The following is a 41,508-nucleotide window of genomic DNA, read 5'->3' on the forward strand; positions in this document are numbered from 1 at the left end:
ATGGCCCTGCCGACCCCCGGGAACTCGATGACCAACAGCGGGGCGCACGGCTTCTCCGAGATCCTGTACGCCTACACGTCCGCGGCCAACAACAACGGCTCGGCCTTCGCCGGGCTCAACGCGGACACGCAGTGGTTCAACAGCACCCTGGGCCTGGCGATGCTGCTGGGCCGGTTCCTGCCGATGGTGTTCGTGCTCGCACTGGCCGGCTCGCTCGCCGGGCAGCGGCCCGTGCCGGTGACCGCGGGCACCCTGCGCACCGAGAAGCCGCTGTTCACCGGGTTGCTGGTGGGCGCGATCCTCGTCATCACCGGTCTGACGTATTTCCCCGCGCTCGCACTGGGCCCGCTCGCCGAAGGACTGGCGTCATGACCACTCGTACGCACAAGAAGCAAGAGGACTCCATGTCCACAGTCACCGGGACCGGCGCACCGCACCCTGCCGCCCCGACCGGGCACGGCAGCGGCGAGGGCCGGGTCGGCGCGGGTCTCTTCGAACCGAGGCTGCTGGTCAGATCGTTGCCGGAGGCCTTCCGCAAGCTCGATCCGCGGATCATGGTCAAGTCTCCCGTGATGTTCGTGGTGCTGGTCGGCTCGGTCCTGACGACCGTGTTCTCGTTCCAGGACCCCGGTGACCTGTTCGGCTGGGCGATCAGCGCCTGGCTCTGGCTCACCGTGGTCTTCGCCAACCTGGCGGAGGCGGTGGCGGAGGGCCGCGGCAAGGCGCAGGCGGACACGCTGCGCAAGGCCAAGACCGACACCGTCGCCCGTCGGCTGTCCAGGGACGGCACGTCCGAGGAGGAGGTGCCGGGCGCCGGGCTGCGCGTCGGCGATCTGGTCGTCTGCGAGGCGGGCGACACCGTCCCCGGCGACGGTGACGTCGTCGAGGGCGTGGCGTCCGTGGACGAGTCGGCGATCACGGGGGAGTCGGCCCCGGTCATCCGCGAGTCGGGGGGTGACCGCTCGGCCGTCACCGGCGGGACGAAGGTGCTGTCCGACCGGATCGTCGTCAAGATCACCACCAAGCCCGGCGAGACGTTCATCGACCGGATGATCAACCTGGTCGAGGGCGCGGCCCGGCAGAAGACGCCCAACGAGATCGCGCTGAACATCCTGCTGGCCTCGCTGACGGTCGTCTTCCTCCTCGCGGTGGCCACGCTGCCGCCGTTCGCGGACTACGCGGGCACCCACCTCACCCTGGTCGTGCTGGTGGCGCTGCTGGTCTGTCTGATCCCGACCACGATCGGCGCGCTGCTCTCCGCGATCGGCATCGCCGGCATGGACCGCCTGGTGCAGCGCAACGTGCTGGCCATGTCCGGCAGGGCGGTCGAGGCCGCCGGTGACGTCTCCACGCTGCTGCTCGACAAGACCGGCACCATCACGCTCGGCAACCGCCAGGCGGCCGAGTTCGTGCCCGTCGGGGGTACGGGCGAGGCCGAACTGGCCGATGCCGCGCAGCTGTCGTCGCTGGCCGACGAGACCCCCGAGGGCCGCTCGGTCGTGGTCCTGGCGAAGGAGCGGTACGGGCTGCGCGAACGCGCCCGGGGCGAACTCGCGAACGCCGAGTGGATCACCTTCACCGCCCAGACCCGGATGTCGGGGGTGGACGTCGACGGACGCAGGATCCGCAAGGGCGCGGCCGGTTCGGTTCTCGGCTGGGTGAAGGAGCGCGGCGGCGTGGTCGCCGAGGACGCCGCCACCGTGAGTGACCGGATGGCCCAGGCGGGCGGTACCCCGCTGCTCGTGGCGGTCGAGGACACCGAAGGCGCCCGGGTGCTGGGCGTCGTCCACCTCAAGGACGTCGTCAAGGACGGTATGCGCGAGCGGTTCGACGAACTGCGCCGGATGGGCATCAGGACCGTCATGATCACCGGTGACAACCCGCTGACGGCCAAGGCCATCGCCGAGGAGGCGGGCGTCGACGACTTCCTCGCGGAGGCCACCCCCGAGGACAAGATGGCGCTCATCAAGCGTGAGCAGGCGGGTGGCAAGCTCGTCGCGATGACCGGCGACGGTACGAACGACGCGCCGGCGCTGGCCCAGGCGGACGTGGGCGTGGCCATGAACACCGGGACCTCGGCCGCCAAGGAGGCCGGGAACATGGTCGACCTGGACTCCAACCCGACCAAGCTCATCGAGATCGTCGAGATCGGCAAGCAACTCCTCATCACCCGGGGCGCGTTGACGACCTTCTCGATCGCCAACGACGTCGCGAAGTACTTCGCGATCATCCCGGCGCTGTTCGCGGCGGTGTACCCGGGCCTGGACAAGCTCAACATCATGCGGCTGTCCTCGCCCGACTCGGCCATCCTGTCCGCGGTCGTCTTCAACGCGCTGATCATCATCGCGCTGGTGCCGCTCGCCCTGCGGGGGGTGCGGTACCGGCCGCTGAGCGCGGACCGGCTGCTGCGGCGCAACCTCGGTGTCTACGGACTGGGCGGCCTGATAGCGCCGTTCATCGGCATCAAGGCCATCGACCTGCTCATCTCCCTCCTCCCCGGCCTGTGACTCCCCGCGTCCGCGGCTTCCTGAAAGCGTGCTGATCGTCATGAACAACTCGGTCACGAACACCGCCCGGCTGCTGGCGGCGGGTCTGCGTGCGCTGCTCGTCCTCACCGTGGTCTGCGGAGTGATCTACCCGCTGGCGGTGACGGGCGCCGCCCAGGCGCTCTTCCACTCCGAGGCGAACGGCTCGGAGATCTCGTCGGGCGGCAAGGTCGTCGGCTCGTCGCTCATCGGCCAGCAGGGCTACGGGCTCGACTGGTTCCAGCCCAGGCCGGCGAACGGCCTGGGGGAGAACTCGGTCAACACCCGGTACGAGCTGATCCTCTCGGGCGCCACCAACCGCTCCGGGGACAACGCCGAACTGATCGCCTGGGTGAAGGAGGCGAAGGCCCGGGTCGTCAAGGACAACTCGACGGCCGGCTACACGGTCCGGCCGTCCCAGGTCCCCGCCGACGCGGTCACGTCCTCCGGATCGGGCCTGGACCCGGACATCTCCCCGGCGTACGCCGCTCTCCAGGTGCACCGGGTCGCCGAGCGGAACGACCTGCCCGTGGCGCGGGTCCAGCAGCTCGTGGACCGGCACACCGAAGGCCGCACTCTCGGATTCATCGGCGAGCCCCGGGTGAACGTCCTCGAACTCAACGCCGCGCTCCGGGAGTTGACCAAGAACTGAAGGCGGGGCGCTGGAGGTTCGGGGGTGAAGACCCGGCGCGCCGAAGACCGCCTCCTGCAGACCGCCTTTTGAATACCGGGTGCTGAGGCCGGTGTGCGACCGCGGGCTCCCGCTACGCGAAGATGCCCGCGGTCGCGACCTCCACGCGCCTGCGTGCGGTCCGCCGGTCGTCCCGGAACCGGTCGACCCCCCAGGACAGCGCCGTGATCAGCTCGAACACCTCGTCGGCGGTGACACCGTCGAGCGCGTCGCCCGAGGACTTCGCCCGGTCCAGGAGGACGCCTGTCCGTGTCAGCAGCGGGTTCCGTACGGCGTTCATGGACGACTCGGGGTCGTCACGGGCGAGGTCGATGCAGTGCGGCAGGTCGTGCCAGATGCGCAGCTCCCAGGTCAGCCGCACCAGCCACTCCGAGAGGGCCTCACGCGGGGCCAGGTCGCGGGACAGCTCGTCCGCCTCGGCCAGCGCGACGTCGATGCTGGTCTCCATGACCGCGGCCAGCAGGTCGTCGCGGGTCGGGAAGTTGCGGTAGAGCGTGGCGTTTCCCACCCCCGCGCGCAGGGCGATGCCGTCGAGCGAGGCGAGTACGCCGTCCGTCTCGAAGGTCTCGCGCGCCGCTCTAAGGATCGCGTCGCGGTTCCGCCGCGCGTCGGCACGCAGCGGACGCGGTTCCTTCGCGGCGGCACCTCGGGCAGCCCCCTGGGCAGCGGTCATGACCGTCCCTCCTTGACTAAGCGGGGAGAGTCCCCACATACTCATTCGGGGATCATCCCCACTTAGTCGAGGAGTATAGATGAATCAGTCACTCGCCGGCCGGACCGTGCTCGTGACGGGTGCGAACGGCGGGCTCGGGGAGCAGTTCGTGCTGCAGGCGCTCGAACGGGGCGCGGGCCGGGTCTACGCCGCCGCACGCACGCCGAAGCGCTGGGACGACGAGCGGGTCGAGCCCCTGTCCCTGGACATCACGGACCCCGGTGACGCCGTCCGCGCCGTCGCGGCCGCACCCGACGTCGACCTGTTGGTCAACAACGCGGGTATCGCACCCGCCGGGGATCTCGTCTCGGGGGACGAGGACGAGATCCGCCGGATCTTCGAGACGAACTTCTTCGGGACGCTCCGCGTCGCGAACGCCTTCGCCCCGGTGCTGGCCGCGGGCGGCGGCGGGACGCTCCTGAACATCCTGTCCTCGGCGGCCTGGGTGAACGTGCCGACCGGTTACGCGGCGTCGAAGGCCGCGATGTGGTCGGCGACCAACGCGCTGCGGGCGCTCCTGCAGGGGCAGGGCACTCAGGTGATCGGCCTCCTCGTCGGCATGGTCGACACCCCGATGACGGCGAGCCTGGACGTTCCGAAGGTCAGCGCCGCGAGCGTCGTCGCGCAGGCCTACGACGGGGTCGCGGACGGCTCGATCGAGGTGCTGGCCGACGAGTCGACGCGCGATCTGAAGTCCCGGCTGAGCGACAGCGCCGAGGAGCTCTACCCCTGGCTCGACAAGCAGCTCGAACCGTTCATGGCCGCGTTCCGGTCCTGACGCCGTCCCCCTGTCGCCCGTCGAGCGTGACCTCCTGGCCGGCCGCTGGTCAGCGGCCTGCGCGGGCCGTTGTCAGTGGCCCGCGCTAGTGTGCCAAGCGTCTGTTCGTTTGGTCCGATCTGGGAGGTTTTCATGGCTACCCGCCTCAATCCCTACATCAGCTTCGACGGGGACGCCCGACCGGCGATGGAGTTCTACAAGGAGGTCTTCGGCGGCACGCTCGCGCTCAACACCTTCGGTGAGTCCGGAGCGCCGAGCGGCCCGGCCGCCGACAAGATCATGCACGGCATGCTGGAGACCCCGAGCGGCTTCACCCTGATGGGCGCCGACACCCCACCAGGCATGGAGTACGCGAAGGGCGGCAACTTCTCGGTGAGCCTGAGCGGCGACGACGAAGCCGAACTGCGCGGCTACTGGGAGAAGCTGTCGGCGGGCGGCACCGTCGCCGTCCCGCTGGAGAAACAGATGTGGGGCGACGTCTTCGGCATGTGTACGGACCGGTTCGGCATCCCCTGGATGGTCAACATCGGCCAGGCGCAGGGCTGAGGGCGCCTCTCGACGCCCTGGAGCCGAGCCGGCGGGTACGGGGGAGGGCGGCCCCGTCGGGCCGCCCTCCGCCGCGGCGGGCACCTGCGGACGGAACCGACGGAGACCGGTGGCACACTGACCCGGTCACCGAAGGAGCCCAGCCAGTGCCCATGATCCGCAACCTGAGCAGAGCGGTTCGCCGCGCCCACCGCCGCCCGGTGGACCTCAGCCACCCCGCCCGCTCCCCGCTCGGCAGCGCGGTGGAGAACTGCGTCGTCTACCACGGGGGCGGCCGGCAGCCCGGCGACTGGGCACCGGACGCGGCGATCGGCCGGACCCGCGAAGGCGGCCGGGACGGCTTCGTGTGGATCGGGCTCCACGAGCCCACCGAGGACGAGTTCGCAGACCTCGCCAAGCTGTTCGGCCTGCATCCGCTCGCCGTCGAGGACGCGGTCCACGCCCACCAGCGACCGAAGGTCGAGCGGTACGACGACACCCTGTTCGCCGTCTTCAAGACCGTCAGGTACGTCGAGCACGAGCAGCTCACCGCGACCAGCGAGGTCGTGGACACCGGCGAACTGATGGTCTTCGTCGGCCGGGACTTCGTGATCACCATCCGGCACGGCGGCCACGGCTCCCTCGGTCCGCTCCGCGAGGCACTGGAGCGGCTGCCCGACCAGTTGCGCAAGGGGCCCTCGGCGGTCCTGCACGCCATCGCGGACCAGGTGGTCGACGACTACCTCCGCGTCACGGACGCCGTGCAGAACGACATAGAGGCCGTGGAGACCGCGGTCTTCGCCGAGCGCACCGCCCGCGGCGACGCGGGCCAGATCTACCAGCTCAAGCGCGAACTCCTCGAACTGAAACGGGCCGTGGTCCCGCTGCACCGGCCCCTGCAGATCCTCGCCCATGAACCGCCGGCCGCCGTCTCCCCGGAGATACAGCCGTACTTCCGTGACGTGGCCGACCATCTGGCCCGCGCCACCGAGCAGATCAACGCCTTCGACGGCCTGCTCGACTCGATCCTCCAGGCCCACGTGGCCCAGGTGACGGTCGCCCAGAACGAGGACATGCGCAAGATCACGGCCTGGGCCGCCATCGTGGCCGTACCCACCATGGTCTGCGGCATCTACGGAATGAACTTCGACCACATGCCGGAACTGCACTGGAGGTACGGCTATCCCCTCGCCCTCGGGGTCATCGCCACCCTCTGCCTCGTCATCCACCGGGGGTTCCGCCGCAACGGCTGGCTGTGACGCCGGTCCGGCCGAGCCCTGCCGCGCGGCGCGGTCAGAGGTCCGCCTCGTCGAGCACACCGTCCGGGGCGTCGCCCAGCGCGAGCCGTATCGCCTCCTCCGGACTCAGCCCCCGGCCCTCGCTCACCGCCTCGGCGAATCCGGCGGTGCCGAGGGCCGAGCGCAGCCGGCGTGCGTACTCCCTGCGGAAGACGGTCGTCTCGATGTCGGCGAGCTGGGGGAGCCCGGCCGCGTGCCAGAGGCGCGTGCCCACGCCCAGCAGCCGGGCCGCGCGTTCGGGCTCGCCACCGGCGGCCTCCGCGACGATCAGGAGATCGGCGACGGCCGCCGCGCCGAAACGGTCGTGGACACGCCACTTGGCCGCCAGAGCCGCGCGCGCGGACGGCAGCGCGTCCAACGGCCGCCCGAGCCCGATCCCGGCGAGAGCGACGAAGAATTCACCCCAGGCCCGCATCCACAGCTCCCCGCGCTTCGCACAGGCGGCCCGCAGCCGCTCCGCGACCACCGCGCACCGCTCGAACGCGCCCTGACCGGCCAGGAGATACGCCTGCACGGCCAACGTCAGCAGCTGGAAGAACTCCGCGCCGCCCCCGCCCCCGGGCCCCTGGGTACTGCTGCCGTACAGCAGGGCGGAGCGCGCCGACTCACCGCGCACCGCGAGGCTCGCGCCGGTCAACGGCAGCGCGGGGACCGGGAGATGACGCTCCTGCGCCAGCCACACGTACGCCGCGCTCACGGACTCGGCGGCGTCCACGTCGTCCGGCACGACGGTGACCAGCCGGTGCGCCCAGGTCGCCAGGTCGTACCCGGGGACCTGCTCGGGCGCCCGGCGCAGGGCCCGCTCCAGATAGCCGCGCCCCTCGTCGGCGAACCCGCACGCGAACCAGAAGTACCAGAGCGTGCCCGTGAGTTCGAGCGCCGTCTCGTGTTCGAGCGCCGCCAGGCTCTCCTCCACCGCGACCCGCAGATTGGGATGCTCCACACTCAGCCGCTCGGCCCACATCCGCTGGCCGGGACCCAGCCACTCTGCCTCCCCCTGGCGGGCGACCCAGCGGAAGTAGTCGAGGTGACGGGCGCGTACGGCGTCCTGTTCACCGAGGCCCTCCAGCCAGTCGGCGCCGAAGGTACGGACGGTGTCCAGCATGCGGTAGCGCGCGGCCACCCCCTGGTTCTCGCGTGTGACGATCGACTTCTCGGTGAGTGAGGCGAGCAGCGCCAGGATCACCTCGGCGTCCAGCGGGCCGCCGTGGCACACGAATTCGGCGGCCTCCACGTCCCAGCCCCCCGCGAACACCGACAGCCTGGCCCACAACAGCCGCTCCAGCGGAGTGCACAGCTCATGGCTCCAGCCGATCGCCGTACGCAGCGTCTGATGCCGGGCGAGCCGGGGGCGGGCGGCGGAGACGAGCAGGTCGAAGCGGGAGTCCAGGCCCCGCAGCAGACGGTCGAGGGGGAAGCCGCGCAGCCGGACCGCGGCCAGCTCCAGGGCGAGCGGGATCCCGTCGAGCCGCGCGCAGACCGCCGCCACCTCGGCCCGGTTGGCGTCGGTCAGGGCGAACGACGGCACGGCCGCCGCGGCGCGGGCCGCGAACAGGGCCACCGCGTCGGCGTGTTCACCGAGCGGCAGCGGAGTCACCGACAACAGGTGCTCCCCTGGCACGCCCAGCGGTTGACGGCTGGTCGCCAGGACCCGTAACTCCGGTACGTGTGCCAGGAGTTCCTGTACGACCCGGCCGCACTCGTCGAGCACGTGCTCGCAGGTGTCCAGGACGAGCAGCAGCGGCCCGTCGTCGAGGTGCTCGCTGACCGCCACCAGCAGCGGGCGGAGCGTCTGTTCGGTCAGCCGGGTGGCCTCGGCCACGGCGTTCGTGAGGAGGTCCGGGTTCTGCAGGTCGGAGAGTTCCACCAGCCAGGCTCCGCCGGGGAACGCCGGCTGGGCGAGCTGCGCGGCCCGCAGTGCCAGCCGGGACTTGCCGACCCCGCCGGGACCGGTGAGGGTCAGCAGCCGAGCCGATTCCAGCAGGGCGGACATCCGGGCGAGTTCGGACGTGCGGCCGACGAACGTATTGGACTCGGAGGGCAGATTGCCCCTTCTCCTGTTGCGTACCGAGGCGCACATCGCTCCTCCTCACCCAACCGCTGGCGGTCACCTTAACGCTCCGCGACGGCTGTGTCCGAGCCCCGGCGCCGTGACCGGCAATCGGGTCTTCGCCCTCACACCGTGGCCTCAACGGGCGTAGCGTGGAGGCGTTCCGGCACACCGAGCGGGAGATCTGGGAGGTGCGGGACATGGAAGTGGTGCGCGCGCTCAGAGCGGTCGGAGAGATGCGCGCAGGCGACCATCTGCTCCTCGGCTACGACGCGGACGAGGAGCGCGAGACCGTGGTCGCCGCGTTCCTCCTCGACGGACTCGCCAGCGGTCACCGGGGGCTCGTGCTGGGCCCGGCCGACCTGCCGGCCGAACTCGCCCTCACCTTCCTGGAGTCCCGCGGCTGTGCCGTCGACGACGAACTGGCCGCCGGACGGCTGACGGTGGACCCGCTCCTCGCGACCCCCGAAGGGCTGTGGGACCTCGACGAGACGATCCGCCGCGAGACGCGCCGCGCGGTCGGTGACGGCTATCTCGGCCTGCGCGTCAGCATGGAGATCGTGCGTGGACAGGCGGGCAAGGGACTCAAGACGCTGCACGACAGCGAACTCCTCCTGGAACCCGTCTTCGCGTCCCTGCCGGTCCTCGGCATCTGCCAGTACGACCGCCGGGTCTTCGACGACTTCGAACTGGCACCGCTCGACGGGCTGCACCACGGCCGGGTCGCCGCCGACCTCGTGTGGCGCGACGAACTGCTCTCCATCACCCGTACCTTCGCGCCGCCGGGCCTGGCGCTCTCCGGGGAGGTGGACGACACGAACGTGACCGCCCTGGCGCGCGCCCTGCAGGCCGAGACGGCCCGGGTGCGGGCCAGGCCGGTCAACGGCACGAGTACCCGGCTCGATCTGCGGAACCTGGCGTTCATCGACGTCGGCGCGCTGCGTCTGCTGGTGTTCTCGGCGCTCGCCCTGCACACCAGTGGCGACACGCTCGTCCTGTACGGGGTCGCGCCGCACATCCAGCGGCTGATGCGCGTCACCGGCTGGGACCGGATACCGGGGCTGCGGCTCCACAAGGGGGATGTGAGAGAGGGGGCGATCCCATGACCCGTACGGGGTTCGTCCACCAGGCGCTGTGCTACGCGTCGGACGAGGAGTTCCTCGACGGCGCGCTCCTCTTCGCCCTCGACGGACTGGACGCCGACGACAGCGTCCTCGCCGTCCTCGCGCCCCGGAACATCGGCCTGCTCGGCCGGGCGCTCGGCCACCGCTGCGACGACGTCGAGTTCGGCGACGCCGCCGACTGGTACGGCTGCCCGTCCCGCACCCTGGGCCGCTACAGCGCCTACTGCGCCGACCACGACACGGACGGGGCCGGCCGCCCTTCCCGGGTACGGATCATCGGCGAGCCCGGCTGGCCGGACCGCACGGAGTTCGAGACCCGTGAGTGGATGCGCTACGAATCCCTGCTCAACGTGGCCTTCGCGGGCACCGGACACCGGATCCTCTGCCCGTACGACACCCGCGCACTGCCGCCGGAAGTGGCCCGTTCCGTGCCCCGTACACATCCCGAACTCGCCCTGAGCGCGGGGGAGTCGACGGCCAGCGGACACTACGCGGATCCCGCCGACTTCTACGCCGAGTGCGACGCTGCGCGGCCGAGCGGGCTGCCCGACGGGCGCGACGACATCCCCTTCGGCCGCGGCAGGTCGGCGCATGTGCGGCGTGCCCTGCACCGGTACGCCCTCGACCTGGGAATGTCCGAGCAGCGGTTGCACGACATGGTGGCCGCGGTGCACGAGGTGGTGGCCAACTCCGTGCGCCACGGGGGCGGCCGGGGTGTCCTGCGGCTGCGTACCGACTTCGAGTACGTGATCTGCGAGGTCGCGGACGTCGGCACGCGGGCGTCGACGGCGCCGCCGCAGTTCCCGGGGCACCTGCCGCCGGACCGACGGGCCGTGAGCGGCCACGGGATGTGGGTGGTGCGTCAGTTGAGCGATCTGCTCACGGAGACACTGGACCCGGCGGGCTCGGTGGTGCGCCTGTACTTCAAGAGGTCCGCCGCCGTGTGACCCGTCGTGTGACCTGTGGGTGATCTGCTGTGCACGCCGCGTACGGCCCGTTCCAGGGGTGCGCCGCGCGTGCGGTCAGGAGGCCGGCTCCGACGGCAGTGTCGCCAGTCCGGCGCGCAGGAAGGCCATCGCCGTGTCGATGCTGCCTTCGTCGGGCCGGTAGCACACCTCGCTGATCACGGCGGCAGCGGCGGCCGCCGCCATGCGCGGCCCGAAGTCGTCCGGGGAACCGCCCCGTTCCTCGGCGAGGATCTTCGCACCGTACTGGATGACCTCCGCCACGCGCGCCCCGGCGACCCCGGCCAACTGCGGGTTCAGCTCCAGCACGCGGTCGGCGAGCTCGTCCAGATCGCTGCGCTGGGTGTTCTCCTCGCGCAGCCAGCGCTCCAGCGCGTCCAGGATCGTCACCCCCTCCTCCCGCTCGTGCACAGCGGTCCTGAGCCGGTCCGTGACGGAGTCGAACTCCGACATCGCCAGCTCCAGCTTGGACGGGAAGTACAGAGTGACCGTGCGGGGGGAGACCTCCGCCGCCGCGGCGATGTCGGCGATCGTCGTCGTCTCGAACCCGCGGTCGGCGAACAGCTCGTAGGCCGCCCGGACGATCGCATCCCGGCGACGCGCCTTGCTGCGTTCCCGTAGGCCGTCACTCGTCATGAGCACACTTTACCAGGCGTGGTTAATTTACATCCGACTGCAAAAATGCTTTAGGGTGTAGAGATGTCGCGGTCCGGACGGGGCCCGCGGGGAGAAGGAGGAAGTCGGCATGGCGTCACGCCTGTACACCTTGGGACGTTGGGCGGTGCACCGGCGTGGCAGGGTGCTGGCCGTCTGGCTGCTGCTGCTCGCCGTGGTCGGCGGACTCGGCATCACCCTGCACGGCAAGGCGAGCACCGAGTTCTCGGTGCCGGGCATCGAGTCGCAGCAGGCCCAGGACCTGCTGGAGGAGAAGTTCCCGGCCGCCGCGGGCGGGGTGGCCCGGATCGTGTTCGCCGCCCCCGAGGGCGACACGCTCACCGGGTCCGGCGCCGAGCCGGCTCTCGCCGCGAGCCTGAAGAAGGCCGCCACGGTCCCCGGAGTGGTGAGCGTCTCCGACCCCGCCAAGACCGGGACGGTCTCGCGGACCGGGCGCATCGGCTACGCGGACGTACGGTTCCGTCAGTCCGCCGACAACGTGCCCGAGACGTCCAAGGACGCCCTGTCGGACGCGATGGAGCAGGCCCGGGACGCCGGTCTCGAGGTCGAGTTCGGCGGCTCGGCGATGCAGCCGAAGACCGAGGTCGGCGGACCGGCGGAGATCGTCGGTGTGGTGATCGCCTTCGCCGTCCTGGCCCTCGCCCTGGGCTCCCTGGTCGCGGCCGGGCTGCCGCTGCTGACCGCGGTCGTGGGGGTCGCGATCGGTGTGCTGGGCGTCCAGTTCGTCTCCCGCTTCATCGACATGACCAGCACCGCCACCGTCCTCGCCCTCATGATCGGCCTGGCGGTGGGCATCGACTACGCCCTGTTCATCCTCTCCCGCCACCGCGAGCAACTCGCCGATCCCGACACGGACGTCGAGGACTCGATCGCACGGGCCGTCGCCACCGCGGGCAGCGCCGTCGTCTTCGCCGGAGCGACCGTGATCATCGCGCTGGCCGCGCTGGCGGTCACCGGCATCCCGTTCCTCACGATCATGGGCCTGGCGGCCGCCGTGACCGTCCTGCTCGCCGTGCTCATCGCCATCACCCTGGTCCCCGCGGTGCTGGGACTGTTCGGTGAGCGGCTGCGCCCGCGTGCCCGCCGTCCCGAGCGCGCTCCCGGCTCCTGGGCCCTGGGCTGGGCCCGGGTGGTCACCGGCAAGCCGCTGATCGTTCTGCTGGTGGGCGTGGTCGGCCTGCTCGCGCTCGCCCTGCCCGCCCGCGACCTGCGTCTGGGACTGCCCGGTTACGCCTCGCAGCCCGCCGACAGCACCCAGCACAAGGGCTACGACCTGCTGAGCGAAGGCTTCGGAGTCGGCTTCAACGCGACCGTCACCGCCGTCGTCGACACCACCGGGATCCCGGCGGCCGAGCGCACCGACACCCTGACCACGCTGCGTACGACCCTGGCGCGTGACCCCGGGGTGGCCGCGGTCGCCCCGCCCGTCACCAACCCGGGCGCCGACCTCGCGATCGTCGCGGTCGTCCCGCGAACCGGCCCGGACGCCGAGGCCACCACCGACCTGGTGCACCGCCTGCGGGACACCGCGCCCGCTGTCGACAAGGCAGGCGGCACCCTCTACATCGCCGGCGCCACCGCCGCGGCCATCGACGTCGCGGGCAAACTGTCCGACGCCCTGCCGCTGTTCATCGCGATCATCGTGATCCTCGCGCTGATCCTGCTGACCGTCGCCTTCCGGTCCCTGCTGGTCCCGGTCAAGGCCGCCCTCGGCTTCCTCCTGTCGGTCGCCGCGTCCCTCGGCGCCACCGTGTGGGTCTTCCAGAACGGCCACCTCAACGGCCTCCTGGACATCCCGTCCGCCGGACCCGTCACCAGCTTCCTCCCGGTCCTCGTCATCGGAGTTCTCTTCGGGCTGGCCATGGACTACGAGGTCTTCCTCGTCAGCCGCATGCGCGAGCACTACGAGCAGACGGGTGACGCGGCCGAGGCCATCGTCCACGGGGTGGCCCGCAGCGGCCGGGTGGTCAGCGCCGCCGCGCTGATCATGGTCGCGGTCTTCGGCGGGTTCGTCTTCAACCACGACCCCATCATCAAGTCCATCGGCTTCGCGCTGTCCTTCGGCGTCTTCGTGGACGCGTTCGTGGTCCGTATGACCCTCGTCCCGGCAGCCATGGCCCTGATCGGCCGCCGTGCCTGGGGGCTGCCCGGGTGGCTCGACCGCGTCACGCCCGATGTGGACATCGAGGGCGCCAAGCTTCCGGGAAGCGTCCCGGCCGCACAGGACGCCCAGGGTGGCCGGGACGGCGGGGACGGCCGGGACGGCGGGGACGGCCGGGACGAGCAGCGCGAAGCGGTCGGCGTGCACGGCTCCCGCTGACCGGAAGGCGCGCCCGGGTGCCGCGGTCCCCGCACGACAGGGATCGCGGCACGCGGGGAGCTACGCGTCGCGGGGCCCGTCGACCGCCGGAAGTGTGAACTCGTAGACCAGCGCGTCCTGTTCGGCGTTCACCAGCAGATCGGTGATCTCCAGGGGACGGGCGTACTGGTCGTGCACGCGCCGGGTCACCCGCACCGAGGCCGCCGCCTTGCCCGGTCCGGTGATGGAGTCGCGGTGGTGCAGGGTCAGCCCCGCCCGGCGCATCCAGTCGTACACCCGCCGCAGCTGTGCCGACGACGTACCGTCGGCGCGGTCGCGGTAGCGGGCCAGTTCCGCCACCTCGGCGAGGGCGACGGCCGAGAACGACGTCACGGCCGTCCGCCGGCCGTGCCCGCCGGGTGCGGCGGACTCGTACCGATGGACCAACGTCGGCCGCCGCGGCGCGAGTCCGAGCGCCGTCGCGTGCTCCGGCGGAGGTGTCTCCCAGGTCACGGTGGCGCGGTCGAGGGCGCGGGATCGGGCGGCGTGCGCGCCGAGCGGAAAGCAGAGTGACGGGAACTGCCCGACCGGCAGGCCGGGTGCCTTCGCATGGGTGCCGCGCCGGTCGGTGGCGACCAGGCCGTTGCGGCGCAGGACGCCGAGTGCCTGCCGTACCGTCTCCCGGCTCGCTCCGAAGCGCGCGGCCAACTGCCGTTCGCCCGGCAGCCGTTCACCGGGCGGGATGGTCCCGTCGCGGATCGCCGCGAGCAACTCCGAGGCGATCCGCGCGTACAGAGGTTCGAGGTCGGGCGGTGTGGTGCTGCGGGCCATGTCCGTGCTCCCCTTGTGACGAGACGTAGCCGTGCGGGCCGTGGTGGGTCCGCGCCCCGGAGCCCTGGTCATGGGCCCGGCGGGCGCGGTCCTTCTGTGCGGGACCATCTCTAGCATTGGTCTAAACCATGCTGGAAGTGGGTCTCGGCGGGTCGGCCGATTTCAGGCCGAATACAGTCCGTGAACCCACCCACGACGGAACGCCCGGACACCGCACCCGGCGCCCCTGGACCCCGCCCCGCGACCACCTCGCCGGAGCGTCAGCAGTACGCGGGCAGCCAGGCCAGCTTGACCGCTTCCTGGTACGGGCCGCCGCCCTCGTGGTCGTTGAAGTCGTACACCTCGATGGCCTTGTCGTCGTGCTGCCACGCGTTGAAGGCCGCGAAGACCGTCGACGGGGGACAGGTCTGGTCCTCCAGGGCCGCGGAGAACAGGGCCGGTGCCCGCCCGCGCGCCGCGAAGTGCACCCCGTCGAAGTACGACAGCGTGCGCAGCACCTCCTCGGTGCGCCCGCGGCGCGTCTTGAGGTAGTTGCCGATCTCCCGGTACGGATCGCGGTCCGTGAGTCGCGTGGCGCGCGGATAGTCACAGAGGAACGGCACGTCGGGGGCGACCGCCACGAGATCCGGCACCAGGCCGCCCACCGCGATCGAGATGCCGCCGCCCTGGCTGGTGCCCACCACCGCGGTGCGCGAGGCGTCGACGAGCGGATGGGAGCGGGCGGCCTCCACGGCCCGCACGCCGTCGGTGAACACCCGTCGGTAGTAGTAGTTCTCCGGGGCGTCGATGCCGCGCGTCATGAACCCGGGGTACGCGGGCACGCTGCCCACCGGGTCGGGGGTGTCACCGCCGCCGCCCCACGCGCCGCCCTGGCCCCGGGTGTCCATCACGAAGTGCGCGTAACCGGCCGAGGCCCACAGCAGGTGCGTATGCGAGAGGCCGCGTCCGCCGCCGTAGCCGATGAACTCCACGACCGCGGGCAGCGGCGCGTCGGCCCCGGCGGGGAGGGTCAGCCAGCCCCGCACCGGGTGACCGCCGAACCCGGCGTACGTGACGTCGTACACCGTGACGTTCCGCAGGTGCGCCTTGACCTGCTCGAAGCGGGCGCCCAGGCCGTGCTCGCGCGCCTCCCGCAGCGTCTTGTCCCAGAAGGCGTCGAAGTCCTCGGGCTCGACGGACGCGCTGCGGTAGTCCCGGAGCTGATCGAGAGGAAGGTCGAACAAGGCCATGGAAGACCGCCTTTGCTACGAATGAGGGTGCGGGCGATCACACCGTACGGGTGCGGTCCGAAGGCCGCCAGATCATGCCCGGTGCCGGGCCCATTCGGGTCCCGTACGGGCCCACTCCCGCTCCCACTCGGCCATCCGGCGCCGGGTGGCGGCCCGCCGCACCAGGGCGTGCGCGGCCAGGACGCCGGCCACGGCCAGCCCGGCACCGCAGGCGCCCACCGCCAGCGTGTGCTGCCAGACCACGGTGCGACTCGTCGGGGCGGGGACGATCCTGTCGCGGTCGTCCAGCCAGACGTACCTGTGGTCGCCGACCCTGGTGGCGGCGGACACCCGGGTCTCACCCGTGTGGGCACGCTCCCCGGGCCCGGTCCAGCGGACGGTCACGCGCTGGACCGGCCGCCGGTCGCTTCCGGTGGCGGGGGCGGCGGTGGGTGTGCCCTCGACGATCTCGGCGAGCACCCGGTGGCGCTCGGTCCGCTGCTCCGCCGCCGTGGCCCGCGCCCCTTCGTAGGCCCACCGTCCCAGGGCGAGTCCGGCCAGCGGCGCGCCGGCCCACAGCGCGACGGTGACGACCAGCACGGTCCACGCCTCCAGCACGTCCGAGCGGCGGCACAGCGGATTGTGCCGCTGCCGCCGCCCGGCCACCCGGGTCCGCTTCTCCCGCGTGCTCATGTCCCGTCTCCTCAGCACTCGCGACCGTCACTCAGGACGTACGACCGATCCTCGGTGCTCGGGGCCGTTCGCGCCGCCCCGGGCGACCGACGCTGATCGCCCCGGCCCTTCCGTGCCACGTCCTGACCGCCTGTACGTCTCTTCACCGCTGTATGTCGGCTGTATGTCGTCCATGTGCCCACAAGACGTCGAACGGACCCCTCCAGGGGCCGATTTGCCACTCCCGCCGACGGGACTTCGGTGAGAACGTCACGACACCGCCTCACACGGACGGTCCAACCCTGGGCCTTTTCACGACTGATCGGCGCCCCGTGTGGAACCCGCGTGCCACCGCTTCGGAACAACCGCTTCGGAACGTCGGAAGCTTCGGAACATCGGAACAGGAGTCCCTCACCATGGCCGAGGACCGCATGGCAGCGCTCGACGCGCACTGGCGTGCCGCGAACTACCTGGCCGTCGGTCAGATCTACCTGCTCGGCAACCCGCTGCTGGCCGAGCCCCTGAAACCCGAGCACATCAAGCCACGGCTGCTCGGGCACTGGGGCACCTCGCCCGGCCTCAACCTGGTGCACACGCATCTCAACCGTGTCATCGCCGAGCGGGACCTCGACGCGATCTGCGTATGGGGGCCCGGCCACGGCGGCCCCGCCGTCCTCGCGAACTCCTGGCTGGAGGGCAGCTACACACAGACGTACCCGGACATCACCCGGGACGCCGCGGGCATGGAGCGGCTCTTCCGGCAGTTCTCCTTCCCCGGCGGAGTCCCCAGCCATGTCGCCCCCGAGACCCCGGGCTCCCTCCACGAGGGCGGTGAGCTCGGCTACTCGCTCGCCCACGCGTACGGCGCGGCCTTCGACAACCCGGACCTGCTGGTCACCTGTGTGATCGGGGACGGCGAGGCCGAGACGGGACCCCTCGCCGGGTCCTGGCACGCCAACAAGTTCCTCGACCCGGTGCACGACGGCGCCGTCCTGCCCGTCCTGCACCTCAACGGCTACAAGATCGCCAACCCCACCGTGCTCGCCCGGCTGCCGCGCGCCGAACTCGACGAACTCCTGCGGGGCTACGGCCACGACCCCCTCTACGTGTCGGGGGACGACCCGCGCCGTGTGCACCGGGACCTGGCCGAGGCGCTGGACCAGGCGCTGGACCGCATCGCGGCCATCCAGCAGGAGGCCCGCACCGGCGGGAAGGGACAAGGCGGAAGGACGCAGCGGGGCAAGGGACGGGGCGGGAAGGGGCGGGGCGGGAAGGGCGAGCGCCCCCGCTGGCCCGTGATCGTCCTGCGGACGCCGAAGGGCTGGACCGGTCCCGCCGAGGTCGACGGCGAGCCGGTCGAGGGAACGTGGCGCGCCCACCAGGTCCCGCTGGCCGGCGTCCGCGAGAACCCCGAGCACCTGCGGCAGCTGGAGACCTGGCTGCGCTCGTACCGGCCCGAGGAACTCTTCGACGCCGAGGGCCGGCCCACCGACCTCGTCCTCGACTGCGTTCCCGAGGGCTCCCGCCGCCTCGGCGCCAACCCGCACACCAACGGCGGTCTGCTGCTGCGGGCCCTGCCCATGCCGGACCTGGCGGACTTCGCCGTCCCCGTGGACAAGCCGGGCGCCGGCACGCACGAGCCCACCCGGGTCCTCGGCGGCATGCTCGCCCGGATCATGGCCGACACGGCCGAGCGGCGCGACTTCAGAGTCGTGGGCCCCGACGAGACCGAGTCGAACCGGCTGGGCGCGCTGTACGAGGCGACGGGCAAGGCCTGGCAGTCCGAGATCATCGAGACCGACGAGCACCTGGCCCGCGACGGCCGCGTACTGGAGGTGCTGTCCGAACACCTCTGCCAGGGCTGGCTGGAGGGCTATCTCCTCACCGGACGGCACGGCCTGTTCTCGTCGTACGAGGCGTTCGCGCACATCGTCGACTCGATGGTCAACCAGCACATCAAGTGGCTCAAGACGGCACGGGAGCTGCCGTGGCGCGCGCCCCTTGCCTCCCTCAACTACCTGCTGACCTCGCACGTGTGGCGGCAGGACCACAACGGCTTCTCGCACCAGGACCCGGGCTTCGTCGACCACGTCCTCAACAAGAGCCCGGAGGTCGTACGGGTCTACCTGCCGCCGGACGCCAACACCCTGCTGTCCGTGGCGGACCACGCGCTGCGCAGCCGCGACTACGTGAACGTGATCGTCGCCGGGAAGCAGCCCTGCTTCGACTGGCTGTCCCTGGACCAGGCCCGCGCCCACTGCGCCCGGGGCGCGGGAATCTGGGAGTGGGCGGGCACGGAGGACGGCACCCGCGAACCGGACGTGGTGCTGGCCTGCGCGGGCGACGTGCCCACCCAGGAAGTCCTCGCCGCGGCAGGGCTGTTGCGCACCCACCTGCCCGACCTGGCCGTGCGGGTCGTCAACGTCGTCGACATCGCCCGGCTGATGCCGCGGGGTGAACATCCGCACGGCATGGCCGACTTCGAGTACGACGCCCTCTTCACCGCGGACAAGCCGGTGATCTTCGCCTACCACGGCTATCCCTGGCTGATCCACCGGCTGGCCTACCGGCGCACCGGCCACGCCCACCTCCATGTGCGCGGCTACCGGGAGTCGGGGACCACGACGACCCCCTTCGACATGGTCGTGCGCAACGACCTGGACCGCTACCGCCTGGTCATGGACGTCATCGACCGGGTGCCGGGTCTCGCCGTGCGCGCCACCGCCGTACGCCAGCGGATGGCCGACGTACGCACCCGCCACGGGGCCTGGATCCGCGAACACGGCACCGATCTGCCCGAGGTCGCCGAGTGGACCTGGTCGGACTGACGGCGAGAAACGAGTGCGGGTGTGGGAGCGGGCGTGCTCAGCCGAAGCGTTCGATCCGGATACGGTCCACCGGCTGCCCCGCGTCCACCAGCAGCCGCGAGGCGTGCTCGGCGAACCCGTTCGAGCCGCACACGAAGGCCTCCCAGCCGTCCTCGGGCGAATCGGCCAGCAGCCGCTCCACCTGTGCCGCCGCCACCCGGCCCACGGGCACGCCCTCGGGGGCGGCGCGCGTGAACACCGCGGTGGTCTCGGCGCCGTACTCCGACGCGTAGATCAGGTCCTCGGGCCCGCGCGCCGAGACGAGCAGCCGCAGCGGCACCGTCAGGTTCCGCGCGCGGTGGTGGCGGACCATCGACATCAGCGGTACGACACCGGAACCCGCGCCGATGAGGAGGGCCGGCCGGTCACCGGGCCAGGCGAAGAAGCCGCTGAGGGGGCCGCGCAGCTCGACCTCGTCACCGGGCTTCGCGACCGTGTGGAACCAGCCGGACACCTCGCCGCCGTCGACGTGGTCGAGGGTGAGTTCGACGTGTCCGCGGTCGTCGGGGGGTGACGCGATCGAGTAGTGCCGCTGGGCCACATAGCCGTCCTCGGCGCGCAGCCGCAGCATCAGGTGCTGGCCGGGCAGATGGCCCTGCCACCCGGGCACGGCGAACCGGAAGGTCGCCGCCCGCGCGGTCTCCCGGCGGATCTCCGTGAGGGTGGCGGGCTGCCAGGCGGCCGCGACCTGGTCGCTCACCGAGATCCGGCCGGGCACGGCGAACCGCGTCGGCGGCGTCCAGGCGGCCGGGTCGCCGGCCGGGTCGTCGGCCGTCGGGAACGCGGGAGCCGTCGTGGGCGTGTCGGCCGCCGTGGAGAGGCGGGCCGTGGAGGTCTCAGTCACCGGAGTAACGCTGCTCTTCCCAGGGGTCGCCGCGGTGGTGGTAGCCGTTCTGCTCCCAGAAGCCCGGTTCGTCGTGGTCCAGCAGACGGACGCCCGCGATCCACTTGGCGCTCTTCCAGAAGTACAGATGCGGCACGAGCAGACGCGCCGGACCGCCGTGCTCGGCGGGCAGCGGCCCGTCCCCGTACTCCCACACGATCCAGGCCCGTCCGCCCGTCAGGTCCGCGAGCGGCAGGTTCGTGGTGTAACCGGTGTGCGACCAGGCGACCGCGTGGGTGGCCTCGGCGGCCGGGCGGGCGCGGTCGAGGAACGCGTCGAGCGACACACCGGCGAAGCGCACGCCGAACTTCGACCAGCTCGTCACACAGTGGATGTCGCCCTCGTACGCGGACGGCGGCAGCGCGTGCGCCTCGTCCCAGGTCCAGGTGCGAGGTTCGGCGACCAGCCCGTCGAGGGTGAACGTCCACTCCGAGGGAGCCAGCTCCGGTGTGACCTCGGCGGAGAGCACGGGCCAGTCGTCGCGGGCGTCGTACTGGCCGGGCGGCAGCCCGTCGTTGTGGACGCGCGGACGACCGGCGAAGCCTCGGGTGACGTTCATGCGAGCGGTGCCTCCAGGCCGGCCGGACGGCGACCCTTGATCGTGGTGTACCTCGTCCACGGTACCGGCCCCGGCGCCGGGCTCCGTCCCGGGATCATTGCCGCCGTATGAACACTCGACCGCCCCGGGAATAGCGGCACCGGAGATCTTCCTTGCCGATAGTGCCCACCCGCAGTGCCTCATCGGCAGTACCCACATCGGTGTGAAGGAGAGTGACGGAGCGATGCCCAAGGCGTACGTCTTCACCCAGTACGGCGGTCCGGAGACCGAGGCCCTCGTCGAGCAGGAGCGGCCGAGCCCCGGTCCCGGCCAGTTGCTGGTCGCCGTCCGGGCGGCGGGCGTCAACCCCGTCGACTGGAAGCAGCGCACCGGCTATCAGCGGCCCGGCCAGCAGCCGCGTGCGCTGCCCGCGGTCCTCGGCAACGAGGCCGCCGGTGTCGTCGAGGAGACCGGCGAGGGCGTCACGGGGTTCGAGGCCGGTGACGAGGTCTTCGGCAACCCCGTCTCCGGCGGATACGCCCAGTACGCCCTGTTCCCCGTCGCGATCACCGCGCACAAGCCCGCCGGTGTCTCCTTCACCGACGCGGCCACCCTGCCCGTCGCGGCGGCCACCGCCTACGACGGCGTACGTCAGCTGGCCCTGCCGGCCGGTGCGACCCTGCTGGTCACGGGGGCGGGCGGCGGTGTGGGCGTCGCGGTCGTCCAGATCGCCCGCGCCGAAGGACTGAACGTCATCGGGGTGGCGAGCGAGGGCAAGAAGGACCTGGTCGAGTCGCTCGGCGCCGTGCACGTGCCCTCCGGCCGGGACTACCCCGAGGGTGTCAGGGCCGTGGCGCCCGAGGGCGTGGACGCGGTGTACGACCTGGTCGGCGGTGCGGTCCTGGAGGCCGCGGCCGAGCTGGTGAAGGACCGCGCGAAGCTGATCACCGCGGGCGGCAAGGACATCGTGGAGGGCCTCGGTGGCTCACCCGTCGTACGGGCCCGTAACGCCGCGGTGCTCGACGAGGTGGTCCGGCTCGTCGCCGACGGCACACTCGACCCCTTGGTGACGCGGACCTTCCCCCTCGAACAGGCCGGTGCGGCGCTGCGTACCGTCGAGGAGGGACACGTCCGCGGCAAGGTCGTGATCGAGGTCACCGCATGAGCGCGACGCCCGACTTTCCTTCATCCCCTTCCGTGCCCGTGCCCGTGCCCGAGGCCACGCCCCACGTCCTGGACAACCCCGCACGGGCCTCGTTGCTGGGCCCGCACGCCCACTTCGCCGAACGCCGCGGCCGGCTGCTGCGCTACCCCGTCGACGTGTCGCCGTGGCTGGCCCTGCCCGACGAGCTCGACGCCGACGACTGGGCGGACGTGGCGGCGCTCGCGGGGCCGGGCCAGGAGATCGCGCTGGCCGGCTACCGCGGTGAGATCCCCGACGGCTGGGAGGTGACGTTCCACGTGGACGGGGTGCAGTTCGTGGACGACGGCCTGGCCGCCGCGCCGGATCCGGAGGCGGTACCGCTGGGCCCCGCCGACGTACCGGAGATGCTGGACCTCGTCGAGCGCACCAGACCGGGTCCGTTCCTGCCGCGCACGGTCGAGCTGGGCACGTATCTCGGGATCCGCAGGGAGGGCGCCCTGGTCGCCATGGCGGGGGAGCGGCTGCACCCGCCGGGCTACACCGAGATCAGCGCGGTCTGCACCGACCCGGCCTTCCGCGGCGAAGGGCTGGCCTCCCGGCTGACCCTGGCGGTCGCCCATGGCATACGGGCCCGGGGCGAGATCCCGTTCCTGCACACCGGAGCGGGCAACACCCGTGCCGTGCGGCTCTACGAGTCGCTCGGCTTCCGGCTGCGGCGCAGGACCAAGTTCCTGTCGGCGCGGGTGCCGGAGCGGCTGGAGGGCGGACGGACGGTGGGGGTCGCCTGACGGGGCCCGGCGGTACGGGGACGAGGGGGCGTCGGAGTGGGTGCTGGAGGGGGCGTCGGTGGGGGTGGGGGGCGTCGCGGGGGCAGGCTCCTCAGCCGTCCGTGGGCGTGGTCACGGACGGACCTTCGCCCGCCGCGTTGTAGCGCAGCAGATACCCCGCGAACCGCCGCAGATCCTCCTCGGGCCAGCCCGCCAGCCGCTCGCGAAAGGCGATCCGGCGGCTTGCGGTCACCTGGGCGAGGATCTCCGTCCCGGCCGGCGTGAGGTGCAGCACCAGGACGCGCTGGTCCTGCGGGTCGGAGCGCCGCTCGATCAGCCCGGCGCCTTCGAGGGCCGACACCTGACGGCTCACCGTGGACTTGTCGAGGGCGTAGTGCGCGGCGAGGTCGGTCGCGCGGCAGCCGTCGTTCGTCTCCAGGTGGGCGAGGAGCGTGTAGGAGACCAGGGACAGCTCCGGGTGCATCCGTCCGGCCGAGGCGCGGGCGCGACGGGCGAACGCCGTCATCTCGTGGTGGATCGTCTCGATGGCCTCGATGGCCTCGATGGCCTCGATGGCCTCGATGGCCTCGACGGTCGCGTCGGCTCTGTTCACGGCCCTGCCCTTCCCCTATTGGTTGCACGGTACAACGAGGTCGTGGGGTGGGCAGGGCCGTGGGCGTGTAATGTTGCCGTCCGGCTGAGGACCGCCCCAGCCGTGAACGACCAAGGAGGTGAGCCCCATTACCGCTGTGTCAGCTCGGGTGCTCTCGCCTCAGGGCCTCACCGGCATCAGGTGACCTCGAGGGCGCCCTTCGGCTTCCCGAAAGGCTCTCGGCTTCCATGCCACCTTCTTACGCCCATGTCGTCACCGCGCTCCGGTCCGCGGGCTGTGTCTTCGCCGAGGACGAGGCGCGGCTGATCCTCTCCAGCGCCCGTACGGCGGCCGAACTCACCGCCATGGTGGCCCTGCGTGCCGCGGGGCGCCCCCTCGAACACGTCCTGGGCTGGGCCGAGTTCAGCGGTCTGCGGATAACCGTGGAACCCGGGGTCTTCGTGCCGCGCCGACGCACCGAGTTCCTGGTCCGCCAGGCGCTCGCGCTCGCCTCCGGGACGCCGGTCGTCGTGGACCTGTGCTGCGGCTCGGGTGCGGTGGGCGCCGCGCTCGTGGCGTCGCTGCCCGGCGCCGAACTGTATGCCGCCGACATCGACCCGGCCGCGGTGCGCTGCGCCCGCCGGAACGTCGGAGCGCTCGGCCGTGTCTACGAGGGTGACCTCTTCGCGCCGTTGCCGCGCGGGCTGCTCGGGCGGGTCGACGTCCTGGCGGCCAATGTGCCGTACGTCCCCACCGAGGAGGTGGGACTCCTGCCTCCGGAGGCCCGCGACCATGAGCCGCTCGTCGCGCTCGACGGGGGAGGCGACGGGCTCGATGTCCTGCGCCGTGTGGTCGCCGAGGCGCCGCGGTGGCTGGCGGCCGGCGGCAGTCTGCTGGTCGAGACGAGCGAGCGGCAGGTGGAGCGGGCGGTGGAGGTGTTCGCGGGGGCGGGGCTGGTGGCGCGGGTGGAGGTGTCGGGGGAGTTGTACGCGCATGTGGTGATCGGCACGAGGTAGCTCCGCTGGGTGGCGAGGTTCTTTGTCGTGCGGGTGTGTGGGGGCTGCTTGTGTGAGTCACGTTCGGGGTGCTTGTGCTGGTGGGCGGGGTGATCATCGGGGCGAGGTCGTCTGTCACTGTTGGACCTCGGTGTTCGCCAGGACGAGGAGGGTTCGCAGGAGGGTGGTCGTGTGACGGGTGTGCATGCGGACGGACCTTGGTGAGGCAGCGCCACGATTTGAGGTTCGCGAAGCCGTGTTCGGCGGCGGCGCGTTCGTGGTTGGGCAGGTGGTTCGCTGCTCTCTCCGCGTCGGTGAGCTGGTGGTTGCGGGTGGTTTTGCGGCCGGTGATGATCACCGGGTGGTCGTCGGGGTCGTCGTCCGGGCCGACGAATCCGAGATCGGCCAGGGCTTCGAGACCGGCCTCGCGCAGGTATCCGGCGATCTTGTTGTGGCGGGCGGTACGGTCAGGGACAGCTGCGCGAGACATGGCACCCGCAGATCTCACCCTCCCTGAAAACCCAGTACCAGTACGACAGCGCCGACCGGATCGTAAAACTGACGTCGCCCGGTGAACTGCCCTGGACCCTCACCTATGGCAACGTCGGAGACTCCGGCTCTGCAGCGGACGGCATGCTGCTCACCGCTTCGCGCAGCGGGCTCAAGCAGGGCACTGCGGATGTTCCAGAAGGTACCTCGACCACCTCAGTGGTCTACGACGTGCCGCTGACCGGAACGCTGGCCCCCTATCAGATGGGCGCCACGACAGTGCGCACGTGGGGACAGCTGGAATCCCCGACCGATGCGACCGCCGTCTTTCCACCCGACTCCGTACCGACCGCGCACTCCGGAGACAGCCTCACTTCTGGCGACTACCGGCGTGCCGGCGTGCACTATCTCGGTGTATCCGGTGAGGAGAGCAACAACGCAGCCCCTGGCGGCCATATCACCGCCCTGGAAAGCGACCGGTTTGGCAACACGGTCCGTGACCTGACGGCGTCCAACCGCGCCATCGCCCTGGGAATCACCGCCGCTGATCGGGCCGCCCAGGCCGATCTCGGCATCGCCCAACTCTCCAGCGACGAACGCGCCGAACTCTTGTCGACTCGTTGGGTCTTCGATGACAAGGCATCAGAGAGCTGGAAGAGCTGGGGCCCCTGCGCCGCGTCGATCTCAAGGCAGATCTGAAGTCTACGACTGGACCAGGGGAGCAGCGACCAAAACCGTTGAGGATCCCGGAAACCTCGCCATCGCGACCAGTACGGAATACGACACCCAAGGACGAGTGACCAAGCAGCTCCAGCCCGGCGCCACCGGCACCGACGCGGGTGCCAAGGTGACTCTCTACTGGTCCGCAACCGGCACCGGCACGTGTGCAGGCCGCCCCGAGTGGGCCGATTTGCTCTGCCAGACCAGCGCGGGCGTCGCGATTACCGGAGGCGGGTCCAACCCCACTGGGTTGCCCACCACGACAACCGAGTACGACTGGTGGGGAAACCCTGCCAAGGTCACCACCACCGCGAACGGTGTAACCCGCACCACAACCACAACCACGACCACCGACAACGCAGGCCGGCAGAGCAAGGTCACCGTGACGGGCGGACTGGGTCAGGCACTGCCCGGGCTACACCCTCGCGTAGATCAAGGACACCACCGGCGCCGTCACCGAGCGCACCTACACACACGACAGCGACTCCGCCCTCATCTACTCAGACGCCGTCACCGAGTCGATCCGCGGTCAGGTCACCACCCACGCCGGCTGGTCCGACCAGGCCTACCGCTATGACAGCGTGGGGCGACTCGTCGACTCCGGGTACACCTACGACGCACTCGGCCGGACGACCGCACAGCCAGGTAGCACCCTCGGCTACTACATCAACGACCTCATCTACCAGCAGACCACCGGAACCGACCGCCAGACCTGGCAGCTCGACGCGGCCCAGTGCCTGCGCTCGTGGACGGTCGAGACTGGCAGCGGCAGCAACTGGACCCAGACCGCGGCCAAGGTCAACCACTACGGGGACGACGGGGACAATCCCCGGTGGATCACCGAAGACACCGCGGCCGGTGCAGTGTCCCGCAACATCACCTCCGCCAGCGGCAGTCTCGCAGCCACCACCAGCAAGACCGGCGACATCGTCCTGCACCTGAACAACATTCACGGCGACGTGGCCCTGACAGCGCTCCAGCGAGACCACAGGCGGAGACGTCCTGATGGGCGTCCGTATGTACGCCCCGTCCTCCGGCCGCTTCCTGCAGACCGACCCCGTCTACGGCGGATCGGCCACCGCCTACGACTATGTCAACCCGGACCCGATCAACAACTACGATCTCTCCGGCCAGGCCTTCTACGTGCGCAAGTGCGGCACCGACTAGGGCTGGACGGGCTACACCTTCAAGTGCAAGTTCTACGTGACGAGGTGGAAGACTGAAGTCCTCAAGGACGACATCGCCACCATCGGTGGAGCCGGCGTCGCCTTCGCCGAAGCGTATCTGTGCACCAAACTCGGACACCCCGTTGCCATCGGCGCCTGCGTTGCCCTCGCCTGGGCCTACACCTGGTGGGCAGTGCACAACATCAACTCCGCGGTCAAACGCGGCGGATGCTTCACCTGGACCTTCGGAGCCACCGTCGGCTGGGGCGTGCACGGCTGGGCAGCACCGGGCAACGTGAGCATGAAGAACAAGTACTGCCGCAAGCGCCACCGACACCGCAGCAACCGACAGGAAAAACTGATGCGCAAGATGGTGGAAATATGAATCTCTCAGCTCGTTCTTCCGCCGAAGAGCAAGAAAGTGGAGTGGTATCTTTCAGGCCCGGAGTCACTCAACTCGCCCTTCCTGTCCTCTTAGGGATACTCGTCGGTGGAGTGCTCGTGTACGCGGCGCTCTCCGTCACCGAGGGCTCGCCGGAACTCGGAGTCTTGGACAGTTCATTTCAGCGGCGACAGTGGCCAGCGCGTTCATAGCACTTCTGTACCGACGCCACGGTGTGACCATGACCGAGGATGCGCTCATCGTCCACAATGACCGGCGGCAGCACATTCCGTGGAGTGACATTGTGCGACTGGAAGTGCAGCGCACGTTCGGCGTCAGCCGCGTCGCCGTGTACACCAAGGACGGGCGACGCACCATGCTCCGTGCCCCTATGTCTTTCATCGACAAGCAGTTTGACAAAAAAGCTGAACTTCTTATACGGCAGTGGACTGCGAAGCGCTGATCTGTAAACGTTTGGAGAATAAACACGACCCGGGGGGGCAACCGGCCGGAGTCCCGTCGTGGTCCTGCTGGACGGCACCCTCATCCGCACTCGGCGCCGCGCCGGGAAGGACAACCCGAAGAACTACAGCGGCAAACACAAGTCCCATGGCCTGCTGTTTCTCGCGCTGACCGACGAGCAAGGCAACGTGATCTGGATCTCGGCGGCGAAGCCGGGCCGGCCAGCGAATCACCACCGCCCGCCACAACAAGATCACCGGACACCTGCGCGAGGCCGGTCTCGAAGCCCTGGCCGATCTCGGATTCGTCGGCCCGGACGACGACCCCGACGACCACCCGGTGATCATCACCGGCCGCAAGGCCATCCGCAACCACCAGCTCACCGACGCGGAGAGAGCAGCGAACCGCCTGTCCAACCGCGAACGCGCCGCCGCCGAGCACGGCTTCGCGAACCTGAAATCGTGGCGCTGCCTCACCAAGGTCCGTCCGCATGAACACCCGTCACGCGACCACCCTCCTGCGAACCCTCCTCGTCCTGGCGAACACCGAGGTCCAACACTGACAGACGACCTCGCCCCGATGATCACCCCGCCCACCAGCACAAGCACCCCGAACGTGACTCACACAAGCAGCCCCGACCAGGCAATCCAGGATGAACTGACCTCATTGCGGGCTCTCCTTTTGCAACTAGTTGCATAAAGAGGGGCTCTTCGTCTAGAACAAGGGGACCGCATCGTGTACGGAGGGCCCCATGAGTCGTTATCCGCATCTGCTGAGCCCGCTCGATCTGGGGTTCACCACCCTGCCGAACCGCGTGCTCATGGGCTCCATGCACGTCGGTCTCGAAGAGGCCGAGCGGGGCTTCGAGCGGATGGCCGAGTTCTACGCGGCGCGGGCCCGTGGCGGCGTCGGTCTCATTGTCACCGGCGGCATCGCCCCCAACGAAGCGGGCCGGCCGTACGAGGGCGGCGCCAAGCTGACCACGCAGGCGGAGGCCGAACGGCACGCCCAGGTCACCGCCGCCGTGCACCGTGCGGGCGGGAAGATCGCGATGCAGATCCTCCACTTCGGCCGCTACGCCTACCACCAGGATCTGGTCGCGCCGAGCGCCCTCCAGGCACCCATCAGCCCCCACCAGCCGCGCGCCCTCACGGACGACGAGATCGAGCAGACCGTCGACGACTTCGTCCGGGCCGCCCGCCTGGCCCGGAGCGCGGGCTACGACGGCGTCGAGATCATGGGCTCCGAGGGGTATCTGATCAACGAGTTCATCGCCGCGCGGACCAACACGCGCGACGACCGCTGGGGCGGCTCGTACGAGAACCGCACACGCTTCCCCCTGGAGATCGTCCGCCGGGTGCGTGCGGCGGTCGGCGAGGACTTCATCCTCATCTACCGGCTGTCGATGCTGGACCTGGTCCCGGGCGGCTCCTCGCTCGACGAGGTGATCGCCCTGGCCCGGGCCGTCGAGGCCGCCGGGGCGACCATCATCAACACCGGCATCGGCTGGCACGAGGCCCGGATACCGACCATCGCGACCTCGGTGCCGCGCGGGGCGTACACCTGGGTGACCCGGAAGGTCATGGGCGCCGTGTCGATCCCGCTCGTCACGACGAACCGCATCAACACCCCCGAACTGGCCGAGCGGTTGCTCGCCGACGGGCACGCCGACATGGTGTCGATGGCCCGCCCGATGCTCGCCGACCCCGACTTCGTGAGCAAGGCGCGGGCCGGGCGGCCCGAGGCCATCAACACCTGCATCGGCTGCAACCAGGCGTGCCTCGACCACACCTTCAGCGGCAGGATCACCTCCTGCCTGGTGAATCCGCGGGCCTGTCACGAGACGGAGCTGGTCCTCGCCCCGACCCGCGTGCGCAAGCGCGTCGCCGTGGTAGGCGCGGGCCCGGCCGGCCTCGCCTGCGCGGTCGGCGCCGCCGAGCGCGGCCACCACGTCACGCTCTACGACGCCGCGGCCGAGATCGGCGGCCAGCTCAACGTGGCCCGCAAGGTCCCCGGCAAGCAGGAGTTCGACGAGACGATCCGCTACTTCCGCACACAGCTCCAACTGCACGGCGTGGAGGTCCGGTTGAACACGCCGGTCGCCGCCGGGGACCTCGCAGGCTACGAGGAGATCGTCGTCGCCACGGGGGTCGGCCCGCGCACCCCGGAGATCCCCGGCGTGGACCACCCCAGCGTCGTCGGATACCTCGACGTGCTGCGCGACGGCGCCCCCGTCGGGGACCGGGTCGCGATCCTCGGCGCGGGCGGCATCGGCTTCGACGTCGCCGAGTACCTGACCGACAGCGGAGACAAGGCGAGCGAGGACCCGGCGACGTACTTCCGCCACTGGGGCGTCGACATGGACTACCGGGCACCCGGCGGCCTCGGCACCCCCGAGCGGCCTGCCCCGCCGCGCAGCGTCCACCTCTTGCAGCGCAAGGAGACCAAGGTCGGCGCGGGGCTGGGGAAGACCACCGGCTGGATCCACCGCGCCGAGCTCAGGCACCGCGGCGTCACCATGGTCCCGGGCGTCCGGTACGACCGCATCGACGACGCCGGGCTGCACGTCACGGTCGACGGCGAGAGCTCCGTCCTGCCGGTCGACACCATCGTGCTCTGCACGGGCCAGGAACCGCGCCGCGACCTGTACGAGTCCCTGCGTGCCGAGGGACGCGACGTGCACCTCATCGGCGGCGCCGACGTGGCGGCCGAGCTGGACGCCAAGCGGGCCGTCAAACAGGGCACCGAGGTGGCGGCGGCGCTGTAGGCCGCCGGCGCCCGTCCCTAGGATGACCCCATGTCACTCCCGCACGCGATCCTGACCGCCCTGCTAGAGAAGCCGTCGTCGGGGCTGGAGCTGACCCGTCGCTTCGACAGGTCGATCGGCTACTTCTGGTCGGCGACGCACCAGCAGATCTATCGCGAGCTGGGAAAACTGGAGGCCGACGGGTCGATCAGGGCCTTGGAACCGCAGCGGCCGGCCCGTGGGCAGAAGAAGCGGTACGAGGTCCTGCCGGCGGGCCGCGCCGAACTGGCCCGCTGGAGCGCCGCGTCCCAGGACCCCAAGCCCCTGCGCGACACGCTGCTGCTGAGGCTGCGGGCGGCGGCGGTGGTCGGCACCGCGGGCATCGAGGCGGATCTGCGCCGTCATCTCGAACTGCACCAGCGGCAGTTGGCGGAGTACGAGGAGATCCAGGAGCGTGACTTCCCGCCCGGCAAGGACGCTCCCGCCGACCGGCTCCAGCATCTGGTCCTGCGTGCCGGGATCGACCTGGAGACCTTCTGGACGGGCTGGCTCACGCACGCGCTGGCGGAGTTCGAGCAGTTTCCGGCGGCGGACCCGGCATCGTGACCGGTGTCCTGATCAGGTGTCCTGATCAGGATCTTCCAGCGGTCGGCGGTGGTCCGGTGCCCGATCCCGGCCGAAGTGCCGGACCACCGCCGGGTTCACAGCCGGTTGGGCTTGGAGCGCCGGCGCAGGACCCAGGCCGTGGCTCCGAGACCGGCGGCCACCAGGACCCCGCCCGCCGCGTAGGTGACGGCGCCGTAGTCCTTCGTGGTGCTGCCCATGCCGCCCATCACCCCGCGCGACGGTGACGCCGTCGCCGAGATCGTGGGCGTGGAGACCGGGGAGACGGTGACGGACTGGGTGCCGGCCGTCGAGCCGTCGGCGCACACCACGACGACGGTGTAGGTGCCTGAGGTGACGTTCGACCAGGCGGCGGACTGGCTGCTGCTGGTCCCGGACAAGGTCGCCTGGCGCCCCTGTGCGAAGTTCGTCTGGCCGCCGGCGAGCAGCGAGGCGTTCCCCATCGATCCGTTGGAGCGGGTGACGCACTCGCTGGTGGTCACCTGCACGGTCGCGCCACTGGTGGTCACATTGATGCCGGTGGCCGCCGCGGCCGCCACGCCGGGCAGGCCCGCGGTGAGGGCCAGTGGCAGCGCGACGGCCGCCAGGGCCGGGCCGGAGCGGACGAGTGTCTGAGTTATACGCATTGGACTGCCCTCCGACGGCACGGTTGGCGGTACATCCCATGAGCCGCCGGGGGTCGGGAACGACCGTGCTGCCATCGGACCGAGCCAATGCGACGGCCACCGTTTCCGCACGCGGGCGAGGACCGTGCAGGTGAACGAATCCTTCGTCCGGCCGACCGGCGACGGCGCGCGGCCGTGCGCGGCTACGGCTGTCCGGTCGTCACCGTCCGCTCCGTCGAGAAGGCGCCCCAGGTCCCGTCCGGCAGCTTCGCCCGGATCCGCACCCGCTGGGTGAGCCCGGCCTCCCGGCCCACGTAGAAGCTGTACGTCGCCCTGCCGCGGGGCGGTGTCGCGCCCCAGACGAGCGAGGTGACCGGCTTGCCGTCGAGCTGGATCTGGTACTCCGTGATCACCCCGTCCACCTCGGGCTGCGTCCACGACAGGTCGAGGTAGTGAGCCCCGTCCGCGCGATGCGTCGTGGCCCGGAACGCGGTGGGCGCCATGCCCGTACCGGTGCCCGCGCCCTTTCCGTCGCCGGGGCCCGCCGGGGTGGTGATCCTGACCGCCTCGCTCGCGGGAGAGATGTTGTCCGCCGCGTCGCGCGCCCGCACGGTGAAGGAGTAGCGGGAGCCCGGCCGCAACCCGGTCACCACGGTCGCCGTCTGCCCGCCGCCCACACTGTGGATCTTCGTCGTGCCTTGGTGGATGTCGTACGAGGACACGCCCCGGTCGTCCGTCGACCGGGTCCAGGACAACTGCGCGGCCCTGCTCCCGGCCGCCCTGCCGCGGAGGTCCCGCGGGCGGCCCGGGGCCCGTTCGTCGGCGGCGGTCGCGGCGGGCGTGGTCGCCCGGATCGGCTCGCTCGACGGCCCGAGCCTTCCGGCGGCATCCCGCGCCCGCACGGAGAAGGCGTACCCGGTCGACGGCTTGAGCCGGGTGACGTCGACCATGTGCTGGGAACCGGGCACCTCCGTCACCTTCGCGCTGCCGCGATACACCTCGTAGTGGGCGACCTCGGGCTTCCCGGCGGCCCGGTTCCACATGACGTGCACGCTGGTCGCGCTGCCCGCCGCCGCGGTGACACCGGCCGGAGCCGCGGGCGGGCCGCCGTCCTCGCCACCGCCCTGTCCGGTCGAGCCGCAGGACACCGTGGTGAGCAGCGCGCCCCAGACCACGGCGGTTCGCAGGAGTGCACGTCGCACGGCCCAGCCCTCCCTCGACAGGATTGGTCCGGACCAATATGCCGCCGCCGGGGTGACCGCAGCAAGGGGGCCGCCGTTCGCGGTTCCGCTCGCACGTTACGTATGCTGATCCTCTTCGCGGCTGAACTCACCTGTGTGACAAGGGGAGTTCAGCCCGACGGTGCGGAACGCTGTCGTCGCTGATCCCGCGCCGGCGAGGGCGGCCGGGTGGCCGGAGTCGTCGCTGATCCGGTCGTCCGGCCCCCGACGGCACGTCACCGGGCGTGCACCGTACGGACCCCCAGCGGTGGCCGCCCGACGGGACCCCCACCAGATTGGGCCGAGTGTCCGTCAGTGCCCGCTCAGGAGAGGGTCTCTATCGTGCGTGTCCGGTCACTGATGCTGGCCGCGGCCGGCATCGCCCTGGTCGCCCCCACCGTGCTGCCCGGCGCCGCCCCGACGCCCGGCCCCGGCCCCGGTCCGGCGGAGGGGGAGGGGAACGGGAACGCCCGCGCCGGGCACGTGCCGGGCACGGGCCACGGCCCGGGAGCGCGGAAGACACACGGCACGCGGACCGTCCGGGCCGCGGAACTCCTGAACGCGGTGCGCGACTGCGCCCCCGTCTCCGGCGACCGCTACCGCAGCGACGACGGTGAGCCCGCGGACATCGATATCTGCGGCGGGCGGGACGCCGTCTTCTGGAAGGCGGACATGGACATCGACTGCGACGGCAGGCCGGGCCCGCACTGCAACGAACGGACCGATCCGCTCTTCAGCGCCGCCACCGCCTACCAGCAGTCCGACGGGCGCGAGCTGAGCGCCGAACAACTGCCGTACGTGGTCCTGCCCGCGCCGAGCCACCGCTGGGACCACCACGAGCACGGCATCCGGCGCGGGACGGTGGCCGCCGTCGTCCACGGCGACCGTGTCCGGTACGCGGTCGTGGGCGACATCGGCCCCGAGGACATCATCGGCGAGGGGTCGTACGCCCTGGCCCGGGACCTCGGTATCCGCTCCGACCCGAGGGGCGGCGGGGCGCCGTCCGGGGTCACCTACATCCTGTTCAAGAACTCCGCCGCCTCGCCCATCGAGAGCCCCGGGGCGGCCGCCGCCGAAGGCGAGCGGCTCGCCCGCGCGTTCGTCGGGCGGAGCTGAGGCGGGACGGGGCGGCGGGCCGCCCCGTCACACCTTCCGGTACGTGTACGCCTCGGCGGCGGCCGCCTCCACCGCGGCCAGGTCGGCCCCCGCGGAGGCCGTGACGACCGCCGCCACCGCGCCCTCGACGAACGGCGCGTCCACCAGGCGGGTGCCCGAGGGGAGTTCGTCGCCCTCGGCCAGCAGGGCCTTCACGGTGAGGACCGCGCTGCCGAGGTCGGTGAGTACGGCGACACCGGCGCCGCGGTCCACGGCGGCGGCCGCGGCGGAGATCAGCTCGGAGCTGGTGCCCAGGCCGCCGTCCCCGTCACCGCCCGCCGGGGCCACCGGAGCGAGCGTGCCGCCGCCCGCGAGGCCCGTCGCCAGCTCGGCGACCGAGGCGGCCACCGCGGCGCTGTGCGACACGAGGACGACCCCCACGAGCTTCTCGCCCGCACCCGTGCCCACGCTCCCGACGTCACTCACCGGCCGTCTCCGCGAGTGCGGCGATCAGCAGCGCGGAGGAGGTGGCCCCCGGATCCTGATGCCCGATGCTGCGCTCACCCAGATAGCTGGCCCTGCCCTTGCGCGCCTGCAACGGCGTGGTGGCGAGGGCGCCCTCCTCGGCGGCGGTCCGCGCCTCGGCGAAGGACCGGCCGAGCGCGTCGACCGCCGGGACGAGCGCGTCGATCATCGTCTTGTCGCCGGGCGCCGCCCCGCCGAGCTGCATCACCGCGTCCACCCCGGCGCGCAGCGCCTGTGCGAACTCCCGCTCGTCGACCTCGGCCGCGTCACCGAGCGCCTTGCCGGTGCGGCGCAGCAGTGTGCCGTACAGCGGTCCTGAGGCGCCGCCCACGGTCGAGATCAACTGGCGTCCGGCGAGGGTCAGGACGGCGCCCGGCGTGGCCGGCTCCTCCTTCTCCAGCGTGGTCGCCACGGCCCGGAAGCCGCGCTGCAGATTGCTGCCGTGGTCGGCGTCGCCGATCGGTGAGTCGAGGTCGGTGAGCCGTTCCGCCTCGCGTTCCACGGACACGGCTGTCGCTGCCATCCAGCGGCGGAAGAAGTCGGCGTCGAGCATGGATCTCCTTGCGTGGTGAGGGTGTCGACCGGCGGTTGCCGAGGTCTCGCTGCGGACCGTGCGTCACATGCCCCAGCGCAGTCCCGCCGTACGCACCGGCGCGTCCCACAGTCGCAGCAGGTCCTCGTCGACCTGGCACAGGGACACCGAGGCACCGGCCATGTCGAGCGAGGTGACGTAGTTCCCGACGAGCGTGCGGGCCACCGGGACGCCGCGGTCGGCCAGTACCCGCTGCACCTCCGCGTTGAAGCCGTACAGCTCCAGCAGAGGGGTGGCGCCCATGCCGTTCACCAGGACCAGGACGGGGTTGCGCGGGTTCAAGTCCTCCAGGACGGCGTTCACCGAGAAGTCGGCGATCTCCCGCGAGGTCATCATCGCCCGCCGCTCCCGGCCGGGCTCGCCGTGGATCCCGACGCCCAGCTCCAGCTCCCCGGCAGGCAGATCGAAGGTGGGGCTGCCCTTGGCGGGCGTGGTGCAGGCGGCGAGCGCGACACCGAAACTGCGCGAGTTCTCGTTGACCCGGCGGGCCAGCGACTCGACCTTCTCCAGGGGGCGGCCCTCCTCGGCGGCGGCGCCCGCGATCTTCTCCACGAACAGGGTGGCGCCCGTGCCGCGGCGGCCTGCCGTGTAGAGGCTGTCGGTGACCGCCACGTCGTCGTCGACGAGCACCTTGGCGATCTGGATGCCCTCGTCCTCGGCGAGCTCCGCCGCCATGTCGAAGTTGAGCACGTCACCGGTGTAGTTCTTCACGACGAACAGCACGCCGGCGCCGCTGTCCACGGCCGCGGCGGCCCGTACCATCTGGTCCGGCACCGGGCTCGTGAACACCTCACCGGGACAGGCGGCGGACAGCATCCCCGGGCCCACGAATCCACCGTGCAGCGGCTCGTGCCCCGATCCGCCACCCGAGACGAGCCCCACCTTCCCGGCCACCGGAGCGTCCCGCCGGACGATCACCCGGTTCTCGACATCCACGGTCAGCTCGGGATGCGCGGCGGCCATGCCGCGCAACGCGTCCGCGACAACGGTCTCGGCGACGTTGATGAGCATTTTCATCTGTACCTCCTGGGGAGCCCGGCAGGCGGGCGTCCGGCCTGCGTTTTTGCTGGTCGAAGAGTGTGGAGTGAGTCAGGGATCTTGGCGGTCCGTGGCGGTCGAAAGCGGGCTGTGGCGGTACTGACGCTGACCTAGCGCTGATCTGATGCCGACTTTGGTGAGGGGTCGTCAGTTCTTCGGGTGGCTGGATGAGGGTCGGTGAGAGTGCTGTCATCGGCAGTATCGACCTTGCGGCAGCGAAGGTCACGTGGGCGGTGGCCAAAGGCGGGCGTGATTGCGGGTGGCGGGTGTGCGACCGGCCCGGTGGGGCGGCAGCGGGGGCTTCAGCGAGCCTTTTCCAGCCTCTCGGCCGACAGGCCCTGCTCACTCTCACCAGCGCCGCACTAACAGTCGTCTCAGGTTCGCTCGCTAGGAAGGAGGCGTCCAGATGAGCGATGTGACCCGTATGTAGGAGGCTAGTGATGGCAGTCGACGCAGCGCCGTCCGGGGAAGCGCCGGCCGGTCGGTTGGCAGGCCGGTGGGTGCCATGGTTGGTGATCGGCCTGTGGCTGGTGCTGGCGGCGGGCATGGTGCCGCTGAGTGGAAAGTTGAGCTCGGTCACCACCGACAGCGCCGTGGACACCCTGCCGGCCCGTGCCGAGTCCACCAAGGTGGCGGTGCTGGACGACAGTCTCCCCGGCGGTGACAACAACACGTTCGTCTTCGTGTACCACCGCGCCGGCGGCATGACCGCCGCCGACCGAGCGACGGTCGAGCGCCACTACGACACCCTTGCCGAGCGGTACCCGCCGAAGGCGACGGCGGCGGCCGGCGAGGACGGCGAGGGCTCACCGACGAGCCCCTCCACCGACCGCGAGGCGATGATGTTCACCCTTGAGGTGAGCACGGCCTACGGCGCACCGGAGGACATCGTCGGCCCGTTGCGTGACGCCGCGAAGGACCGCCCCTCCGGCCTGGAACTCGACGTGACCGGACCGGGCGCGATCGACGGCGACATGGATGCCGTCTTCGACGGCATCGACGTGCAGGTCCTCCTCACCACCATCGTCGTCGTCACGCTCCTGCTCATCCTCACCTACCGCAGCCCGGTGTTGTGGATCGTCCCGCTGGTGGCAGTCGGTGCGGCCGCACTGACCTCGATGGGAACCGTCTACCTGCTCGTCAAGGGCTTCGGCATCGTGGTCGACGACCAGAACTCGGCGCTGCTGACGATCCTGGTGTTCGGCGTCGGCACGGACTACGCGCTGTTGCTCATCGCCCGATATCGGGAGGCACTGCACCACCATGAGAACGTCCGGGTCGCGATGGTCCACGCGCTACGCGGCGCGGCGCCGGCCATCGTCGCATCCGCGGCCACCGTGGTCGCCGGCCTGCTCTGCCTGCTCGTCGCGGACCTGAACAGCACCAGCGGGTTGGGCCCGATCGGTGCGGCCGGCATCCTGTGCGCGCTGGTGGCCATGCTGACGCTGTTCCCGGCGGTGCTCGTGGTGCTCGGCAGGCGGATCTTCTGGCCGGCCGTCCCGCGGTTCAGCACGGTCGTGGAGGAGAAGCCGGGGCTGTGGGGACGGCTCGGCAGCGCCATCAGCCGCCGCCGGTGGGTGGCGACGCTCGGCTCGCTCGGAGTCCTCGGCGTGCTCGCCCTCGGGCTGGCGGGCAACACCGGCGCCCTGCGGGAGCAGGACCAGTTCCTGTCCGCGCCGGAGTCGGTCACCGGCTTCACCGTTCTCCGCCAGCACTACCCGGAACTCGGCGGCCAGCCGATGACGATCTTCACGCGGCCGGCGTACCAGGAGCGGGTGCTCGACGTCGTCAAGAACACCCGCGGTGTGGCCCTGGCCAACCCGGAGCGGACCAGCGGTGGCTGGGCCGACATCTCGGTGTTCCCGAAGGACGCGCCGGACACCGTCGCGGAGTACGACACGATCAAGCGGGTGCGCACCGCCGTGCACGCGGTGAGCGGGGCGGAGGCGATCGTCGGCGGGCCGAGTGCGGAGAACCTCGACACCGAGGTGACCACCCGGCGCGACGAGAAGCTGGTGATCCCGCTGGTGCTCGCCGTCGTCCTGATCGTCCTCGGGCTGCTGCTGCGCGCGATCCTGGCCCCGCTGGTCCTGATGGCCACCGTGATCGTCTCGTTCGCCGCGGCCTTCGGCGGCAGCGTGTTCGTCTTCGACACGATCCTCGGGTTCAAGGGAATCGACTATTCGGTGCCGCTGCTGGCATTCCTGTTCCTGGTGGCACTCGGCGTCGACTACAACATCTTCCTGGCCAGCCGGGCCCGGGAGGAGACCGTGCGTCTCGGCACCGGAGAGGGCATGCTCAAAGCCCTCTCCGCCACCGGTGGCGTCATCACCTCGGCAGGCCTGGTCCTGGCGGCCACGTTCGCGGTCCTCGCCACACTTCCGCTGGTGATGCTGATCGAGGTCGGGTTCCTGGTCGCCTTCGGCGTGCTGCTCGACGCCCTGCTGGTGCGGTCGGTCCTGGTGCCCGCCCTCACCTTGCTGATCGGCCGCCGGATCTGGTGGCCGAGCCGGCTGTCCCGTCCGGCGGCGGAGCTGCCGGACGGTCAACAGCCGCTCGTCGAGGACGAGGAGCCCGCGCTGCAACGGTGAGCGGGGCGGCACGGACGAGATCCGGGACAGGCCCCCAGGCCCGTCCCGGATCTTCTTCATGGACCCGCGGCGGAGCCGCGCGGGGCCATGCCCGAGGGCCGCTGTCGGCGTACTCGCCCATGGGGCCCGGCAAGATTTTCGTGCGGCGGGAGTGTGCCAGGGCCACGTTCACGTGTACGCCGACAGCCGCCGCCCCTCGTCCCGCCTCGCGCCGCCGGGGCGGGTCAGCGCACCGCGGTGTCCTCCCCGGCGGCCCGGCGCGCGACCGGGCCGGGCGGGTCCGCGGCCGGAAGGTCGACCCGAAGCAGCGCGCCACCGCGTGCGGAGCGGGCGACGGCGGCCCGGCCGCCGTGAGCGTCGACGACCCGCTGCACGATCGACAGCCCCAGACCGGATCCCGGCAACGCCCGGGCGCTGTCGGCCCGGTAGAACCGGTCGAAAACCCGCGGTACGTCGGCGGCGTCGATGCCCGGCCCGGCGTCGTCGACCTCGAGCACCGCCGACGCGCCCTCGGCACGGAGCCGGACCTGGACCGGCTGGTCCGCGGGGGACCACTTACCGGCGTTGTCGATGAGGTTGAGCACCGCCCGCTCGAGCGCGGCGGTACGCCCGCTCACCCACACAGAGGTCACGTCGAGCGTCACCTCGATGTCGGGCACGCGGGAACCCGCCCGGGTCGCTGCGGCCGCCACCACGTCGGCGAGGTCGAGCACCTCGGTGCTCTCGTCGCTGACGTCACCGCGCGCCAGGTCGGTCAGCTCGGCGACAAGGGTGCTCAACTCGGCCACCTGGGTGCCGAGATCGTTGAGCAGCCGGGTCCGGCCCTCCGCCGGCAGCGCGCTGTCCAGGGTGCCGCGCCGATCGAGCCGGATCAACAGCTCGACGTTGAGGCGCAGGCTGGTGAGCGGGGTCTTCAGCTCGTGGGCGGCGTCCTCGGCGAGCAGCCGCTGGGCCCGCCGGGAGTCCCGGAGCGCGGCGAGCATGTCGTTGATCGACCGGATCAGCCGCCGGATCTCCCCACCGCCCTCATCCGGGATGTCGGCGTCGAGATCCCGGGTGCGCGCGACACGTACCGCGGCGGCGGTCAGCCGGTCGATCGGGGCCAGCCCGGTCCGCGCCACGGTCCGCCCGACAAGGGCGCCACCGACCACGCAGAGCAGCCCGATCAGCAGCATGCCGAACCCGAACTGGTTGATCGGGCTGTCGTCGACGACGTGGGCCACCTGGACCGCGCCGTCGCCCGCCCGCAGCGTGTAGACGACGTAGCCGTCCTCGTCGCTGTCGTTCGACTCCATCAGGTCGGCCGACGCGCCCTGCGCCACGCGCCCGGCGTCCTCGCTGACCGGGGGCAGCGCGGGTTGGCCGGCCGGGGTCCGGATCGAGCCGTCGGGCAGGATGACCCGCACCAGCCGACCGGATCCGGGATACGGCGGTAGCTGGACCTGCGCCAGACCGGCGCGCTCCGCGTTCGCCGCCAGGACACGGGAGTCGGCGCGCAGTTGGTTCTCGGCGGTGTCCTTCAGCTCCCGGTCCAGTAGCTCGCTGGCCACCTGGAAGGCCACGAACACGCTGACCGCGATGGCCGTCGCCGCGATCACCGTCAGCCTGGCCCGCAGGGACCACCGGCGCCACCATCGGGTCAGCCGGCGCGGTTCCCGGTCGGCGCGCCTGCTCACGGAGGAGTCTCCCGCAACGTGTATCCCAGGCCGCGCAGCGTGTAGAGCAATCGCGGCTCACCCTCGGCCTCCATCTTACGGCGCAGGTAGCTCACGTATACCTGGAGGTTGTTGGCGGTGGAACTCATGCCGAAGCCCCAGATCGCCCCGAACAGCGCGTCGCGGGTCACGACCCGGGTCGCGTTGCTCATGAGGACCTGCAGGAGGGAGAACTCGGTCCGGGTCAGCCGCAGGGGCCGCGCGCCCCGCCACGCCTCGAACCTGTCGGGATCGAGTCGGACGTCGGCGAACGAGAGGATCTGCGACTCCTCGTCGGTCGACGTGCGTCGGCGCAGCAGGGCCCGCACCCGGGCCAGCAACTCCTCGGTGGCGAACGGCTTGGGCAGGTAGTCGTCGGCGCCCGCGTCCAGCCCCGCGACCCGGTCGGAGACCTGGTCACGGGCGGTCAGCATCAGCACCGGCAGATCCCGGCCCGCGGCCCGCAACCGCCGGCAGGTCTCCAACCCGCCGAGGCGGGGCATCATCACGTCGAGGAGCAGCAGGTCCGGCGCGTCGCCACCGACCCCGTCGAGCACGGCGAAACCGTTGGCGACGGTGCTGGTGTCGTAACCCTCGACCTGGAGCACCCGCTCCAGCGACTCACGGATGGCCGCCTCGTCATCCGCGATCATGATCCGCACGCCGGCCAGCCCCCTCCAGTCGATGCTGTGGCCGCTCATTGTCCCCGATCAACCTGAGGCCAGGATTAGAGCGTCGCCGCTGTGGTGCCCGCGGGCCGTGCTCTCACGGATGCCTGACACCGTGTCCCGCATGGTCGGTTCGAGGAGGCGCTTGCCGCAGCAGAGGGCGGCGGCGAGTCCGAGAGATGCCAGGTGGTTGCGGGGTCGGCGCTCGTAGCGGGGACGGAGTCTGCGGTAACCGGACGGCCATGACATCGTGCGCTCGATTCCCCCACAACCGACGCCCTGATCGCCCGCTGGACTCGATGCCTTTCCGGACGATGCGCACTCCACCGGCCGCGGTGACGGTCGTGTCTCCAACTCGGCGGTGATTTCGAACGATTGGCCGCCCGGCATGCCGCGACGACCCGGCCACTCATCGGGGTGCAAGGCAAAGATCGCTTGGTGAGAAGACGCTGGCGAGGTCTTCCCGCGACAGACAGCGGAACGACTTCGGAGGCGGGCGTTCCCCAACTGGGGGCCGCTCGAACTGATCGGCGATGTGCTGGAGTCGAGCGGCGGTGAGCTGGTGACGTGGGCGATCGAACTCAACGCCGGCGGGGCTGCCCTGCTGATCGGGACCTCGACGCCACCACGCTGGTGCCGCGCTGGGCACCTGGTTCGACCGACCGGCCTGAACGGCCGCATTAACGTGCGTCTCAGACCGTGTTTGAGATCTGCCGTGTCCCGTTGCTGAGGCGTTCGTTGAGCTCACCGTG

General features: G+C 71.2%; 37 protein-coding genes and 3 pseudogenes (1 of these 40 cut by a window edge). 23 read left to right on the top strand and 17 right to left on the bottom strand.

The window, feature by feature from the left end; genetic code table 11:
* The 3 genes in view from kdpA to ACLVWQ_RS14590 are tightly spaced (at most 40 nt apart) and all read left to right on the top strand, a layout consistent with a single transcriptional unit that may run on beyond the window.
* Positions 1-372, top strand: partial view of a potassium-transporting ATPase subunit KdpA gene (kdpA, locus tag ACLVWQ_RS14580; protein WP_414109010.1) — the 3' end only. The gene continues 1,293 nt to the left of window position 1, outside the view; 372 of the gene's 1,665 nt are visible here — the last part of the coding sequence; the start codon falls outside the window, past its left edge; it ends in the stop codon at positions 370-372.
* Entirely contained in the window at positions 369-2,507 is a 2,139-nt protein-coding gene (kdpB, locus tag ACLVWQ_RS14585) for a potassium-transporting ATPase subunit KdpB (protein WP_414109011.1), read from the top strand. Before kdpA ends, kdpB begins: the two co-directional genes overlap by 4 nt.
* 40 nt (positions 2,508-2,547) lie before the next feature.
* Entirely contained in the window at positions 2,548-3,177 is a 630-nt protein-coding gene (locus ACLVWQ_RS14590) for a potassium-transporting ATPase subunit C (protein ID WP_414109070.1), read from the top strand.
* Positions 3,178-3,289: 112 nt separating this feature from the next.
* Here the strand turns inward: ACLVWQ_RS14590 and ACLVWQ_RS14595 are convergent, their stop codons facing one another.
* Positions 3,290-3,889, bottom strand: coding sequence for a TetR/AcrR family transcriptional regulator (locus ACLVWQ_RS14595; RefSeq protein WP_414109013.1), 600 nt, complete (start codon positions 3,887-3,889; stop codon positions 3,290-3,292).
* 79 nt (positions 3,890-3,968) lie between these two features.
* On the opposite strand from ACLVWQ_RS14595, the gene ACLVWQ_RS14600 reads away from it, so the two are divergent.
* The 3 genes from ACLVWQ_RS14600 to corA all read left to right on the top strand — a co-directional run bounded on the left by ACLVWQ_RS14600 (position 3,969) and on the right by corA (position 6,490).
* Entirely contained in the window at positions 3,969-4,706 is a 738-nt protein-coding gene (locus ACLVWQ_RS14600) for an SDR family oxidoreductase (protein ID WP_414109015.1), read from the top strand.
* Between the two features lie 132 nt (positions 4,707-4,838).
* A complete protein-coding gene (locus ACLVWQ_RS14605) occupies positions 4,839-5,252 on the top strand; it encodes a VOC family protein (protein ID WP_414109016.1) in 414 nt (137 codons plus the stop codon).
* Positions 5,253-5,404: 152 nt separating this feature from the next.
* Complete coding sequence (gene corA / locus ACLVWQ_RS14610; RefSeq protein ID WP_414109017.1) at positions 5,405-6,490, top strand: magnesium/cobalt transporter CorA; 1,086 nt, start codon at positions 5,405-5,407, stop codon at positions 6,488-6,490.
* A 34-nt stretch (positions 6,491-6,524) separates the two neighbouring features.
* Here the strand turns inward: corA and ACLVWQ_RS14615 are convergent, their stop codons facing one another.
* Entirely contained in the window at positions 6,525-8,609 is a 2,085-nt protein-coding gene (locus ACLVWQ_RS14615) for an ATP-binding protein (protein WP_414109018.1), read from the bottom strand.
* Positions 8,610-8,731: 122 nt separating this feature from the next.
* Here ACLVWQ_RS14615 and ACLVWQ_RS14620 point away from each other — a divergent pair, with 122 nt between their 5' ends.
* On the top strand, positions 8,732-9,685 hold the full coding sequence (locus tag ACLVWQ_RS14620) for an MEDS domain-containing protein (RefSeq protein ID WP_414109020.1): 954 nt from the start codon (positions 8,732-8,734) through the stop codon (positions 9,683-9,685).
* Positions 9,682-10,650: an anti-sigma factor RsbA family regulatory protein gene (locus ACLVWQ_RS14625; protein ID WP_414109021.1), complete on the top strand. Its 969-nt coding sequence runs from the start codon at positions 9,682-9,684 to the stop codon at positions 10,648-10,650. Before ACLVWQ_RS14620 ends, ACLVWQ_RS14625 begins: the two co-directional genes overlap by 4 nt.
* 75 nt (positions 10,651-10,725) lie before the next feature.
* Here the strand turns inward: ACLVWQ_RS14625 and ACLVWQ_RS14630 are convergent, their stop codons facing one another.
* Positions 10,726-11,304 (bottom strand): TetR family transcriptional regulator, encoded by a 579-nt coding sequence (locus ACLVWQ_RS14630; RefSeq protein ID WP_414109022.1) that lies wholly within the window; start codon positions 11,302-11,304, stop codon positions 10,726-10,728.
* Between the two features lie 109 nt (positions 11,305-11,413).
* Here ACLVWQ_RS14630 and ACLVWQ_RS14635 point away from each other — a divergent pair, with 109 nt between their 5' ends.
* Positions 11,414-13,663 (top strand): MMPL family transporter, encoded by a 2,250-nt coding sequence (locus ACLVWQ_RS14635; RefSeq protein ID WP_414109023.1) that lies wholly within the window; start codon positions 11,414-11,416, stop codon positions 13,661-13,663.
* Positions 13,664-13,723: 60 nt separating this feature from the next.
* Here the strand turns inward: ACLVWQ_RS14635 and ACLVWQ_RS14640 are convergent, their stop codons facing one another.
* The 3 genes from ACLVWQ_RS14640 to ACLVWQ_RS14650 form a co-directional block, all read right to left on the bottom strand.
* Positions 13,724-14,473 carry a GntR family transcriptional regulator gene (locus ACLVWQ_RS14640; protein ID WP_414109024.1) on the bottom strand — a complete coding sequence of 250 codons (750 nt, stop codon included), beginning with the start codon at positions 14,471-14,473 and terminating at the stop codon, positions 13,724-13,726.
* A gap of 260 nt (positions 14,474-14,733) precedes the next feature.
* Positions 14,734-15,702, bottom strand: a complete 969-nt coding sequence (locus ACLVWQ_RS14645) for an acetylxylan esterase (protein WP_414109025.1) — start codon at positions 15,700-15,702, stop codon at positions 14,734-14,736.
* Positions 15,703-15,774: 72 nt separating this feature from the next.
* A complete protein-coding gene (locus ACLVWQ_RS14650; protein WP_414109026.1) occupies positions 15,775-16,374 on the bottom strand; it encodes a hypothetical protein in 600 nt (199 codons plus the stop codon).
* Between the two features lie 395 nt (positions 16,375-16,769).
* On the opposite strand from ACLVWQ_RS14650, the gene ACLVWQ_RS14655 reads away from it, so the two are divergent.
* Positions 16,770-19,181: a phosphoketolase gene (locus ACLVWQ_RS14655; protein WP_414109027.1), complete on the top strand. Its 2,412-nt coding sequence runs from the start codon at positions 16,770-16,772 to the stop codon at positions 19,179-19,181.
* A 37-nt stretch (positions 19,182-19,218) separates the two neighbouring features.
* On the opposite strand, the gene ACLVWQ_RS14660 is transcribed toward ACLVWQ_RS14655, so the two are convergent.
* Both ACLVWQ_RS14660 and ACLVWQ_RS14665 read right to left on the bottom strand, forming a co-directional pair.
* The gene (locus ACLVWQ_RS14660) at positions 19,219-19,938 is read right to left on the bottom strand and encodes a ferredoxin reductase (protein WP_414109071.1); all 720 of its coding nucleotides are present in this window, start codon (positions 19,936-19,938) and stop codon (positions 19,219-19,221) included.
* A gap of 118 nt (positions 19,939-20,056) precedes the next feature.
* Complete coding sequence (locus tag ACLVWQ_RS14665) at positions 20,057-20,662, bottom strand: sulfite oxidase-like oxidoreductase (RefSeq protein WP_414109028.1); 606 nt, start codon at positions 20,660-20,662, stop codon at positions 20,057-20,059.
* 223 nt (positions 20,663-20,885) lie between these two features.
* Between ACLVWQ_RS14665 and ACLVWQ_RS14670 the strand changes: the two genes are divergently transcribed.
* Positions 20,886-21,806, top strand: coding sequence for an NADP-dependent oxidoreductase (locus tag ACLVWQ_RS14670; RefSeq protein WP_414109072.1), 921 nt, complete (start codon positions 20,886-20,888; stop codon positions 21,804-21,806).
* Positions 21,803-22,573 (top strand): GNAT family N-acetyltransferase, encoded by a 771-nt coding sequence (locus ACLVWQ_RS14675; RefSeq protein ID WP_414109029.1) that lies wholly within the window; start codon positions 21,803-21,805, stop codon positions 22,571-22,573. Before ACLVWQ_RS14670 ends, ACLVWQ_RS14675 begins: the two co-directional genes overlap by 4 nt.
* Positions 22,574-22,664: 91 nt before the next feature.
* On the opposite strand, the gene ACLVWQ_RS14680 is transcribed toward ACLVWQ_RS14675, so the two are convergent.
* Positions 22,665-23,078, bottom strand: coding sequence for a MarR family winged helix-turn-helix transcriptional regulator (locus ACLVWQ_RS14680; protein ID WP_414109073.1), 414 nt, complete (start codon positions 23,076-23,078; stop codon positions 22,665-22,667).
* Positions 23,079-23,392: 314 nt separating this feature from the next.
* Here ACLVWQ_RS14680 and ACLVWQ_RS14685 point away from each other — a divergent pair, with 314 nt between their 5' ends.
* The 9 genes and pseudogenes from ACLVWQ_RS14685 (at position 23,393) to ACLVWQ_RS14725 (ending at position 30,710) form a co-directional block, all read left to right on the top strand.
* Complete coding sequence (locus ACLVWQ_RS14685; protein WP_414109030.1) at positions 23,393-24,160, top strand: putative protein N(5)-glutamine methyltransferase; 768 nt, start codon at positions 23,393-23,395, stop codon at positions 24,158-24,160.
* Positions 24,161-24,344: 184 nt separating this feature from the next.
* Complete coding sequence (locus tag ACLVWQ_RS14690; protein ID WP_414109032.1) at positions 24,345-24,656, top strand: hypothetical protein; 312 nt, start codon at positions 24,345-24,347, stop codon at positions 24,654-24,656.
* Positions 24,611-26,485 (top strand): annotated as a pseudogene (locus ACLVWQ_RS14695) (RHS repeat-associated core domain-containing protein); the annotation flags it as partial. The gene ACLVWQ_RS14690 and the pseudogene ACLVWQ_RS14695, both read left to right, overlap by 46 nt.
* A 66-nt stretch (positions 26,486-26,551) precedes the next feature.
* Positions 26,552-26,899, top strand: a complete 348-nt coding sequence (locus ACLVWQ_RS14700; RefSeq protein ID WP_414109033.1) for a hypothetical protein — start codon at positions 26,552-26,554, stop codon at positions 26,897-26,899.
* A gap of 238 nt (positions 26,900-27,137) precedes the next feature.
* Positions 27,138-27,359: a hypothetical protein gene (locus ACLVWQ_RS14705; RefSeq protein ID WP_414109034.1), complete on the top strand. Its 222-nt coding sequence runs from the start codon at positions 27,138-27,140 to the stop codon at positions 27,357-27,359.
* A gap of 58 nt (positions 27,360-27,417) precedes the next feature.
* Positions 27,418-27,519: pseudogene (locus ACLVWQ_RS14710) on the top strand (IS5/IS1182 family transposase); the annotation flags it as partial.
* Between the two features lie 127 nt (positions 27,520-27,646).
* Positions 27,647-28,057 (top strand): hypothetical protein, encoded by a 411-nt coding sequence (locus ACLVWQ_RS14715; protein WP_414109075.1) that lies wholly within the window; start codon positions 27,647-27,649, stop codon positions 28,055-28,057.
* A 52-nt stretch (positions 28,058-28,109) separates the two neighbouring features.
* Positions 28,110-30,125 carry an FAD-dependent oxidoreductase gene (locus ACLVWQ_RS14720; protein WP_414109036.1) on the top strand — a complete coding sequence of 672 codons (2,016 nt, stop codon included), beginning with the start codon at positions 28,110-28,112 and terminating at the stop codon, positions 30,123-30,125.
* 30 nt (positions 30,126-30,155) lie between these two features.
* Positions 30,156-30,710 carry a PadR family transcriptional regulator gene (locus ACLVWQ_RS14725; RefSeq protein WP_414109037.1) on the top strand — a complete coding sequence of 185 codons (555 nt, stop codon included), beginning with the start codon at positions 30,156-30,158 and terminating at the stop codon, positions 30,708-30,710.
* A 95-nt stretch (positions 30,711-30,805) separates the two neighbouring features.
* On the opposite strand, the gene ACLVWQ_RS14730 is transcribed toward ACLVWQ_RS14725, so the two are convergent.
* The gene (locus tag ACLVWQ_RS14730) at positions 30,806-31,354 is read right to left on the bottom strand and encodes a hypothetical protein (RefSeq protein WP_414109038.1); all 549 of its coding nucleotides are present in this window, start codon (positions 31,352-31,354) and stop codon (positions 30,806-30,808) included.
* 182 nt (positions 31,355-31,536) lie between these two features.
* On the bottom strand, positions 31,537-32,535 hold the full coding sequence (locus tag ACLVWQ_RS14735; RefSeq protein ID WP_414109039.1) for a fibronectin type III domain-containing protein: 999 nt from the start codon (positions 32,533-32,535) through the stop codon (positions 31,537-31,539).
* A gap of 360 nt (positions 32,536-32,895) precedes the next feature.
* Here ACLVWQ_RS14735 and ACLVWQ_RS14740 point away from each other — a divergent pair, with 360 nt between their 5' ends.
* Positions 32,896-33,669: a glycoside hydrolase family 75 protein gene (locus ACLVWQ_RS14740; RefSeq protein ID WP_414109040.1), complete on the top strand. Its 774-nt coding sequence runs from the start codon at positions 32,896-32,898 to the stop codon at positions 33,667-33,669.
* A 27-nt stretch (positions 33,670-33,696) separates the two neighbouring features.
* Here the strand turns inward: ACLVWQ_RS14740 and ACLVWQ_RS14745 are convergent, their stop codons facing one another.
* From ACLVWQ_RS14745 to dhaK, 3 genes are all read right to left on the bottom strand, one after another.
* Entirely contained in the window at positions 33,697-34,134 is a 438-nt protein-coding gene (locus ACLVWQ_RS14745) for a PTS fructose transporter subunit IIA (protein WP_414109041.1), read from the bottom strand.
* Positions 34,127-34,726, bottom strand: coding sequence for a dihydroxyacetone kinase subunit DhaL (dhaL, locus tag ACLVWQ_RS14750; protein ID WP_414109042.1), 600 nt, complete (start codon positions 34,724-34,726; stop codon positions 34,127-34,129). The genes ACLVWQ_RS14745 and dhaL overlap by 8 nt, the downstream gene beginning before the upstream one ends.
* A gap of 63 nt (positions 34,727-34,789) precedes the next feature.
* A complete protein-coding gene (gene dhaK, locus ACLVWQ_RS14755) occupies positions 34,790-35,782 on the bottom strand; it encodes a dihydroxyacetone kinase subunit DhaK (RefSeq protein ID WP_414109043.1) in 993 nt (330 codons plus the stop codon).
* A gap of 461 nt (positions 35,783-36,243) precedes the next feature.
* Between dhaK and ACLVWQ_RS14760 the strand changes: the two genes are divergently transcribed.
* Positions 36,244-38,394 (top strand): MMPL family transporter, encoded by a 2,151-nt coding sequence (locus ACLVWQ_RS14760; protein WP_414109044.1) that lies wholly within the window; start codon positions 36,244-36,246, stop codon positions 38,392-38,394.
* Between the two features lie 224 nt (positions 38,395-38,618).
* On the opposite strand, the gene ACLVWQ_RS14765 is transcribed toward ACLVWQ_RS14760, so the two are convergent.
* The 3 genes and pseudogenes from ACLVWQ_RS14765 to ACLVWQ_RS14775 all read right to left on the bottom strand — a co-directional run.
* Positions 38,619-40,070, bottom strand: coding sequence for an ATP-binding protein (locus ACLVWQ_RS14765; protein ID WP_414109045.1), 1,452 nt, complete (start codon positions 40,068-40,070; stop codon positions 38,619-38,621).
* Positions 40,067-40,750 (bottom strand): response regulator transcription factor, encoded by a 684-nt coding sequence (locus ACLVWQ_RS14770; protein WP_414109076.1) that lies wholly within the window; start codon positions 40,748-40,750, stop codon positions 40,067-40,069. The genes ACLVWQ_RS14765 and ACLVWQ_RS14770 overlap by 4 nt, the downstream gene beginning before the upstream one ends.
* 132 nt (positions 40,751-40,882) lie before the next feature.
* Positions 40,883-41,081: pseudogene (locus ACLVWQ_RS14775) on the bottom strand (IS5/IS1182 family transposase); the annotation flags it as partial.
* Positions 41,082-41,508 lie beyond the last annotated feature (427 nt).

This window comes from Streptomyces sp. CWNU-52B (genome assembly GCF_047444975.1).
Classification (GTDB): domain Bacteria; phylum Actinomycetota; class Actinomycetes; order Streptomycetales; family Streptomycetaceae; genus Streptomyces.

Excerpts from the sequence above, each read along its gene's own strand:
- kdpB (WP_414109011.1), top strand. The coding sequence starts at position 369 with ATGACCACTCGTACGCACAAGAAGCAAGAGGACTCCATGTCCACAGTC.
- ACLVWQ_RS14590 (WP_414109070.1), top strand. The coding sequence starts at position 2,548 with ATGAACAACTCGGTCACGAACACCGCCCGGCTGCTGGCGGCGGGTCTG.
- ACLVWQ_RS14595 (WP_414109013.1), bottom strand. The coding sequence starts at position 3,889 with ATGACCGCTGCCCAGGGGGCTGCCCGAGGTGCCGCCGCGAAGGAACCG.
- ACLVWQ_RS14600 (WP_414109015.1), top strand. The coding sequence starts at position 3,969 with ATGAATCAGTCACTCGCCGGCCGGACCGTGCTCGTGACGGGTGCGAAC.
- ACLVWQ_RS14605 (WP_414109016.1), top strand. The coding sequence starts at position 4,839 with ATGGCTACCCGCCTCAATCCCTACATCAGCTTCGACGGGGACGCCCGA.
- corA (WP_414109017.1), top strand. The coding sequence starts at position 5,405 with ATGATCCGCAACCTGAGCAGAGCGGTTCGCCGCGCCCACCGCCGCCCG.
- ACLVWQ_RS14615 (WP_414109018.1), bottom strand. The coding sequence starts at position 8,609 with ATGTGCGCCTCGGTACGCAACAGGAGAAGGGGCAATCTGCCCTCCGAG.
- ACLVWQ_RS14625 (WP_414109021.1), top strand. The coding sequence starts at position 9,682 with ATGACCCGTACGGGGTTCGTCCACCAGGCGCTGTGCTACGCGTCGGAC.
- ACLVWQ_RS14630 (WP_414109022.1), bottom strand. The coding sequence starts at position 11,304 with ATGACGAGTGACGGCCTACGGGAACGCAGCAAGGCGCGTCGCCGGGAT.
- ACLVWQ_RS14635 (WP_414109023.1), top strand. The coding sequence starts at position 11,414 with ATGGCGTCACGCCTGTACACCTTGGGACGTTGGGCGGTGCACCGGCGT.
- ACLVWQ_RS14640 (WP_414109024.1), bottom strand. The coding sequence starts at position 14,473 with ATGGCCCGCAGCACCACACCGCCCGACCTCGAACCTCTGTACGCGCGG.
- ACLVWQ_RS14645 (WP_414109025.1), bottom strand. The coding sequence starts at position 15,702 with ATGGCCTTGTTCGACCTTCCTCTCGATCAGCTCCGGGACTACCGCAGC.
- ACLVWQ_RS14650 (WP_414109026.1), bottom strand. The coding sequence starts at position 16,374 with ATGAGCACGCGGGAGAAGCGGACCCGGGTGGCCGGGCGGCGGCAGCGG.
- ACLVWQ_RS14655 (WP_414109027.1), top strand. The coding sequence starts at position 16,770 with ATGGCCGAGGACCGCATGGCAGCGCTCGACGCGCACTGGCGTGCCGCG.
- ACLVWQ_RS14665 (WP_414109028.1), bottom strand. The coding sequence starts at position 20,662 with ATGAACGTCACCCGAGGCTTCGCCGGTCGTCCGCGCGTCCACAACGAC.
- ACLVWQ_RS14670 (WP_414109072.1), top strand. The coding sequence starts at position 20,886 with ATGCCCAAGGCGTACGTCTTCACCCAGTACGGCGGTCCGGAGACCGAG.
- ACLVWQ_RS14675 (WP_414109029.1), top strand. The coding sequence starts at position 21,803 with ATGAGCGCGACGCCCGACTTTCCTTCATCCCCTTCCGTGCCCGTGCCC.
- ACLVWQ_RS14680 (WP_414109073.1), bottom strand. The coding sequence starts at position 23,078 with ATGACGGCGTTCGCCCGTCGCGCCCGCGCCTCGGCCGGACGGATGCAC.
- ACLVWQ_RS14685 (WP_414109030.1), top strand. The coding sequence starts at position 23,393 with ATGCCACCTTCTTACGCCCATGTCGTCACCGCGCTCCGGTCCGCGGGC.
- ACLVWQ_RS14690 (WP_414109032.1), top strand. The coding sequence starts at position 24,345 with ATGCGGACGGACCTTGGTGAGGCAGCGCCACGATTTGAGGTTCGCGAA.
- ACLVWQ_RS14705 (WP_414109034.1), top strand. The coding sequence starts at position 27,138 with ATGACCGAGGATGCGCTCATCGTCCACAATGACCGGCGGCAGCACATT.
- ACLVWQ_RS14720 (WP_414109036.1), top strand. The coding sequence starts at position 28,110 with ATGAGTCGTTATCCGCATCTGCTGAGCCCGCTCGATCTGGGGTTCACC.
- ACLVWQ_RS14725 (WP_414109037.1), top strand. The coding sequence starts at position 30,156 with ATGTCACTCCCGCACGCGATCCTGACCGCCCTGCTAGAGAAGCCGTCG.
- ACLVWQ_RS14730 (WP_414109038.1), bottom strand. The coding sequence starts at position 31,354 with ATGCGTATAACTCAGACACTCGTCCGCTCCGGCCCGGCCCTGGCGGCC.
- dhaL (WP_414109042.1), bottom strand. The coding sequence starts at position 34,726 with ATGCTCGACGCCGACTTCTTCCGCCGCTGGATGGCAGCGACAGCCGTG.
- dhaK (WP_414109043.1), bottom strand. The coding sequence starts at position 35,782 with ATGAAAATGCTCATCAACGTCGCCGAGACCGTTGTCGCGGACGCGTTG.
- ACLVWQ_RS14760 (WP_414109044.1), top strand. The coding sequence starts at position 36,244 with ATGGCAGTCGACGCAGCGCCGTCCGGGGAAGCGCCGGCCGGTCGGTTG.